The sequence below is a fragment of the Streptomyces azureus genome, assembly GCF_001270025.1.
GTDB lineage: Bacteria > Actinomycetota > Actinomycetes > Streptomycetales > Streptomycetaceae > Streptomyces > Streptomyces azureus.
Genome location: NZ_DF968255.1, coordinates 1 through 50,253, shown reverse-complemented (window position 1 = coordinate 50,253; position 50,253 = coordinate 1). Strand labels below are relative to the sequence as shown.

Genomic DNA, 50,253 nt, shown 5'->3' with positions numbered 1-50,253 from the left:
CCTACAAGGCGGCCGTCACCCTCGCATCACTCCTGATGTGGGCCTGACACTTTGACGACAACTCCTAGGTACCTGCCTGTACCAGCAGGAGAGTTCTGCGCGGGGGCGTCCCGCTCGTCCTACGTCAAAGGCACGGCTCGGTGCTGGTGGAGGCAGGCGCCATCGTCCGCACGGCGTGGCCGGCCGTCCTGCCACAGCGGCCCGTACTCGGCCGCCCGCGTCGGCGTGGCCTCGCGAGACCTGGCGGACAGGTCGCTGGTCGGCGGGGTGATCGGGATCAGGTAGAAGCGGCGGCGGCGTGCGGTAGTGCGTGTGCTGCGATCCGGCCATCGCCGATACGCTGGGCTGCTGTTACACGCACCGCCGACCTGGGAGGCGCGGATGCTGTGCACGGGATTGAGACTGGTGTGGGCCGTTGTCCAGTTGATCTGTATCGCCCTCGGCGCTCCTGTGTTCGTTGCTTTCCGTTGTGATCAGGCCGCAGGGGTGGCCGGCCGTGCGGGTTATGAGTGGCTGGCGGTCGGTGGCTTCGGAGCAGGGGCTGCGGGTGGGCGGTCTCGATCCGCCGGCCGTGCCCTCCGCGGCAGGGCAGCGACTGCGGCGAGGCCCAGGGCGAGAATGCCGACAGCGCTGACGAGGAGTGTGCGGGTGGGGCCGAGGGCGGCCACGGCCGGACCGCCGAGGACTGTGCCGAGCGGAACGGCCAGGGTGCGCGCGGCGGAGACCACGGTGAGGACCTGGGGCAGCAGGGCGGGCGTGGTCGAGCGCTGGAACAGGGTGGTGGACATCGCGGAGTAGGGCGGCCACAGCAGGCCGACGAGGGCGAAGCCGGCCAGGGCGGCGGCCGTGGGTGCGCCCAGCCCCAGCGGCAACAGGGCCGCGCCGGAGACCGCGACGATACCGGCGGCGGCCGGGCCCAGCGGCAGGCGCCGCAGGTAGCCGGTGAGCACGGCCCCGGCGACAGCCCCGGCACCGAAGAGGCTGTAGAAGGTGGCCAGCACGCCGACCGGTGCATGGAGGTCATCCGCCACATGCAGGGGCAGCGCGACGTAGACGGGGCCGAACAGGAGGAAGAACCCGGCGCTGAGCAGAAGCAAGCCCGCCAGGCCACGATCGTGGCGGATCACACCGAAGCCGCTGGTCCGGGAGGCTTGGTCCGCTTCGTCGGGGGCGGTTGTGTCGGCGTCGGGCGGCATGCCCAGGCGGAGGGTGGCGGCCAGGACGGCGAAGGTGGCGGCGACGACGGCAAGCACGGATGCCGCCCCGCCCCAGATGACCAGGGGGGCCGCCAGGAGCGGCCCGGTCACGGTGGACACCGAGCCGATCGTGGAGAGCACGGCGTTGCCCGCGAGGTGGTGCCCTTCGGGCAGCTGGCGGGCGATCAAGGTGTAGGTGCCGGCCTGGCCCCAGGAGTGCAGCACCGAGGAGGCGCCGAGCAGCGCGACGTACAGCCAGATGGAGAGAACCCCGATGGTCTGGGCGAGCGGGATCGCGCCGAGCGCGCCGGCACGAAGCAGCGCGTCCCAGGTGGCGAGCCGGGCCGGGCGGAGTCCGCGCAGGAGGCGGTTGAGCAGTACCGCACCGGCGGCGCCGGGCAGGGTGTAGGCGGCTGCCGCGAACGCCACCCACATGCCGCGGTCGTCAGCGGGTGCCAACTCGACTGCCAGCCAGCTGACGGCGACTACGGCCATGCCGTCACCCAGGGACGAAACCGTGTACCCCGGCAGCAAACGCCGCAGCACCGGGTGAGCGACCACCGGCCGGTAGGGGGAGGCTCTCACCGCGTGCGGCAGCGACAGCTTCATTCGAACCTCCAGTGCAGTGACGGCTTCGGACCGGAATCCTTCCCCAGGTGTTCGAGCCGCCCGGTCTTTTCTGCGCACGGCGTATGCGGACGTGGCCGTTCACCACTTCATCTTTAGGTCCCTCCCGAGGTCTTGGTACAGCGGATCGACGCTCGCACTGTTGCGCCACGACTCTCCGCCCGTAGGGTGCCGCTGCGCCGCTCCCCACCGCCGCACCCGTGGTGGCCGGGCTTGGGCGCGGTCGGCAGCGGCGGGAGGACAGGTCAGCTCGGTGAGCCACCGCAGTAGTCCACCTCCCGACTTTTGGGCTCACTCGTGAAGGAGCCTCGCTTCTTGATCGGCGGCCTGGCTGGTGGGTCGGCTGCTGCCCGGCGAGGGGACAGACTGTTCGGCTGCCGCAGCCATCGCTCCCCCGCGCGGTCAGTGAACATCAGCCAGTCGATCTCCGGCAGGCCTGTCGCTGGAGGCCGCGGCAAGCCGGGTGCAAGGTGCACCCCTGGGATGCCGCTTGGGCTGCTGGCCGGTCGCTCACCTTGTGCCCGCCTCCGCAGCCGGCCTTCGCCTTGCCAGGCGCGCGCTCGAAGCTGGCGGCCGGTCCTGTTCCCCAAGTGGTCCTCCTTCGACCTGGACTTCGACCTCACCGTCCTGGTGGATGCCTGCCTCGACACCGCCCCCGAGGCACACACGATGCTCACCGAAAAGCCGTTCCCACAGTGGGCAGATGTCGTCACCGTCGAGGACTGGCTCAAAGCCATCGCACCGCAATAGCCCGAGACCGCCAGCGCATCGCGGCGGATCGCCGCGTACAGATCGTCCTTGAACTTCTGTGGCACCGGCGCCCTTCACCACGCAAAGCAGTCCCAGCCTGCCACCTCAGGCACCCAAGAGGGTTCAAAACTCCGTGATATGACTCTCCGTCAAAGACGGGCGGTGTTCGCCGCCGATCGACAACCGGTGTCACCACCGGGTGCCGCCACTCAGACTGCGGGTCGAGGCAGATACTGCCGGGCATCTCGCGTGGGAAGTCTCGGTCGAATCCACGGTCTGCCGAGCCCACCAGCACGCCGCCGGGGCCCAGAAAAGGGGGGTCACCGTCCGGGCCGGACGTGTATCCGGACGGCCTGTCGGCGGAGCCGGATGACCACGCCATCGGCCGCTCGCGCGGCGGTCTGACCACGAAGATCCATCTCGCTGTCGACTCCTCTTTCCAAGTCCTGGCCACGGCCGTCACCGCTGGGCAGCGGGGTAATGCCCCGCTGTTCGCCGAGCGGCAAACCGCATCGGTGTGCCCGCATCGGTGTAGGCCGCCTGCGGACCCGGCCCGTTCACGTGCTCGCCGACCGGGCGTACTCCTCCCGGGAGATGCGCGAGTACCTGCGCCGACGGCAGCTCCCACACACCATTCCGGACAAGCGTGGCCAGGCCGGCCGGCGCCGCCGGGGATCGGCGGCGACGCCCGCCCGGCTTCGACCGCGAGGGAGCCGGCGGGCGACGACCTGCCTTCGTCGTGCCGGTCGACGGCAAGCAGCGCCCGCAGTGCAGGCTCCCCTCTGCCGCGCCTACCGCTGGAGTCGGACAGCGACGAGCCCCACGCGACCGCCGGACTCGTCGGCGGGAGCCGGTGCGGAGCGACACCTCATGACGACTCCCAGCCGACAGGCCGCTGACCAGCGCAGAACTAGGAGTGCGGGTGCAGCCCTAGCCGGTGCGGGGAGCGTTATCAATGCACGACACGCCAGCAGCAGCGTGAATGAGCGTCAGCCCAGTCACCCGAGCGGCTCAACCTGCCTATCAAGCAGCTTTGCCTACCATCTTTTTGATGAACCATCAGAAGGGCGACTTCGGCCTTTCGAACACCCGATCGGCCCCTTTTCGGTCACCCCCCGGACGATTCTGAGGTGGCGACAGAAATAGCCCTGAGTATGTTCATTGATGGTCGGCCGCTCAGCTGACATCCCTGAGAGATGGAGAACCGGAATGGTTGAGAGAAAGAGAAACGGAACGCGTAGGCGTGCCGTTGTCGCGATCGCAGTGTCGGTGGGCATCACGGCCCTGGCTGCAACGAGTGTCAACTACGCCTCGGCCTCCAGTTCCGTCCCGCAATCCGCCCCGTCGGCGCAGGATGCCGATGCCTCTGTTCCGCTCGGAGGCGACGGCCGGACCCGCTTCGACCACAGGAACGACGACAATGGACAGGTCCACGTCAACGAGCGAAGCTATTCAGTCGAGCCGGGTGTGTGCACCGCTGTGATCAGCAGTCCCGCCACCAGCTTCAACGTTCGAAACGAGAGTGACAGGACCGTCGAGTTCTTCACCGGGATCACCTGCGACAACGGCGCTGCAATTGCGACTATTGGGCCCCGGAACGCCAGCAGCGCAATCCCCGGCACGACGGTTTTCGACGGGGCCGCGGCGCCATTCGCGCTCGTAGGCAGCTTCCGAGCGATCGACAAACACCACTGACACCACCCGGACCCACCGGGTCTTTGACGGCGTCTTCGGTAACGGAGGACGTCGCTGATGCTGCCACCGGCCGATACAACGTCGCCCGAGGTCAGCAGGAACAGTGCGTGGGCGCCGTCGAGCCGGTCCTCGCCCAGCTCGCGGCCCCCCCGCCCGCATCAACGACGACGGCACCGTGGCGGTCGCCCCGTTCACCCACGCCGACCGCCACGATCCGACCGGAGCCTTCCATGACAGATCCGCGTCAGGGCCGGTGACGCCCGGCCGGTGCACCTTCAGCAAGATGGCCTTGCCGGCGCGTCCTCAAGCGATTGCACTCTGGATGGGGGCCAGATGCTTACAGGGGTAGCGGTCGCGTGCGGCACCGACGACTGCCTCACCGACTACCTGGCAGTCGAGACCGGCACGACGTTACTGATGCCGTCTCACAGCAGATCATCGCGGCCTGGTGCCGGCGTTCCCACGGACCAAGACCCAGCTGGGCAGGGTGCTGTGCAAGTCCGCCGTGGGGCGGCGTCCGGTCGCGTACACCTACACCCGCTGGTACCGGGACCGGGTCGCGCTGAGGGACCCGGAGCGGGCAGAGAAGATGCGGCCGCTGTCGGCTCTGCAGCGCCGGCAGATGCAGCAGCGCCGCACCTGCACCGACTGCGGCGAGGTGTTCCCGACCCCGGGTGAGGGCCAGGACGCAAGCCACTCGCCGAGGTCCTCGGCTTCCTCCTTCCGGGCGAGCTATCCCGCGAACGCTGGATGTGAGCACTGGTCTCCAAGACGTCGCGGCTGCCGCATCACGAGCGGCCCGCAGCACTGGACCCCTTCCGGGCGAAGCCCTCGAGAACTCGGACGAGGCAGCTGAGGACAGCCGCGCGAGCCACAACCAGGCGTAGCCCGCCAGCGGGCGGCGATGTCAGGGTGCGTCGGGGCTCTGGCCCCCGACGACCTTGACCGTTGAGTACTTGCGCCGCATTTCCTTCAGGGGCTGGTACTCCGGCGCGTCCCAGAACTCCTGCAGGTCGGCCTTGGATGGGAACTCGTGGATGACCAGGGTCGAGGGCGTCCAGTCGCCTTCGAGGACCACGGCGTCCTCATCGATCAGCAGATTGCGGGCGCCGACCCGCTCAATGAGCGGAGTCACACCGTCGATGTACTGCTGGAATCCGGCGGGGTCGGTGACGTTGAGGTCGATGACGACGTATGCGGGCATGATCGGGTTTCCTCCGTCGAGGTCGGGATCCGGTGAACTCGACCGTACGGAGAACCAACGGGTCCTTTCCATGCGTGAGATGGGCCAGAACATACGTCATCGTCCCGCTGGGGAGGCGGACAGGTAGGGTCGGCCCATGGACGTCGTCAGCGATGTGATCGCCACGATGAGGGTCGGCCGTCCCAAGTTCACGCACTCCTACCGCGACGGGGAGTGGGGCAACCGCTTCGGCCCCTACCCGGGGGCCGGCTTCCACATCGTGCTGCGCGGCGGTTGCTGGCTGCTGCCCTCGGACGGCGACGCAATCCGGCTGAGCGCAGGCGACGTCGCCTTCCTCCCCCACGGAGCCATGCACGGCATGGGCAGCGATCCGAGCATGATGCCGGCCCTCCTGCCGCCCGACCCGGTCCCGAAACGCGCGGACCTGTCGGGAGCGCACAGCTCCAGGACCGACCAGGCTATGAGCGGCACCGTCCTGCTGTGCGGTGCCTACCGGCTCGACCGGGGGCAGGTGCACCCCTTCCTGCACGCCCTTCCTGAGGTGATCCACATACCCGCGCGACCGGGCAGGCACCCTGCGCTGCGGGCCGCTGTCGATCTCCTCGGCGCGGACCTGGCGGACGCCGGCCCAGGAACGGACGCCGCCCTACCCGCCCTCCTGGATCTGCTGTTGGTGTACGTCCTTCGCGCGTGGCTGCGAGAGGAAACTTCCCGCAGCCCGACCGCCGGCTGGTGCGCCGCTCTGACCGATCCGGCAGTGGCTGCGGCTCTCAACCACATCCACCGCCGCACCGGGTACCCGTGGACGGTGCAAACACTTGCCCATCAGGTCGGCATGTCGAGGACGGCATTCGCGAGGCGGTTCACCCAGACAGTGGGGCAGGCGCCGATGGCGTACATGACATGGTGGCGGCTGAGCACCGCGGCGCGGATGCTGCGCGACGATGACGATCCGTTGGCCATGGTGGCCCAACGGATCGGCTACACCTCGGAGTTCGCCTTTTCCAACGCCTTCAAGCGCGCCTACGGTGTCGCTCCCGGCCGCTACCGCCGCGCACAACGCGAGCCGCAACCCACCGGCGCAGGATGAGGCCGGCAAGCGGATCCGGGATGGTGTTGGACCAGGGTTCAATGGCTCGACTGCCCGGGAGATGCTGACCATGGAAGATCGCGGTTCACTCGACCCTCCTCCGTGCGTGCCGGCAAGCGGCCGGGGCAGGCTTGTCCTCCCGTTTGGTGAAGGTTCACAGCGCACCAGGCGGTCAGGTAGGGCCCAGCGGGTGTCCGGTCATACGGTTTGCCTTCGAAGTAGCGGGTGCGCCAGCGCTCGGCCATCTGGGCCGCCAACGGCGGGCGACGCCCCGTATGAGTCGGACGAGGCCGGCGACAGACATTCGGTTCCGCCTGCCTGACGAGGCCGGCAAGCAGCGGTGGCTGCGGCTGGATGTAGCCCGCTGCCGCCGACCGCCCTCGCCGCCTTGCCAGCTCGTAGGCGCTGCCGACCGGCACATTTGGCCGGAGCGCGTGAGCTGGCTCAAGACCGAGCACGGGCTGGGCCACGGTCACGCCAATGCCCTCGTCACGCACACTCTCGCCGAGCGGTCCGGCACCTGAGCTGCCACGCATGGGAGCGCATGGGGTGGTCCGAGCGCACCCTCGTCAACGACGGGGGTGCTGCTCTCATCCCGTGACGGGGCTGGGTCGGGGCCGCCCCTCGTTCTTTGCACGGACCGCGCATGGGTGATGGCACAGCACCAGGGACAGCCCCTGCTCACCGACACCGACCTCGCCGCGCTCGACGACTGGCTACAGGACGTCTCTGGAGCCTCGTGATCCACGGAACTTGACACTTACTGTTCGTTTCAGAGTGAGGTTCGGAGGCGGCGGAGGCATATGAGGCTGCAGGCCAGTTCGAGCGTTCCTGCCCTACGCCACCCACCCCTGACGCGAGCGCACTCTGCCTCCCCGACTCGGCCACGCGCGCGAATGCTCCTATCGAGGGAGGCGCAGTGCCCGCCCGGAGCCGATGCCCTTGTCGGCCCACTGGCTGTGGCGTCCGTCAAGTGCCCCATGTCCGGCGAAGGCGGTTTCCAGCACTTCGCGCAGAGCGAGACGTTGACCCTCCCGGTAGACGTGCGTGTAGGCCGTCTCCCCGAGCATCTGACGTACCTGTTCCACGGCTCGCCGACGGTGAGCGGCCATATGAGCGAATCCGAAATGCCGGGGAACGCCGGAGGGTTTCCACACGCGGTCCACAGCTCCGAGCACAAGTGCTGCCGAGCGGGCGTCGCCCTGCGAGGCAAGCAGCCAAGCAAGGGTGTCGCTCAGTACCGCCTCTCCCATGCGCTCCTCGATTTCCTCCACGAGCCGGAGGGCACACTGCAGAAGACCGAGGGCCTCCGGAATCTCCCCGGCTTCTCCGTGGATGATGGCGAGGATCCACAGCAGGTAGCACCGATGCCATGTGTCACCGCGCGTCGCGGAGATGGCGAGGGCTTCCTCCAGCAGGGAAAGGGCCCGCACGCGGTCTCCTTGCATCACCGCGGCGAGACCGAGTTGAGCAAGACACTGTGGCTGCGTCAGCAGCATCGTCGACCACCGCCCGGCGGTCAGTGAGGCCAGCGCGTACGTGGAAGCCTGCGGGATGTCCTGTTCCATGAGGGCCGCCAGCCCTCGCAGTTGAAGGAAGGCGGCGGCAAGCTCGGCCCGCTCCCCTTCGTCCGCCGTCACGTCTGACGGGCCGGGTGAGGCGGACAGGTCTGCCAGCGGCTGGTCAGCCATGTCGATCACTCGGTCGGCGTTGTCGCGGTCGCCGTGCATCAGCAGCAGGAAGCCGGCAACCCATGCGGCGCGGCACCAGGAGAAGACCGCTCCCGGCGACTCGGACGGGCATGGGTGACGGTCGATGATCACCTGCATCCAGTGAGCGCCTTCGCCCACCCTGCCCGACGTCAGACAGTGCAGCCAGAAGCCTTGAGCCGCACGCAGGACGGCTTCGGCGGGCTCCCCGGCCGGCGGGACAGCAGTGACGATCTGTCGCAGGTTGGGGTGCTCGGGACGCAATCGCCGCAACCAGTTGGCCTGCTCGGCGGAGCCGTAGGCGGCTCCCGCCCGCGCCGCGAGATCGAGGAAGTAGGCACGGTGGCGGCGCACGGCATTCTGCGCGTGGTCGTTCTCCCTGAGACGCTCCAGCCCGTAGGCGCGGACCGTCTCAAGCATGTGGAGCCGGGTGTGACCGCCCACGTCCACCCTGCTGACGAGGGACTTGTCCACAAGTCCGGACAGGGTTGCGAAGGCGTCGACAGCACGGTCGCCGGCCGGAGCCCGCGTTCCGTGCGTGAAATTGGCCCCGCAGAGTTGCTCGGCATCAGTCAACAGCACTCCCCCGGCACACAGCGACAGCTGTTGCCAGGCGGCCCGTTCGTCATCGGTGCACAGGTCCCAACTCCAGTCGAACAGCGCACGCAGTGCGCGGTGTCGCGGATGCGCGGTGCGCTCACCGCCTCCCGGACCGAGCAGGCGAAACCGGTGCTCGATCCGCTGCGCGAGTTCCTCCAGCGTCAGCGTGCGCAGTCGGCGTGCGGCGATCTCAAGAGCCAGGGGCAGGCCGTCCAACATGCGGCATACCTGAATGACCGCCGCCTGGTTGGTGCTGGTCACCCGGAATCCGGGACAAGCGGCCTCGGCTCGGTCTGTGAAGAGGGCGACGGCTGAGGATTCCGGACAGATCCGCCCTGTGGCGTCCTTCCGCCTCCGGCTCCCGTCGCTCACAGGGGGAACGTCCAGGGGCATCACCCGCAGCACGTGCTCTTCGCCGATGTCGAGGGGCTGACGGCTGGTGGCGATGACGCGGAGTCGCGGCAGCAGGGCCAGCAGCGTTCGAACGGTCCGGGCACACCCGTCCAGCAGATGCTCGCAGTTGTCGAGGAGCAGGAGCACCCTGCGTCCCTGCAACGCAGTGGCAAGCTCGCGCAACGGATCCTGTTCGGCCGAGACTTGGAGACCGAATGCCGCGGTGACTGTCGCGGCCACGGAATGGCCGTAGTGGAGATCGGCCAACTCCACGCAGTAGACGCCGTCCTCGAAGCGATGTGCCACGTCCCGGGTCAGGCGCTGGGCCAGCCGGGTCTTGCCCACACCTCCAACTCCGACGAGTGTGACGAGGCGGCCGCGTTCGATCAGCGCGCTGCCCGCGACGAGCTCGGGTGTCCGGCCGAAGAAGCTCGTCGCCTGCTCCATGCTGTGCCCGACAGGAGCCCGCGGGGCGGGCACATGCGCGGCACCGTCACCCTGCACGTCCCGCCGTCCCCGGTCACCGCGCTGTTGCGGCAGGGCGCCCGTCTCGCCCGCCTGGACGAAGCTGCTCTCGCCGATCCGACGGCGCCACCCGCGTCCGGCCGTCTCCTGGAGCCTGGCTGCCAGATTGGAGATCTCCCGGCCGATGGCAGGCAACCGCTCGGCGTTGCCGGGTGCCTGCGCCTTCAGCGCTCGAGCGACGGCCGCGCTGTCCTCGACACCGGGGAGCCGGTTGTGTTTGGTGCCGGGAAGCAACTGCCCACGACCGCGGAGCCAGTACGACAGCAGGGGCCCGTCGATGGGGGCGCGCGCCGCCCACCCCGGTGTGTCCCGCTCCTGCTCCAACAACCTGACCAACGTCTTGCGCGCCGGTCGACCCTTCGACACCGCACCGTCCACGCACGCGGCCCATGCGTCGAGCGCCCGTACGAGGCTGTGCGCGAGGCTCTCGAAGCAGTCTTCTTCCCCCGTCGTCAACTCCCGCTACCGCCTGTCCTTTGTTGCAGTGCAACCGAAAGGCAGCAGGTTACGGAGATGCACATTGCGCCGCAAATGCGGGAATTGCTTGCACTGGTGTTCTCCTCGCCCGGCTACGGAACAGTCGTGCCCGACGGCACGGAACGTCCGGCCGGCGCCCTGCGGTAAGGGCGGATAACCGAGGAGACACATCACCATGAACATGATGAACAGGGTGGTGGTGGGGATCGCCGCCACGGCCGTGCTCGCCACCGGAGCGGTCACCGCCACTGCCCAACCGACCGCCGGTGCACCGTCGGCTCCCCACGCCGCGGCCGCGTCCCCTGTGGCGCTGGTGTTCGTGAAGAACGCGAAAGACCCGTCCAACTCGACCCTTCAGGTCTGGAACGGCAGGACCCGTGTCGCCAGCTACCGCGCCGGGTCAGGTTGGGGAACTGCGGCCGACAACGGCACGCCGGCGGGCAGGCGGTACCGGGACGAGTGCGTGAAGGACGTCGGGTGGCTCCCCAACGGCACGTACCGACCGTCTTCGTTCGAGACCAGCCGGAACAGGACGATCAAGGGGTACGCCATCGGCCTGCCTGCCAAGAACTGCTACCCGCGCAAGACCCAGCGCAACGCGCTGTTCATCCACAGCGAGATGACCAGGGACAGGAAGCAGGGGCCACGCAACGGAGCCGACAGCCCGCAGCGCTGGGACGGGGTGTCGGACTACAAGTCCAACGGCTGCATCAAGCTCCACCCCAACCACATCGCCCAGCTGTTCAGCTACATGAACAAGCACGGGCGCGCTGCCCTGCTCACGGTGCGCTGATCCACGCGTAGCCCACGGCGCAGTTCGCCGAACGCTCCGTCCCGGGAAGTCTCGGCATCCGGGGACGGAGCGTCATACTGATCGTTTCAGAACGAGTTGAGGTGTGGGTCTTGCGCTCGCTGATCTTGGTCGGCAAGGTGTCCGGGTGCGTGCTGATCTTGTTCCGGACGACCTGTGGGAACGGGTGGCCCCGCTACTGCCGCCTGCTCCCGAACGACGCCGCCGTCATCCCGGACGGCTTCGCGTTCCGGACCGGGCGGCTCTCGCCGGCATCATGTACGTCCTGAGGACCGGCGTTGCTTGGCGCGACATCCCGGCCTAGACCATGGGCTGCTCCGGCGTCACGGCCTGGCGCCGACTGCGGGATTGGACCGAGGCCGGCGTCTGGGCGCGCCTGCACGCCGCCTTGCTGACCGAACTGCGCCGCGCAGACTTGGTGGACCTGGACGCCTGCGCCGTAGACGGCTCGCACATCCGGGCCCTCAAAGGGGGGACCATGTCGGCCCCTCGCCCGTCGACCGTGCTCGTCCCGGCTCCAAGCACCACCTGATTGTCGACCGCCACGGAACCCCGCTCGCGGTCACGGTCACCGGCGGCAACCGCCACGACGTCACCCAGCTCCTGCCGCTACTGGACGCCGTCCCGTCGATCCGCGGTCTCCGTGGACGCCCCCGCCGCAAGCCCCGGCGCCTGTACGCCGACCGGGGCTATGACTTCGACAAGTACCGCCGCCTGCTGTGGAAGCGTTGCATCAAACCGCTGATCGCCCGGCGCGGCGTCGCCCACGGCTCCGGACTGGGCAAGGTCCGGTGGGCCGTAGAACGCTCATTCGCCTGGCTGCATCAGTTCAAACGACTCCGCATCCGCTACGAGCGACGCGCTGACCTCCATCAGAGCCTGCTCGAACTGGCCTGCAGCCTCATATGCCTCCGCCGCCTCCGAATCTCATTCTGAAACGAACAGTTACTCCCCTGTGGCGACGAGGGTGCAGACAGCAGGTGCGGGTACTGCGGGGAGGGCCGACGGCAGGGTGAAAACGCTCAAGCCTGCCGCCGGAGCGTGATCGTCAGGAAGTCGGGGCCGTGGGCTCGCCCGGGACCTCGGAGAGCCCGTCGGAGGGTGGCGCGGTGGGCTCGTCGCTGGCATCCGTGGGCCACTCGCTTGGCGGCGTGCTGCCGGCCCCTTCGCTTTCGGAGGGAGTGGTGGTCGGCCCCTCGTAGGCGGGTGGCTGCCCTTGACCGTCGTTGGATGCGCTGACGCCGAAGGCCAGCGCGCCGACGGCAAGTGCTGCCGTTGCTGCCCCGATCAGGAGCATCGCCCTTCTTCGCGAAGGCGGCGAGGAGGCAAGAGACGCAGCAACGTCGTCCTGTCGTAGCTGTTCGTGGCGGTCAGCCTTGTGTCCATCCGTCACATCGGCGGTATGAGCGATCGGTTTGACTACCGGCGTGGAACCAGTGGACCTTGAGCCACTCACCTCAGCAGCCACGATGTCCGCAGGAGGCCCTAGTCGTTCCAGGACGGTGCGGACCGCTTCGGCGTGCCGGGCGTCTGCTTCTTCCAGGCCGGCATCTATGTGCTCAACGATCTCCTGCTTGAGCTCCTCGCGTCGACCAGCGGGGAGGAATACAGATGCATTGTCGAAGCGGTGCAGGTACTCGTCTATGAGCTGATTGCGCCTCGAGGTCACTCGTGGCTCCCCTCACTGTCCAGGAGGTTGTCAACGGCGGTTTTGAACGGCCCCCACTCACCAGCGAACTCATCCAGCGCTCGTCGCCCCGTCGCGGTGAGCGTGTAGTAGCGGCGTGGAGGACCAGAGTCAGATTCCTTCCAGACCGTGTTGACCCACCCCTCCTTCCGAAGCCGTGAGAGCAGCGGATAAATGGTGCCTTCACTGGTCACGAGTCCGTGGGCGTCGCACAGTTCCCGCACCAGTTCAAAGGCGTACCTCTCGCCGTCACGCAGCAGCGCCAAGACGCAGAACTGCAGGATCCCCCGACGGAGTTGACTCACCCCAGAACGTGCTCCACCCGGAAGTACCATGCATAACAAGGTACCTGCTGAAGACAGGTCCCGCTAGCCTCGCCGTCTCAGGGGCCGTTCTTTGCAGTGGTGGACGGGTTCGGGGCTCAGCGTGCTTACTCTTTGCCCATGCTCGGCGAGCGACCTCCGTCCGCAGCGGGCTTCGAGATCGAGGCGCGGTTCGGCGGCTGGAACCGGGAAGCTGTTACTGGTTCCAGCCGGGAGATCATCACCGTCGCCCGTCGTGGGTAGTCGTGGGCCAGCGGCGATCAGGCGGCTGGCGTGAGAGAAGTCCTCCGGCGCGGTGTAGCCGAACCTGGCCCTCGTCTCCACCGATCCCGCCGGTGGTGGCGGCGTGGCGCTGCCGGCGCTTGCGCACCTGTGGTTGCCACCGCTGCCGTACGGCGTCGTCGATCTTCGCGGCGAGGTCGGCGCGGGCGTGCTTGCGGGCGCCGCGCAGGTAGCGGTTGACGGAGTCGGCGGTGACGCCGGTCTCCTGGACGACGGCCTTCGCGCTCGGAAACCATTTCTGTTGGCCGGGGCAGTTGCGCGAGCATGCCAGAGTGACCTTGCTGCGGTGCGCTGGAGGCGCCTGATGAAGGTGAGCCCCGAGCCCAGGCTGATCTTGCTGTGCGGGCTTCCTGGCTCAGGGAAGACGACATTGGCCACGCGCCTGGCGAGAGAGATTCCGGCGGTGCGTCTGTGTCCGGACGAGTGGATGGCGGACCTCGGCATCGACCTGTTCGATGAGCGCACGCGCGACCGGCTCCCTTGCAGCACCCATCGATGGGCTGTGCCGCCGCCTCGAAGCTCGCAGCCAGGAAGGGGGGCCGGGGACCGTCCCGGTCAGCCGTGAGCTGCTGGAGGAGTATGTGAAGCTCTTCCAGGCCCCCAGCGATGACGAGCTTGGTCTCTTCGACGAAGCGCCTCCGGGCCGACGTGGATGACTGGGGACCTTCCAGCGAGCGCGGCCGGGTCGTGGGGGTGGCCAGGCTCGGGCAACAGCTCAGAGCGCTGCTCGCCCGCACCATGAACCCGCCGCTGCTGCACCCGGCGATGAGTCTGGACACCACGCTGCTGGAGCTGGCCTGGACCGTGGCCCCGGTCGGCGTGTCCGTGCTGGTCGCCGTCGGCGACCCCCGGCTGGCGGTGGCCACCATGGCCGTGCTGGCCGCCGCCGCGGCACTGGCCTCGCTGCGCCTGCCGGCGGCACCGTCCGACGGCGACGGGGCCGACGGCGCCCGGCGTTCGGGACTGGCGCTGGGCCCGGTCCTGCTGCGCGCGGCCCTGCCCTCCCTCGCACTGGCCCTGGTCGGCGGCTTCGCCGGCGGCGTCCTGGATACCGCGGTGCCACCCGTACTGGACGCCTCCGGTTCTCCCGCCTCGCTCGCCGGGGTCCTGTTCACCGGCTACTCCATCACCAGCGTCGTGGGCGGGCTGATCTACGGGCTGCGGCACTGGCCCGGCAGGATCCACCGTCAGGCGGCGGCGCTGCTGGCGGCCCTGTGCCTGGTCCTGCTGCCGGCGGCGCTGGTGCCCAGCCTGCCGGTCATCGCGGTGAGCATCGTGGCGGCGGGGCTGTTCGCCGCGCCGCAGCTCACCGCCCGCTCTCTGACCCTGCAGCGGGACCTGCCGGAGTCGGCGTGGAGCGCCGGGTTCTCCGCCCTGTACGCCGCCAACGGCGCCGGGTACGGCCTGGCCGGTTTCGCCGTCGCCGCCCTGCTCCCCCTGGGCGCGCACTTCGCCTTCGCCGTCCCCCTGGCGGTCTGCATCGCCGCCGCCGTCGTCGTCTTCCTCCCTTCAGGAACCGCCCGTTCCTGAGTCGACACGGTCTCCTACCTCCACCGGCGCCGCGACCCACCGACCTCCACGAACTCCGGGCCGGGGAACTGCGCGACCGGATCGTGACCGCCGCGCGACCCCGGTTGACCGCGGCGCAGCCGGACAGTCTCGCCTCGGACAAGGCATACAGCAACGGACCCGTGCGCGAGTACCTGCGGCGGGGGAACCACCACACGATCCCGGAGCAGACTGACAGCCAGGCCGCCCGCCTATGCAAAGGCTCACGCGGCGGACGGTCACCCGGCTTCGACGAGGACGGCTACAAGAAGCGCAACACCGTTGAACGGGCGATCAACCGCCTGGAGCTGTCCCGGGCGGTGGTCACTCGCTACGACGAACGCGGCTTCGTCTTCCTCGGCACCGCGATGGCGGCAGCCCTGGCCATCTGGCTCCGGACCTGACGACCGGACACGGCTCAGCGGCTACGGCTACGGCTACGGCGGTGTGCCGGAGTTGCCTGTTCTCCCTGGACGATCGTTTCTGAGGGGGCATCATGCCTGACCCGGGGCGATCGTTTCGTAGCAGGGTGGTAGCAGGCGCTCGGGTTGTAGGACACCTCGGCCATGCCGTGCCGTGCCGTATCGGTTCGGGGCGGAGATCGGGTCCCGACTTCGAGAAGCCCGGCTGGGCTTTCGGCTGTAGAGCCTTGCCAACCGTCCGCCTTCAGGAGATGGACGGGCGAGGAGCCGGGTAGGTACGGGGCGTCCTGGGAGGCGAGGACGCCCCGTACGGAGTCGGAGTCAGGGCCCGGTATCGGCTGTGTCTCCGAGGGATGACCGGGTCGGGTCACAACAGGTGCAGCAGCGCCATGTTCGTGCCGGTGCCGAGGACGATTGCCGAGAGAGGGCTGCGGCGCCAGTGGTAGACGCCTGCGCAGACCGCGGTTCCGATCAGTGCCGGGAGGCCGTAGGGGGCCTGGGTGAAGTCGACGTCGTGGAGGCTGTAGGCGACCAGGATCACCATGATTCCCGGGGGCAGGGAGACCCGGAGGTAGTCCAGGAGCGGGGAGTCGGTGTACTTGCTGAGCAGCACGAACGGTGCGGCGCGCAGTGCGAAGGTGACCGCTGCCATCACCAGGATGGCCATGAGGAGATAGCTGGTGTCAGGCATGTGCGGACTTCGCCCTCACAGTGATCAGGTAGTCGCCGACCAGCAGCAGGAGGAAGGCTGCCACGGCGGTGGTCAGGAACTGCTCGCCGCCGACCACTGCTGCCACGACCGCGGAGGCAAGGCCGTAGAGGACCGGGCGCAGGTTGCTGCGCTTGCGGGCGTGGTCCCAGGCGAGCACGGTGAACAGCGCGGTCAGCGCGAACTCCACGCCCTTGATGTCGTCCGGGAGCGCTGTGGAGGCGAGCGCGCCGGTGAGGCTGCCCACGACCCAGTAGCCGTGGCTGAAGAGCTGGATCAGGGTGATACGGCGGCCGTTGAGCTCTTCGTCGGGGTTGGCGGCGAGTAGCGAGTAGGTCTCGTCGGTGAGGGCGAAGATGCCGTAACCGCGCTGCACCGGGCCCGCCAGGAGCTGCAGGGGGAAGGAGAGCCCGTAGAAGACGTGCCGGAAGTTGACCAGGAACGTGGTCATCGCGATGGCGGCGAGTCCCAGGCCGGAGGTCACCATCGATACCGCGAGGAACTCCAGTGATCCGGCGAACACCACCAGGGCGGTGGTCGGCGCCCAGAACCAGGAGAGTCCCTGGCTGACGAGGAGGATGCCGAATGCCGCGCCCAGCGGCAGGTAGCCCATTGCCACCGGGACGGTGAGCCGTGCGGCCACGGCGGCGTCCTCCCGGAAGCCGCCGCTGGTGCCTGCTCCTGGAGTGTTCGGGACGCCGATGGGTCCACCGGCATCGGAGCCCCGGCCTGTGGTGTCCGTGGACACGTTTCCTCCTCGGGTCTCACACCACCGCGGCGAGCTGTGCCGAGACGCGGCGCAGCCCTTCCGCGAGTACGTCGGCGGGGCGGGCGTAACTGATCCGGATTCCGTTCTCCGCGCCGAAGACCTCGGCCGGCATGACGAGGGTGCGCTGCTGGTCGAGGAGCTGCTCGGCGAACTGCTGCGAGGAGACGGGAACCGAGGTGAACCGCACCCAGGCGAAGGGGGTCCCGTGCGGGCCGACCAGCTGCAGGTGCGCCTCGTGCTCCCGGGCGAACGTCTCCAGCTGCTGCAGACCGGGCGCGACCAGCGAGCGGTAGCGGGCGATATGCCGGTCCCGGTCGGCGATGACCCGGGCCGCCGCTCGCTCCCACACCACGGAGTTGGAGACGGTGGTGTACCGCTTGTAGTTCACCATCCGCTCGATGACGTCCTCAGGGCCGCGGGCCCAGCCCACCCGCAGTGCGGGCATGCCGTAGACCTTCGACAGTCCGGATACGGAGACCGCGCGCGGGTGACGACGGACCACCGAAGCGCCGAAGTCGAGGAGGTACTCCTCGTCGTTCACCACCAGGAGGTCGTGGGAGCCCGCGACCCGCAAGATGGCGTCCCACTCGGTGCTGGTGAGCGTTTGGCCGGACGGGTTGCCCGGGCTGTTGAGAATGAGCATCCGGGTGTTCGGGCGCACAGCCGAGGCCAGGGCATCGGCGTCGAAGGGGGAGCCGGGGCGCCAGTCGAGGACACTCACCTCGCATCCGATGTGGGCCGGCACTTCCCAGGCTTGCTGCCAGCCCGGAGCCGTGGTGATCACATGGTCGCCCGCAGCCAGCGTGGAGCGGTAGAGCAGGTACAGGGCCTCCTGCGCGCCATGGGTGACGATCACAGCCCGGTGATCGGCGTCCGGCGGCACATCGGTTTCGGCGTACAGGGCGGCGATACGGCCACGTAGCTCGGGGGTGCCGCGATCCAGGCTGTAGTCCAAGTCCCAGCCGGACTCCAGCGGCAGGTCGGACAGCAGTTGGTACTGGACTCCGCTCTCGGCCAGGTCGATCTCGAAGCGGCCCTGGGCGCGGTCGAACAGCCAGTCCTGGATGGTGTAGGTCGCGATGCTCATCGTGCGGTCTCCCCGAGCGAGAAGGTGATCACGAATACGTCCCGGTGGGCGGCGAGGCCCGGGACCTTCGGGGTGATGGGGCTGACGTAGTGCTGCACTTCACGGTCGGCGAGGAAGAGCGTTTCTCCAGCGGGCATGGTCCGCTCGACCAGGTGCTCACCGTCCGGGGTGTTCTCCCGGACCAGGGAGATGCCACCGCTCACGTTCTCCGTGGCGACGCAGGTGACGGCCACGTAGTCGAAGCCGTCCTGGTGGAAGCCCTCCGGGGCGGGCAGCCCGGGCCGCTCGTCGGCGGCGGTGATGCGGATCTGGTGGCATCCGATGCGGAACTCCTCGGCGTCGACGATCTCGCGCGTGACACGGGAGCCCACGAAGCGCTCGGCGAACGTGCGGGCTGCCCCACCGAGCGGAGCGAACTTCCGGTGGACGCCACCGGCATAATCATTGATTTCGTCACTCTGGAAGAAAGTGGAATCCTCTTCCCAGCGCAAAAGATCCCCCTTCACATCCGCCTCACTGAAGGCGCGGAAGCGGAATCTGTGATCGGCGCGGAGGTGCTCGTCGGCGGGGAGTGCGCTGTAACTCTCCAGGAACTCTTCGGATATGTGAGAGACGGCAGAAGAAACTCGGTAACGCAAAGCGGTGCTTTCCTTCGGTGTGCGGTGTCGGTATCGACGAGATCTCGCTGCGGCATGGATGCCCAGCCTTTACGCTCCTGAACTGGATGCTAGCAGCAGCTATCCACTGTGTGCTCATGCAGTCTCAATCGGTGGACGATTAATTCGCGCCTACTTTTGGCGAGAAACGGGGTTACATTCTGGACTTTCCTGCATCTCTTGCGCGTCCTGGCCGGTTGTGCGTGCAGCGGAGGTGTGAGCGGGCTCACGAGAGTGTGATTTGCAATTTGACGCGTCATTGCGAGCGTTGTTCAAATGGTTGTCTGCGGCGATCCGAATGGGCGCCGATCCGGGATTGGAATCGCCCTTCGCGGCTGTACGGGAAAAGAATCTCTGTGCGCAGAAAGATCGTTGTCATCGGCGCGGGAGCAACCTCCTCGAGCCTCTTGATGCATATTGCGCGTGTGCCGGGTCTCGACTGTGTCGATCTCGTCGCGCCAGGAACGGCCGGACTGGGAACGGCCTTCGGTGTCACCGACCCCGCCCTGCTCTGCAACACCTCGGTGGACGTCACCTCGCTCAAGGCGCAGGGCCCGTCGGACTTCCTGGACTATCTGGCCGCCCGGGGGCACTCCGTCGGCCCGGACGATTTCGTACCGCGCTCCCTGGTCGGGCAGTACTGCCGGGAGCGCCTGTCCCGGGCCCTGCGGCAGCTGCAGGCCCGTGGTGTAGAGGTCAGGCGTATCGCCCGGCACGCCACTGGAGTGACTCCAGCACCGGACGGGCACGGCTACCGTGTGGCTCTCCGCGACGGGGACACCGTGACCGGCACGGACATCGCCCTCTGCCTCGGCGCCGACGAACTCGTCCTGCCGCCCGCCCTCCGGCCGTTCGACGGCCACCCCAGGCTGATCGATTCCCCATACCCCACCGAACGGCTGCGTCGGCTTCCCGAGGACGCCCGGGTTCTCGTCCTCGGCAGCAAACTCTCGGCGATCGACACCGCGCTGATCCTGTGCCGGGTGCCGGGCCGGCGGATCACCCTGGTCTCGCCCTCGGCCGTACTCCCCGCCGTCCGCACCCGCCTGCGCCGTATGCCCGTGACCCGGTTGAGCGAGGCCGACTGGAACTCCCTGGACCCGCAGGATCCCGCACTGGACACCCGGATCGCCCGGCTGCTGCTGAAGGCGGTCCACGGCTGTGCCGCTCCGGGCGCCGCACCGCGCGCTCATGTGACAGGACTCGCCGAGGAACTGCTCCGCCTGGAGACTCAGCTCGCCCGGGACCGGACCATCCCCTGGCAGGACGTGATCGCCGAACTCATCGACGGCCTCAACACCCACGTACGCGACTGGGATCCAGAGCAGCGCGATGCGCTTCTTCTTCGTTGCAAGCGGCTCATCAGCCGCTACATCTCGGCCATCCCGCTGTCCAACGCCCAGCGGCTCCTGTCGTTTCTGGACAGTGGACAGCTGACCGTGGCCTCCTGGTCCCCCGAGGAGATACGCCCTACCGCCGACGGCTGGCAGGTGCGGTTGCCCGATGGCGGGGAGGAGCGGTTCAGCCATGTCGTCGCCGCCACGGGATTCCGGGCGCCCCGTCTCTCGGTAACCGATGGCGGACTGCGGATCGGCTCCGGTGACGGACCCGTCCCGGACATCGGCAACGATCTCCGGCTACGTCTTGCCCCCAGCGGCCCGCCCGAGCGGATCTGGGCGCTCGGCGCCTGTGCCGGCTCCCGCTACCCCATCGTCAACTACCTCCGCGCCTCGGCCCAGCACGCCGCGACCGTCGCCGCACAGCTTTTCCCTCCCGTTACCGCCAGCTCTGGAAGGACGTCCTCGTGATCGCACTCGTAAACCCCGTCTCCAGCGGCTCGGCGCTGGCCGACGCCTTCTGGGAGGAGGGTGCGGAATGCCTGCACATCTACACCGACGGTCTGTCGCCCGTGGCGGAGAGCCTCGCGGCCCGGCACGCCACGTCCTACCGGCACACATCCCTGCCCGAGACCGTCCGGCACCTGGCGGCGCACGGTGTGCGCACCGTGATAGCCGCCAGCGAGTACGGAGTCACCCTGGCCGACGAACTGTCCCAGGAACTCGGCCTGCCACACCACGAACACCGGCTGCGGGCGGCCCGACGGGACAAGCACGCCATGGCCCAGGCTCTCGCGGCGGCAGGTCTTCCTCACGCCCGGACCGTGCTTGTCCACAGCGAACAGGAACTGTCCGCGGCCCTGGACGGCCGGGCCTCCTTCCCGCTGGTCGTGAAACCGGTCAACAGTGCCGGCAGCGAGGGCTGCCTGATCGTGGAGAGCCGGGAGCGCGCCATGGAGCTGTTCCGTGCGCACACCGGTCAGGTCAACCTCATGGGCGAGGTCAACGACGGTTACCTGGTGCAGGAGTTCCTGCGAGGCACCCAGTACATCGTCAACACGGTCAGCACCGGTGGCAGGCATCTGCTCGCCGAGGTCTACGCGGAGCGCATCGACCACGTGGACGGTGCTCCCGTGCTTCGCCACATCATCTCCCGCTCCGGCTTCACCGCAGCCGAACAGGAACTCGTCGACTACGTTCTGCGCTGCCTCGACGCCCTGGGCATCAGGGAGGGGGCGGCCCACACCGAGGTCATGCTCACCGACCAGGGCCCCCGCCTCGTCGAGGTGAACTCCCGGGTCATGGGGCCGTGCCTGGCCCCCGATGCCTACCAGGCCGGCTACGGCTACAGCCACCAGCACCTCACTGCCGAAAGCTTCCTGCGCCCCGAGGAATTCGCCAAGCGTTTCGAGTTGCCGCACGGCCCGGCCCGTACCGTCGCCAAGGTGTTCCTGCGCCCTCACCGGGACGGACTGCTGCTCGCCATGGACGGACTGCGCACCCTGCGCCGACTGCCAGGCTTCCACAGCATCGCCAGGCTCCCGATCATCGGCGAACCCGTGCGGGACCGCTATCTGACCACGGGCGCCTGCGGTATCGCCTTCTTCGTGCACGAGGACACCGCACTGCTCCAGCACAGTCTTGCCACCCTCCACGACATCGAGGACTCCGGCGGCATGTTCCGGCTGGCGGACCCCGACACCGGGAGCTGAACCGTGCCCGTCCTGTGCATCATCGGTGCCGTCCTGCTTCAGGCAGCCGCCTACGGGTGGCTCTCCGGCCGGTACGACACCTCCGGCAGCCTCTACCTGACCTGCTCCGGGTTCGCCCTGGCGGCTCTGATCTTCAACGTCGTCCATCTGGCCCGCCGTCGTATCGACGGCGGAGAGAGGCAGCAGCCGGCCGCCGGACTGCTCCTCGCCATGAACGTGGTCACCGCCGTCACGTTCCTCGGCTTCTACGTCTCCCTGGCGTGGATTCCGTCCGCCCTGGCCAGTGGCGTGGAGGCGGCGGTCGGGCCGCTCGCGGTGGCACTGCTCGGGCTCGCCGGGTACGGCCGCCGGGCCACCGCCAAGGGGTGGTTGGCCTCCGCTGCCCTGATCGTGCCGGGGGCAGCCGTAGCGGTCTCGCTCGGCGACGGTGCGACATCGGGGAACGGTCTGCTCCTCGGCCTGATCCTGGTGGTCGTCGCCGGCTTCGGCGCCTCCGCTCTCGCCGTCATCTCCGCTGAGCTCGGCCGCCGTGGCGTCGACCCGGTACGCACCACGGCACACCGCTTCCACCTCACCTACCTGGCAGGCGGAGCACTGCTGGCTGTTGAGGGAGGACCGGGACCGCGCTGGCTCGCGGAGCTTCCCGTCATGCTCATCACCGGGCTGACCGCCGTCACGGTGCCGCTTTTCCTCCTGCAGTTCGGCATCCAGCGCACGGATCCCATGCTCGCCATGGTCCTGCTGACCACCGTGCCGGGTCTCACCTACCTTGCCGAGACCGCCTTCCACGGCGGCTTCGACGGTCTGACCTTCGCACTCGTCGGTTGCCTCGTCGTCGCGGCCACGTGGGCCGCGCTCGGGACCGCACGGCCCACCGGGAAGCCGCACGACCCCGCCCTGGGCAGCGGCGGCCTCGACGAGAAGACCGGCGACAGCTCGGTACGGGCGTAGCGGCGGGCTCCTTGCCGGTTGGGCCCGCCCGCGCTCACTGTTGAGTATTGGGTCGAACTGTTCCTGCGGGCCGACATCCATGGCTCGCTGTCGCCCTTCGGGATCTTGCGCTGACGCGGGCGCGGGCCTTGGCCGGGGAGGAGACCTGGCCGTTCGCCGGCAGATGGGCCGCGCAGATCGCCGAGGCGAGGCGCTGCACGCCGCGCACAGTCAGGGTGCCGTCCAGGAGGTGTTCGAGTCGGCGCACCGTGGTGCAGGCGGCGGGAGGTCTTCTCGCCACGCTTGCGGAAAGGTCCCGGCCCCCGGCCTTCCCGGTGCTGCTCGATGTGCGGCTTCACCACCCCGGGCAGCCGGGAGCCCCAGGCCCTGTTCGTGTGCAAGAACTCCGGCTGCGGCTGGTCCGGCGACGCCGCCCACAACGCCGCCCGCAACATCCTGCATCTGTACCGGATGGGCCACGCGCTCATCCCGGCTGCCGGGAGGGCAGTCGTCAGGCGTCCCCGCGGCGCCAAGCCCGCCACCGCAAGGCAGGCGGGAATCTCCCGGCCTGAGCCGGGAGAGAACTTCAAAAGAAGCTCATCCAGGAGGGCCACACCGCCACCACACCGATCGACATGCACGCCTTGCTGGAACGGATCACCGGCAGGCAACCGGGGGCCCGGCGCGGACGATTCCGACAAGCAGTTGCGCGAGTTCCAGTTGGCCTGCGCGGCTCGCCGGCCGCGCTCACCAGGCAGATCACCGAGGTCAAGGAACAGCTGACCAAGCTCGACGCCCACATCAGCGAGGTCGTCAACAGCGTACGGGACATCACCCAGCACCTCATCCGGCGTAGCGACACGGTCCGCGGCTACGCCAAGGACGTGCTGGACGAGGTGTGGGAGAACCGTCGCCTCGTTCGGCGCGTAAGACTTCTGCAGGGCGCACGCTGTCGCTTTCGCCGTGCCTGCCCTGCAGTCCGCGGTCCTCAAGGCCCGGTACAGCCTCTTAGGGGCTGTTGGCGGGCGGTACGCGGATCGCGCCGACCTGTCCAGCCTGGCTGGACGTCCTCGAACTGAGAAGAGCCACGCTCCTCTGTGCGCCGTACGACGAGGTCGTCAGCCGCGCCCACGAACCATCCCGGAAGGAGATTTTGAAGTCGGACTCGGCCGCGCTGAAACGCTTGATCTGCGCCGACGATGTCCTTCCGAGGCAACGACCAGAGGACGGCCTCGGATCCCGGAACCTTCTCGCCACCGCCCCATGAAACGAACCGACTATCACGGTCTGGCCAAAGCCCGGCTGCAACACCAACTCACGGCCACCGCGAACTTCCACCGCCTTAACGCATGGTGGAACGACACTCCACGAGCCCGCACACGAACATCTCACCTGGCAGCCCTACGGCCCACCGACTGGGCCCTTCTGGTCATGTCTGTTCAGGGGCCTGAAAGCCTCGCTACGGGCGGCGGCCACCTGTCGACTGGCGGCGTCAACGCCGCGCAGGGAGAGAAGGATCAGCAGCGCGAAGGCTGCGAATGCGGCGCCTGTGCGTGCGTAGTTGAACGCCTCCCAGCGAGCCAGGATTTCGGCGTGATCGGCGGGTGCCGAGGTAGCCGCCCACTGCTTGATGCGGCCGTTGATGGGGACGTTGCCGAGGCGGGTGATCAGGAAGGACGCCAGGGCAAGGAGTCCCGCCCCTCCGGCCAGCCGCCGTGAGGTGCCCCGCGTCATGGCGGCAAGCGCGAGGGCGCTGAGCGCCGACGCGCCCATGGTGCCTTGCATGGTGATGCCGTTCATCTGCATTAGCTGGGTGTGGAAGGACAGCCTCATGTCGAGGGGTACGGCGTTGAAGGTGGGGACGAGGTTGGCCGCTCCGTAGCCGAATGCGCCGGCGAGGGCACCGGTGGACAGCAGGGCGAGGCCCTGGACGAGTCGGACGCGCATGCGGATCACTCCCCCGTCTGGGGTTCGGTGGGGGCGACGGCTCGCGTGAGCTGCTCAGCTCGTCGCAACAGGCCGTCGGGGGTGAACTCCGCGAACATGTGGACTCGTGTGGAAACCGGTCCGCCCTTGCGCATCCGGGCGTGAATCGTGAAGCGGGTCGCGATTCGGGCTCCGTCCGTGAACGCCTCGTGCACCTCGAACCGGAATTCGCGCAGGTTCTTGCGCACCGGGCGGAGGTGAGCGACGAGGCGGTCCCAGTCGAGTGGTACGCCGTCGGCGACTTGAACGACGTCACGGGTGTAGTACCTGGACATCAGGTCAGAGGCGTCTTCCGAGCCATGGACCACGGCGTTGGTAAAGGTCGTGAAGAAGTCGGCGATGAACTGCTCGGGAGGCTTCGTGTGGAGAGGGTTCACCATGCTCCTGCCATGCGTGCGGGGCTACGCCCCCGCAACGATCTCTTACACGCTTGTAAGATATAGTGAGGCGTTCATATCTGACAAGGGTGTAAGAGTTGGCTGCTTTCGAGACCCCAGGCGACTCACCGCGGGTTCGGCCCCGCCGTCGCGCCGACGCTGAGCGCAGCAGGGCCGCAGTGCTGGACGCCGCGGTCCGACTGCTGGCTGAGCGACCCGACGCTGGCATGGCCGCCATCGCCGCCGTGGCCGACGTCACCCGCCAGACCGTGTACGCGCACTTCGGGACCCGTGACGCGCTGCTGGACGCTGTCGCCGACCGGATCACGGACCAGGCCATGGCCGCGATGGACGAGGCGGAAGACAAGAGTGGTTCCGCCCTGGACGCGCTACTGCGGCTGCAGGACATCGGCTGGCGGCTGTTCGAACGTAACCCGGTGCTCCTCCAGGTCGGAAGTACCCGCGCTGGCGTCGATGCCGACCTGGCCCGGCATGAGCCCGTCGCAGCCCGGCTCGCCCGGATGATCGAGAAGGGCCAGGCGTCAGGCGAGTTCGCCCCCGCACCGCCAGCCACTTGGCTGGCGGCCGCAGTCACCGCTCTCGGCCACGCGGCAGGCGACGAAGTCAGGGCGGCCCGCATGTCAGTGGAAGAAGCGGCGACATGGCTACGGACCGCCACACTCGCCCTCCTGAGGTCAGGCTGAGGAACTCGGCACTCTAGGCGGCTCCTCTGCCCAGGGTGCGAAGGGTTTCTGGCGGCCGGACACGGATTAGCCAAATGATGGACCTGCCCAGCGACCAGTTCCTCGTGATCACCGGCATCACCACCGAGTAGCAACTCAACCTTCTCAGCGCGAGTTCAGCCAGACCGAGCAGGGCCAGACTGGCCGCGCCCATGACATACACCGGCCAGGCGCCGGTCAGGAGTCGCAACAGCGGCGCGCTCCCCCGGTTCTCGCCGCCCGTGTCGTCCGTGCCCCAGCCTGCCGGAAGCAGGCACAGGCCCGCGACCGAGGACGCCATCAGGGCACCGCCAAGGAACAGCGGGACAGCTCAGCAGACATCTGCCATCCCCTATCAGCGACCGAAGCGACTCAACGACGTCGCTGGCAGGCCGTCCGGCTGCGCGTCCTCAACACGGCGTCCGTCACTGTGGCGAGGCGATCGTCAGCACCAGTCAACCTGAGGGGGCCGAAGCTCCCCCACCAGCCGGGGGCTGTTGGGAGTTCCCCGGGGCTCGGTCGCTTCAGTCGCTCGGGTCGCTGGACGGGCCACGGAGCACGGACCAACGACTGAACGGCCAGCGACCAGACGAGACTCCAGGGACGAGCCTTGAGGTGCGCGCTGACCTACGCAGGAAGCCGCGGAGACCTACATCGCGCTCCTCCTCCCCCCTCCACCCTGTCCTCGGGATGCGCCTGCTCCCCGACCGCGCCCGCGCTCACCTGGCTGTCGGGCTCGCGGTCCGGCCGCGGTTGCCGGCCTGGCCCTCGGCGTCGCATCGCCTGGCCGTCGGCGCCCGCATGCCGGTAGCCATGGCCCCGTTGGCCCTGGTCTTCCTGGTGCGCGAAGTCCCGGCGGCTACCCCCTGGGCGCGATCCTCGCGGCGGCCTACGTCATCGGCGAGGGACCAGGGGCGGGCAGCCCGCAGCGCGTCGGGCAATGCGGGGGCTGAACTCCCCGACCGGAAGGACCGACACAATCAACTCGGCTTTCCGAGGCGCCAGCTGGGCACACCTGTGTATTCAAGATCCCAGAGAAAGCACAGAAGCCCGGAGATCGCTGCGCTGATGAGACAGACGATGACAAGTATGCCGGTCGAAGTATCTCGTGGCTTCGAGGGCTGGTAACCATGGCGCGCACCGATGGCCTCGGCCTTTCTCTCAATCTCCCGCTTGTCCTCAGCACTCAAGTGACCGTCCTGGGCGAGCCATTTCGACGTCGCGGTGACGTCATCGACCTCGTCCTCAGTGAACACCCCGAAATCAGACTCCTCGACGTAGACGGTCACGGGGTTGACGACGCAGACCATGGGCCCGCCAGTGTCAATGCTGAGGATGAGGTCAGGTGGATTGTCGCAATCCACGGAGTCATCGAAGGCCACCGCGTAGGGTGAACGATCGGGCTCGTTCGCTGCCCCGATGAGGCCAATCAGGACGGCGAGTATCAAAAACGCCATCGCGACCACGCCAGTGAACGTCACCATGCGACCGCGACGTCCCCGTGCCCTCAGCCGCTCTGTGGCGGCTCCCGCGCCCTCTCCGGGCCCATGGCGCAACGGGTACTCCCCCGGAGTAGGCGCTGGCCGACGGGGGGATAGGCGGTCGGCCACCCCGGCCGCGTCGAAATGTTTCCATGCCGTCCGGACTTGGATTCCCAGGCGGTCAGCCACGTGGCGGATTTCCTGCTCGACGGCATCCTCCAGCGTCGCCGACTCGATGGTCACACCCCTACGGGCCAGCTCAGCCCAGGTCTGCGCCGCAGCGACTCTGAACGCCCTGGTCTTCTTCACGATCGGCAGCCTAGGGACTTGCTGGACACGCACGTCAACCTTCACACCATTGGCACTCCGGTCCTCGCAATCAGCCCGTGCGCATTCCGCTCGAAGGCAGGCGACCGCGGGGAATAGGGTGAATGTACTGGCACGCACCGGGACCCGTCCCGGGACCAGGGGCTACCAGTGGAAGTGCACGTCCACTTCCGAAGCGCCATTGTTCAGAGAAGAGTTCGCTCTCGCCGTGCGGATCGGCCCCGCGCGGCGCCGCCTGCGCCTGGACCAGCCCGCCACCCCGCTCGCCCAACCCGTCGACATCGGCGACAGCCGCCTGGTCGACGCCGCCGCCTCGATCGGCGCCGCCACCCCGGACCGCATCGGCACCGCCGACCTGAACGCACTGCAGCGGGCCGCCGACGCCGCCATGCACGACGGCAAGCACACCGGCCGCGCGGTCCTCGCCACGAAGGAACACGCGACGGTGCCGTACCAGCCACTGAGAGGAACGCCGCGAGAACATCCGCGCCTACGCCCGCGAAGCCTCCGAACTGCCCCCGCAGTTCGACCCGACCACCGAGGCCAAACGGATCTGGGCATCGCTGTACGACCACTACCCGACCATCGCGGCCGCCCTGATCGACTTCCTCACCGGCCTGCCGCCCACCTGGCGCGAGGACCTGTTCACCCGCAGCTCCCTCTCCCCCGCTCCCACCCGCCCGGCGACGCCGGAGCTCCCCGGTCCGGAAACCGCGGTACGACGACCAGTCCCGGGAGGACCGCGAGGCCTGCGCCGAAGCCCAGGACTCCTGCCGCTTCCACAAGGGCTCTTCGCCGGCATGGCCTGCCAGGCCGACCTGATCAAAACGCTTCTGGCCGATGGCGCGGCCACCGAGTACGTCCAGCAGCGCACGCCGAAGTCGCAGCCAGCGCCGCCCAGTCGGCGAAGGCTGACACGGCTGACGCGAACACCATCGCCCAGTGATGGCCCGGGGCGGCCGTCGACCCCGAGTCCGGCCGCCCCGGCGCCCCACCGGCAGACGCAAAATGAACAGGCAGATGCCGCCGAGGCTCTCGACGGCGAAGGGTGAGAGGCGGGACTCGCTGGTGAGGGCGGACCAGACGCCTTACGTCTGCTGCTGGCGTGTGGGGTGATTACGGCGTAATCACCGGTGGCTCAGAGATGCCGGGAGCTCTGTTGGGGGGGCGACGAGCCGCAGAGCACAGCAGTGATTACGACGTAATCACCAAGAGGAGCGCATCACCGCGCCGCGTCACCCGGGGCCAAGAGCCACTACCGCCAAGGACGCGACAAGCACGGCGACTGGCACGCCTCCCCCCTCGTAACCTGTTCGACCGCATGGTCGGCTAGTGCTGTGACCGGATTGGTTCACCGCGTTGGTGTTTGCTTCCCGGTCTGCAGGGCGCTCGGATGAAATCGGCCTGGCCTGCCTGGACCTTCTGAGGGCGGGAGACCGTCCCCGCCTGCACAGTCGTAACCACGGGACTTCGTTGCCCAGGTGGCCGCGACTCGCTTGCGTAAGCTCGGCAGCCCCTCACCTGCAGATCCTCCCAGAACCAGGACGGGCCACCGTCGCAGCGCACAGAGGCTCGGCCGGTGCTCCCCAAGCTTGGTATGCGGAAGGTCATGGGTGCCGAACTTCCTTGTTCAGGCAGGCGTGTTGCGCAGTGCCATGACCTGGAAGAAACGCGGTGCCGATCCTTGTTGCTTCCTGTGACAGACACCATGTCTCACCGGGCCTGCGAGGAGATATTGAGCATGACTGAGATCAGTACGGGTGGCGACCTGGTCACTTACATCAATGTCTTCACCGTCGCGCCAGAGAATCAGCAACGTCTCATCGAGCTGCTCCAGTACATGGCGCGGGAGGTCATGCCGAAGCAGCCTGGCTATGTGCAGGCCAATATTCACCGGGGTCTTGAGGGCACTCGAGTGGCCAACTACAACCAGTGGCGCTCGCAAGCGGATCTGGCGGCCGCGCGCGAAGACGCCGACGTGCGGGCGTGTATGGAGCAAGTACTGAAGATCGCGACGCTCGACCTCGTACCGTACGAGGTCGTCTCCGTACACCGGCCGTAGGTTGTGGCCGGACGGTTTACCAGTTCTGTGTTCAGGCCGCTGTCTGTTGTGGTCTGCCGCCCCAGCGGATGTTCTTCTCGCTGCGGATGCGGGCGCGTTCCTTGCGCTGGGCGGTGAGGACGTCGGGGTGGCGGGCGTTGGCGTTCCGCCAGCGCAGTAGCGGTGCAGGGCTCGGGTCTGCGCGGGATGGCTGCGGTGGTGGGAGTTGGCCAGGGTGAACTGCCGCAGCGGGCCGAAGTGCGCCTCGATCGGGTTGGCCCAGGAGGCATAGGTCGGGGTGAAGCACAGCTCGAACTCGTTCTCCTTCGCCCAGCGGCGGATGTCCTGACCGGTGTGGGCGGTTCCCGCCGACAGACGCCAGCACCATCATCGCCCGGCGATAGCGCACCGGTACTGCCCCGGCGCACAATCTGCCGCAGCTTCTGCCCTTCCTGATCGGTCAGTCGGCGCACCCGCACAGGCTCGGCCACCACACCCACCCCCAGCGGTCGGGAAGCGACGTCACCGCCCATCCAACCGTTCCAACCGCCAACCCGGCGAACCTATGCGGTCACAGCACTAGCTCTACCACTGCCTGCAAAACGGCGAGCGCTACGAGGAAGCACAGGTCTTCCCGTCCCCGCCGGGAGGGCTTGAGGCGAACCGCCGCCGCATAAGGCCTCGCCCTCTTACTCCGGGATGACCAGGCCAAATTCACGCAGTCGGGGCAAGCAGACATCCAGGCAGGCCTCGACGGAAACGGCGTCCGTGCGAACCAGGAGATCTTCGCGGAACGGAGCTCCGCTCGCCACGAACGTCCACGGCTTCACGCCCTCGCGCATGCGCTCGGCATCAGCCTTGAACGACACGGTGACCCCCTGCCCGGCCAGCGCCTCCATGACGCGCACCACGTCCACCGAAGTCTCTCCTTACGCCCGCAATCGAACAGCCAGCAAAACTACACACCTGTCCCAGCAACCGCCCTGACTGCTGGGCGTGGGGCCTCTACCTCACCTCGTGACCCAGACGCGACCCAGACGGTGTTCCACCACACGGCCACCTGGTCCCCCGTCGGGCCGGTGGCCGCCTGCCCTCCTCTGGCCGCAGTCGATCCGCGAACAGCAACCCCGCCCGATGAAGCCGACGGACGAGAACCACCAGCGCCGCGCAATCGAGCGGGCATGAGCGGCCACACGGCCAACCGCCCAGCTCCAGCAGCACCACTTCGCCGCCCACGACGAGCACCACCCAGCCGGTGAGCCGACATGGGCAACTCCCACTCCCCCGCCCTCTGACGCCCGGGCGGCCCCTGGCCTTTGGGCCTGGCAGCCCCGGTGCGCTTGTCTCCCCCATCAACGCCCGCACCACCCGTCGGGTGGGCTCAGGCGACCCTAGTGTGGGAGGGACACCGCCCATCCCCCCGACCAGCAAGGAGAGTCAGGCCCTGAACGTCGGTTTCCCCTCGCATGTACGCGATACCTCCACCCAGTTGGGGGCCGGCGTTCCCTACGCACTGAAGGTTCTGGCTGGCCAGCTTGTGCCGTATCAAGCAACGTTCGCCCTGTTGTTGTCTTGTGCCATTGAACCTCAGCGGGAACGAGTCACTGGGCTGTTAGAGTCCCGGACCGACGAAGGGGGGCCGCTCGTGGCCAAGGTCAACATCAGTCTCGATGCCGAACTGGTAGTGGAAGTGATGGTCCTGGCCGGGGTCGGCTCGCCCCAGGACGCCGTCGAAGCAGTCGTGCGCGACTACATCGCCCGTGGACACCGCACCGAGGCGCGCACCGAGCTCAAAGAGCAGAGCCTGCGCGAGGTCGAGGTCAAACCGCAGGAGCCTCAAGGCTGACCACTGCGAGACGTCGCTCCAGCTCCGTTGGCACGCGCCCGGCCGGCTGTGGCGAATCCGCCACGGCGACGACCGGCGCCTACGCGTCGTCGTCGACAGGGCGAACGTTGCCTGAAGCGGCACTAGTGCTGTGACCAGGAAGGTTTACCGGGTTGCAGATCCGGTTGAGCATCGAACCTTTGGTTGCGTTGGGGCGGGCCGTGTGGAAACCCGTTCGCCCCGTACAACCAACCCGCCTATCGTGCCTGCCGTGCAGATCACCACGATCGATCCACAGCAACGGTCCTACGGCCAGGGCGCTTTGGTCACCGACGCCACACGGCTGCTGTTCATCAGCGGCCAGATCCCGGAGGACAACGATGGTCACGTCCCGGATGACTTCGACGGCCAGTGCCGCCTGGCCTGGCGCAACGTACTGTCCGTGCTGGAAGCAGCGGACATGACTGTGCGTAATTTGGCGAAGGTCACCGTGTTCCTGTCCGACCGGCGCTACCGGGAGGCCAACGCACAGATCCGCCATGAAGTCCTGGGAGACCATGCTCCCGCCCTGACCATCATCATCACCGGCATCTACGACGAGGCTTGGTTGCTGGAGATCGAAGCGGTCGCGGCGGCCTGAGCGTCGGCTTCCCGGCCTCCTTCAGGGCCCGATTGGATAGAGGGACACATCCGATCGGGCGCATGGAGACGCGGTGGCAGAGCCGGTGAAGGTCCGCAGGCTGACCGACCAGGAGGGACAACGGCTGCAGCAGATCGTGCGCCGAGGCAGCACCAGTTCGGTGCGCTACCGGCGGGCGATGATGATTTTGGCTTCGGCTGGCGGGAACCGGGTACCGGTGATCGCCCAACTTGTGCAGGCCGACGAGGACACCGTCCGGGACGTGATCCACCGCTTCAACGAGATCGGGCTGGCCTGTCTGGACCCTCAGTGGGCGGGAGGCCGTCCCCGCCTGCTCAGTCGTGACGACGAGGACTTCGTCATCCAGACGGCCACCACCCGCCCGCGCAAGCTCGGCCAGCCCTTCACTCGCTGGTCACTGCGCAAACTCTCCGCCTACCTGCGCCGCGTCCACGGCCGCACGATCCGCATCGGCCGCGAGGCGCTGCGGTGCCTGCTCGCCCGCCGCGGGGTGACCTTCCAGCGCACCAAGACCTGGAAGGAGTCCACCGATCCCGAGCGGGACGCCAAGCTCGACCGGATCGAGCACGTCATCGAGCACTGCCCTGACCGCGTCTTTGCCTTCGATGAGTTCGGCCCGCTGGGCATCCGCCCCACGGCAGGGTCCTGCTGGGCCGAGCGCAGCCGCCCGGGCCGGGTGTCGGCGACCTACCACCGCACCCACGGCGTGACCTACTTCCACGGCTGCTATTCGATCGGCGACGACACCCTCTGGGGTGTCAACCACCGCCGCAAAGGCACCGTCAACAGCTGGGCGGCCCTGAAGTCGATCCGTGCCGCCCGCCCCGACGGCGCCCCAATCTACGTGATACTGGACAACCTCTCCGCCCACACCGGCGACAAGATCCGCTGCTGGGCAAAGAAGAACAAGGTCAAGCTCTGCTTCACCCCGACCAACGCCTCCTGGGCCAACCCCATCGAGGCCCACTTCGGGCCGCTGCGGCAGTTCACCCTCGCCAACTCCGAGCACCCCAACCACACTGTCCAGACCCGTGAGCTGCACCGATACCTGCGCTGGCGCAACGCCAACGCCCGCCACCCAGCGGTACCGGCCGCCCAGAGACGCGAGCGGGCCCGAATCCGCAGTGAGAAAGGCGTCCGCTGGGGAGGACACCCCATCACCGAAGCAGCATGACAACCCGGCGAACCTATGCGGTCACAGCACTAGCCGACGAAGCGGACATGGGCGAGCCTTCGGATCGCCCGGCAACCTCACCGCGACGGTCGACGGTGACCCGTTCGGAGGACTGCCCCGCTCTGGCCATCGGATACATCCGCGAACCTGACCGGATCGAGATGCGGTACGTAGGCCCGGCACGCGCCGCCGCATTCCCGGCAGAGGCCCAGGCCCAGGGCCAGGACCAGGCCCAGGCCTCGGATCAGGGTCAGGGTCAGGATCAGGGCCGACACGAGTCTGCCGATCCCGCTGTCGAGGCGGCGGCCATCGCACGGGAAGTTGTCGACGTCCGGCAGCGCATCACCCACTGGCTCCGGCACAAATGCCCCGACTCCCACGCTACTCTCCGCGCCGGAGTGGGCCCCACCGCCATCACCGCGGATCCCAGTTGTCTCCTACAGCGTGGCTGACCGGACCTCGGGCCAGTACCTGGACGCGACGACCGGTTACCTGGGCCGCTGGTCCGCTACAACGAAGGCTCCACCGACGAGCCGGACACACTGGTCACCTACCTGGAACACGTCGCCGACATGCTCGAAGCCCCCGTCCTGGCCGCGCGAGACAGGCCCGGCCTGGTCGACGGAGCGCTGGTTCGGGGCAGCAGGATCGACTCCGCGCAGGAAGACCGGATGACAGCCACTGGCCGGCTGACCACAGAAGCGGTGGTCGGCCTACCGACTGGTCCTCCCCCGCGCTGCTCCTTGCTTGGCTTGTCCTACGAGTGATTACGGCGTAATCACGCCCGGCCGATGCACAAGGCCCGCCAGGGTGCGCGGTAACACGCCTGTATTGATCGCCGGGCGCGCCACGTCAGTTGGGCCGCACAGGGCTTGAACCGCTCATCGGAGACTCAGGGGAGAACTGAAGAAGGCCCTGCAGGAGTTGGGCATGACGGCGAGCATCGCCGCGCATAGGCCCGTGGCCCCGGACGCCCCAGCCCACCAAGCCCTGGAGACGGAGGCGAGCGCAGCATGGCGACGCGAGTAGTTATAGACGGCTCCGGTAGCGATCAGGCGGGAGACGCACCATGCTGTTGGCACGCGGCACGCGGCACGCGGCACGCGGCACGCGGCACGGGAGACGCACCTGCTATTGGCACGCGGCAGAACCTTCACCTGAGCACGCCGATTGCTGCCGGTTCACGAGCCGGAGCTTGAGGGTGATTGTCAGTGGCCTCTGCCAGCATGCGCAAGTGACCTCAACTGACCACTTGCTTATCGCCCCCGACGATCAGCCGCGTGGCCATCTTCTGTCGCTGGTCGGTGCGATCGAACCCTGGGACTACCTGGAGCGCACTCATCTGGATGCCACCAGGCAGTGGATCGCCAGCGGAGCCCCGCTCTACCGAGTGCGCAAGCCGGACGTTCCGGCGAAGCACTTGGTGAGCTACTTCGTCGTCCTCGACGACACGCGTGGGCAGCTGCTGCTCGTGGCCCACCGCAAGGCGGGCCTGTGGCTGCCGGCCGGAGGACACGTTGAGCCGGGCGAGGACCCTTGGGCCGCAGTGGTCCGCGAATGCCGCGAGGAACTGGGCATCGAAGCCGTGGCATCACCGATCACCGGCGAGCAGCCACTCTTCCTCACCGTCACCCGAACCCAGGGGCAGCGCGCGCACACCGACGTCTCGCTTTGGTATCTCCTCAATGCGGGTGCCCACACCATCACCTCCTATGACCACAGCGAGTTCAACGCAATCCGGTGGCTGACCGACGAGCAGGTGCTCGAGGAGCCGGACGACCTCCTCGACCCTCACATGCACCGCTTCACGCGCAAGTTGCAGCATGCCCGGGCCAGGAGGCATGGCAAGGAGTCCGCAGCGGCTGCTAGCTGAGTCGCGCGGTGTCTCGCCAAGTGAGAACGCATCAGCCCTGGGGCGACGACGGCCTGCCGGGTTCGCGCCGAGGTGGCGAAGGCCGACGGTAGCGAGTCGGGTGAAGCCTCCCCCGTCGAGACTCCCCCGGTGCCGTACGTACCTCCGAAGCTCGCCGAGATCGACTCGATCACCTGGGACTGCCTTTTGCCCTCGCTCCACGATCGCGCCCTATAACTCTTCAGGTTCCGTACGTTTCCCGCTCCTGAGATCGTCGGCCCCAGTCATGCACTGCGAGTCGACACTGAGGGAACAAGAACATGAGGAAGACCCGTTCGATGCGGACCCGCGCGGCACTCTCCGTCGGAACCATCCTGATGTCCAGTGTGGGCCTTGGGATGGCCACAGCGTCGCCCGCAGCCGCCGCTTGGGACTGTGTCAGGCATACCTACCAAGGCATCGGCAAGCCCGCCCCGACGTGGAGCACCTGCTCGGTCACGGTGGGCCGCAAGGCCATCTGGTCGTACGGGCCCGACAGCTCATGCAAGAAGTACACGCCTGGCCAGGAGCGCACCTTCTATCCGCCCTACCCGATCTCCGCGTTCGACGGCCTCAAGGCCTGCAAGGTTTGATCGTTCTCCTCGCTGCCCGTCGGAAGCACCAATGCGATCCCGGGTTGAGGCTCAGTAAAGCAGGGCGCAGCCGGAGTACTGGGATGAGCCCCACCACCGGCTGCACCCTTCCCATGCACCGACGCCCGCGTACTCAGAGCGCGCTCGGAGGTGAGGCTGTCGCCGTCGGAAGGGCAGTCCTTGGCCGGGAGAGTGATTACGTCGTAATCACTCCCGGTGGATGCCTTGCCGCGGGTGAGGTGATTACGCCGTAATCAACCGGGGGAGCGAAGAGCCCCACTAAATATGGTACGACCAATGAGCCTGCACGGCGGCTGCTGTTAGCCCCTGCCCACGGCGCATCAACGATTGACGGTCGACCCGACGTCGTGCCTGACGAGGTCCAGGAGGACGGCTGCCGAACACTCAGGAGGTGGTGCTGTGGACGTCAGCTGCATTGCCAGGTGAACATCGCCCGGTCAAAGCGCCGATCGGTCAGGTCTTTCGGACGGATCAGCCAGTACAACGCACCGCAGTCACCCCACATCATGCCCGCGGCATCCTCACTGTCGAACTGCGCCAGCAGCACCCAGCTCCCCGTCTCGTCCGACAGCTGGGGATCCTCCCAGGACACCTTCCCTTCCAGCACAGCTTCTGCGATCTCTATCTCCACCGGGTTCTGAACCGGGTGCGCATAGCCGCCGACCTGATGGCCCACTGTGTCGTCGAACTCCCACAGCGCGTCGAGGAACTCCTGAGTGCATACGGGATGGTCGTAGCGCTGCCCGAGCGGAGCACCCGGTGCGAAGACTTCCCGGATACGCGGATGCCAGGGCTCGCCCGCAGTCATCTCCACCCGCGCTGTCAGCGGCACCAGCGGATACGGCTGGAGCTCCCCCGGCGTTTCCCGATCCGGCACATCTGCGTCTTCCGGTACGTAGAGCACGCGAGCGCCGGCCCAGCTGTCCCGGTCCTCTACCAGCACAAGAGCCTCGCCCCCGTCGACCTGACCGTCGAAGTAGAAGAACAACAGAGTCCCCGACTTTGGCAGGTCGATATCCAGTGTCTGGGAGGGAAGCGCAGCGCAGTCGATCGACGCAATGAACGAGAGGGGCCCGTGTCCCTCCCACACGGGCCAGTCCACACCAGTCGCAAGCTTCGGCCGACCGCCGAGATGACCGGCCACGCTGTCCGAGCCCGTAGCTGCACCGAGTTGTACAGACGGTCGCAACAGCTCCAACCACTGCTCGGCAACGTCGGTCGGCAGGTGCTGGGAAGCGAGGGAGCGCAGAACTTCGGGAGATCCATGAGTCATGTGCCTGATCATGCAAGGCACCACTGACAGGTGCTCCGTCGCCGCGCGATCTGAAGCCCGCAACGGTCGGGGAGCGGGCACTGCCGTTGTGAGTCGACGGGCACCATGTCGTGATGGCCGACCCGGAGGGCAACGAGTTCTGCGTCGGCGCAGCCCCTGCGTGATGGGTCGACATCGACAAGGCCCCGCCCCCAACGAGACAGCGCCGACCGGTCACATGATCCGGCGGCCAGGCCGTAGCCCCCGGTCAAGTCGTCCGCGCTGAGGTGCCTTATTGGATGGACGATGCGGACAACCTCGATCAGCTCGACCTTGTCATGGGCGATCGGAACCAGCATGCGCAAAGGATCACGGATCACGCCTCTGCGTACAGGGAGACGAGTACATCGCGTACCGCGAGTAGTGACGTGTAAGCGTTCTTCCACTGAGCCCGCACTCCGGACCTCTCCCTGCGGCTGCGAGTCGGGCGGACGTTGGTGTCGGATCTGACGTCGGCGACCGTGCCCGGTGCGCAGTCCCCGTCTTTCTTTTTGCACCCACGCGACGCGCCCGCCATGGCCACCGGCACTGCCGCGCGGGCTAAGGCGGGACCGTGACGCGGGATGCCGTGAGCCGCAGCACCCGGTTGCGGCAAACGCTGCGCGCCGTGTGAACCGCCTGGGGGAGTACGGGCCTGTGCGTGGTTCAGCTCTCGCCCGGTGAGTCGCGCACCTCGCCCAGCCGGGCGTCACACTGCTGCGCCGACTGCTGGCCTGCGCTGCTACTTGCTCAGTTTCTCGGTCGAGTGATTACGGCGTAATCAGCCGGGGGAGTGCTTGCGGCTCATCAAGTTGGTCTAACTAACGTGTCAGTGATGTAGATGATCTACGACGTTAGTATGGTGTCCTTCATGAGTTCGCCAGCCACCTCCAGCGACCGCGAGAAGGTCGTCTCCAAGCTGCCGGGATGGCTCCGGCAGAACCTCAAAGTCAGAGCCGCCCAGCACGGCATCGAGATCCAGGCCGCAGTCGAACAAGGCATCACCGACTGGTGCAGCCTCGCCTCCACCCCCGATACCGTCGACACCGCCGGCGCCGACTCCTTCTCCACCTTCCTGCCCCCCGGGCAGTGGGAAGAGTTCCGGCAGATCGCAACCGACCGGCGTGTCTCCCTGATCCAGGGCCTGGCCCAGTCCGTCCAGTTGTGGCTCGACGCCAACCCCGCCCCGGACATCGAGCGACCCGCGATCACCCGCCGAATCGTCGTCTGCAACCAGAAGGGCGGAGTCGGCAAGACCGCTATTACCGCCGGACTTGGCGAGGCGCTGGCCGAAGACCCCAACAGGCTGCACCCCGTACGCGTCGCCAAAGCCCTCACCAAGGCGCTGCGCGCGAGCGAGACGCACAACGACGAACCTGAAGCGGGAGCCGACCCGCTCGACATCGAGAACCTGCCCGGCCTCGGGCTACGGGTGCTCCTCGTCGACTTCGACCCGCAGTGCCACCTCACCAACCAGCTGGGCGGCAGCCCGCTGCCGTTGAACGGCGACAGCCTCACCAACCACATGGCTGGCGACCCCAAGGGCGACCTGCGCGACCTCATCGTCTCCGTCGACGACGACACCTTCGGCGGCCGCCTCCACCTCCTGCCCGCCTGCAACGACGCCTTCCTGCTCGACGTACGCCTGTCCGCCGTACGGGCTCGGGAAGCCGCGCTCGAGAGGGCCCTTGCCCCACTCGAAGCTGATTACGACGTAATCATCGTCGACTGCCCACCCAGCCTGGGCCTCAGCATGGACGCCGCCGCCTACTACGGCCGGCGTCGCGACGGCGAGAAGCCCGGACAGTCCGGGGCCCTCATCGTCGTCCAAGCCGAGGACAGCTCCGCCGATGCCTACGAACTGCTCACCACCCAGATCGACGACCTGCGCGGCGACCTCCAAGTCGACATCGACTACCTCGGCATCGTCGTCAACCTCTACGACTCCCGACGCGGATACATCGCAACCTCCTCCCTCCAGGGGTGGGTGGACATAAAGGATCCAAGGGTTGTGGGACTCATCGGAGACCTCAAGGAACAGAAGGAAGCAGTCCGCGTGAAGAAACCCCTGCTGTCCTACGCGCCCAAGTCACAGCAGGCCGTCGGCATGCGTGCCCTGGCAAGGGAGGTCTCGTGAGCAAGGCCGACCAGCTGGGCTCCGGCCGGTTCGGCGGGGGAGTGCGCCCGGTCAGCGCACGCCGCCAGGCCGTCGCTGCCGCCACGGGCGTCCCCACGGAGGGCATCGCCCCGCCCGCAGAACTCCCCGTCCATCGGATCAGCCTCAACCCGGACAACCCCCGGTCCGACCTCGGCGACCTCACCGACCTCGCGGGCAGTCTGAAGACCCACGGCCAGAAGCAGGCCATCACGGTCATGAACCGCGACGCCTACATCCAGGCCAACCCGGAACGCGAAGCCGACCTCGAGCCGGACACCACCCACGTCGTCGTGGACGGCAGCAGCCGCCTCGCCGCTGCCCGTGAGGCCGGCCTCGACACGCTCAAGGTCATGGTCAGCGACGACCAGGGCTCCACCCCCGAAGAACTCCTCGAATCCGCCCTCGTCGCCAACGTCCACCGGCAAGACCTCGAAGAACTCGACGAAGCCCGCGCTCTGCAGCGCCTCCTGGAAATTCACGGCAGCCAGCGAGCCCTCGCCAAACGCCTCCACCGCTCCCAGGGCTGGATCTCCCAGCGCCTCGCTCTACTCAACCTGAGTCCTGAACTCCAGGCCCGCATCGGTGAGGACCCCATCGATCTGCTGCGCGCGGTCGGCAACAAGCCCGTAGAACAGCAGGAAACCGCCCTGGAAGAGCTCAAGGCGGAGCGCGCGGCAAAGGAAGAGGCGGCGCGCACATCAAAGCGCCATGCGACACACAAGACAACTCCTGCCCGCGAGGAAGACACCCCGGGCCGGCCTGCCGGTGATTACGGCGTAATCACCGGCTCCACGGAAGAGGACTCGTCAACCAACAGCCAGGACGAGTCGCCAAGGCGGGACGGGGAGCCGTCGCAGAGTCCGGCACCAGCAGACTCAATCCCCGAGCCCCGTGCTGACTCCCGCTCGCCGAAGGGCAAAAACGCGAGCCTGGAACAGCAAGCCCGTCGGGTGCCGTTCGACAGGCCCGGGGAACTCGCCTTGCTGCTGGACGTGAGGGTGCAGACCGACGACGCCTTCTTCACGCTCCTGGAACTGCTGAACAGCAAGGCACTCGACAGGGACCCAGCGCGGGCTGGTGAGCTGGCGCGATCCTTCGCTGAGCAAGCCGCAGCACGAACTGGCTGACGGATAATCGATACCGATCCCGGCGCCGTTCCCATCGCGGTGATGCGCCTACCGGCTGCCTCGACAACTGCCGCTGGCCATCCCAACTGTGGCGAAGGCACGCCCGCGACCTGGGCGACGGGGTGCTTCCTCACGGTGACTCCGGCCCGCACGCCCCGCGTGTGCGGGCCGGACCTGTCACGGTCCGGCCATGCGCGGTCGGGGAGACGTCGCGACGGGGCGAACGTTGCCTGCCGGGACACTAGGAGCTGTCCGGCCGATCACGTGCGAAGCCAGATGACCAGGGCGGCGGAGGTGATGGTCTCAAGGAACGCCGCCCAGGTGGAGCGCCGTGAGGCTTATTGGATGGCGTCATCGGCCTCGGCCTGCGACCCCAGCAGTAAGCATCGAAGCCGTCGGTCGGCAGATTTCCTCCGTCCATCCGTCACCTTCTCCTGCCGAGGACCGTCAGGGAGATGAAAGAGACCGACAGATGGAAGGACCACTCCATGCTGACCAACGTCATGTACGTGACGCTGTACGTCACCGACCAGGACCGCGCGCTGCGGTTCTACACCGAGCAGCTGGGCCTGGAGAAGCGCATCGACTTCCCGAACCCTGGCGGGCGTTTCCTCACCGTGGGCGTCCCCGGCAGTCCCGTCGAGATCCTCCTGTGGGCGCACGCCCCGGCCGCGGGCCAGCCGGCCGAGCCAGGCGCAACGCCCGGCCCGGTCATCCTCGAGTCGGACGACCTGCGCGCGGACTTCAAGGTGTTCCGCGACCGGGGTGTGACCTTCGACGAGCCGGAGCCAGTGGACTACGGCTTCGGCGTCCGCATCGAGACGGTGGACCCGGACGGCAACCGCATCTCGCTGCGCGAGCGCAGCCGCGCAGGCCGTGACGACGGCTGACCGTTCGTAGACCCGGTGTGGCAGGCGCGGCCCTGGGCCGGGTCTGCCACACCGGGTCGAAACGATGATGGCGACAAGCCTGACAGTGTTGGACGAAGCCCCCAACGCAGACGAGGAGTTCCAGCATGCCGATGAAGATCGACTCGGTGATCGCACGAACAGCGCGTTGACGACCTGGACGCGGCCATCCCCTTTTACGAGCGACTGACGGGCCGCACGGCCGACCGCTTCGCCTTCGCCGGTGTGCATCTGGCGAGTGTCGGGCCCTTCCTGCTGTTCTGCGGTCCGGACGAGGCAGTGCAGAGGGTCGCCGGGGTGAGCACCACCCTGACGGTCGCAGATCTGGCCGCAGCCGTCGACGAAGCGGTCGCCGCCGGCGCCACGGTGTTAATGCCTGCGCAGCCCACCCTCAACGGTCACCGAGCGGTGCTGCGACACCCTCACGGGGGCGTGTACGAGTACGTCGGCCCCTGAGCTAGGACTTGTCCGAGCGGTTATGTGACTGCTCCTTGTCCGGGTCGTTGATGTGGACATGGGGCGGGGTGATCTGACAGATATCGAGTGGGAACGGCTTCGGCCGTTCCTGCCGATCAGCAACAGGCGTTGTGGCAGGTGGCGAGACCACCGGCAGGTGATCGACGGGATTCTGCATCGAGTGCGGACCGGCGTTCAGTGGCGTGGCCTGCCTGAACGGTTCGGCCCATGGAAGACCGTCTACGAACGACACCGGCTGTGGTCCGCAGACGGAACCTGGTAACGCCTGTTACAGCAGGTCCAAGCCGAGGCTGACGCAGCCGGAGAGATCGACTGGGACATCTCCGTCGACTCCACCATCGTCCGCGCCCACCATCATGCGGCAGGCGCCTGCACCGACCCGCCGCCGCCCTTCCCTTCAAAGGGGGCCTAGCAGCCAGAACACCAGGGCGAAACGCCGTGGCAGAGCCTTCACGCCCGCCTGATGGAGGTGGTGCTGGAGGCGAGGGTCTGGGCCGCTCGCGCGGCGGGTTCACCACCAAGCTCCACCTGAGTGCTGACGGCCACTGCCGCCCGTTGCCCTTGCTCGTCACGCCAGGACAGCGGGCGGACTGCACCCAGTTCAAACCGGTACTGGAGAAGATCCGCGTCCTGCGGACCGGGCCGGGCAGACCTCGCAAGAACCCGGACAGCCTGGCGGCGGACAAGGCTTACAGCAACGGGCCATGTCGTGAGTATCTGCGCCGCCGCGGCATCCGGCACACCATCCCGGAGAAGACCGATAGCCAGGCCGCCCGCCTACGCAAAGGCTCACGCGGCGGACGGCCACCCGGCTTCGACTAAGACCACTACAAGAAACGAAACACCGTCGAACGGGCCATCAACCGGCTCAAGAACGCACGAGCCGTGGCCACCCGTTACGACAAGCGCGGCTACGTCTACCTCGGCACAGTAACCGCCGCCGCCCTGGTCATCTGGCTTCGCACGTGATCGGCCGGACAGCTTCTAGTACTCCAGCCATAGATCGTTATGTGCTCTGGTCTTGGGGCTGTCTGCCGCTGCGGAAACTCAGGTGGCCTCAGCGCACGCTTTGGGTAGGGTCGGGCAATGCCCGAGCTGAAGCGGCTGCATGCCGGCCATGCCCCGGCGGTTCTGGCCTTCGAGCTGGCGAACCGCACTTACTTCGCTGCCTCGATCTCCGACCGCGGTGACGACTTCTTCGACCAGTTCACCGACCGGTACAACGCCTTGTTGGCCGAGCAGGAGGCCGGCATCTGCGCCTTCTACGTGCTCGTCGCCGAGGACGGCTCGGTGCTCGGCAGGTTCAACCTGTACGACTTGGAGGACGGCACTGCCAGACTCGGCTACCGGGTCGCGGAGCAGGTCGCCGGCCACGGCGTGGCGACCGCGACCGTCCGGGAGCTGTGCCGGATTGCGACCGCGAGGCACGGCCTGCGCACACTGCGGGCGGCCACCTCCCACGACAACGCCGCGTCCCAGAAAGTCTTGGCCAAGGCCGGGTTCGTCCCGGTTGGCCCTGCCAGCCCGGCCGATCTCGGCGGCAAGTCAGGCACCTGGTACCAGCGCGACCTCCAGCCATAGACCTTGATCTTGCTCGTGGGTCGGCTGCGGGAAGGCTGCGGCCACCGCTGATAACCGGTGTGTGAAGACCAACGATCTTGCGATGGCCGCAGGTCGCGGCGTGGGCCACTGCCCGCTGGCAGGAGCGTTCGAGGGTCTGAAGAGCCGGATAGCCGAACGGTTCCCCCGGGGCGAACCCCGGCGTCGGGTACGGGATCTGATGCTGGGGCTGCTGTCGGACCTGCCACGCAAAAACTGCTGGAACATCGCCGAGTGGGCCGGAGAGGCCACCCCGGACGGCATGCAGCACCTGCTCGGCCGGGCCCGATGGGATGCCGACGCCGTGCGCGATGAGTGCGCGAGTACGACCTGGAGCATCTGCACGACGAGGGTGCAGTGCTGGTGGTCGACGAGACCGGGGACATGAAGAAGGGCACGCACACCGTCGGCGTCCAGCGCCAGTACACCGGCACCGCCGGGAGGATCGACAACGCGCAAGTCGCTGTCTACCTCCTCTACGCGGGACTGCGCTGGCACGCGGAAGTGGACCGAGAGCTGTACATACGGCACTCCTGGACGCGCGTCCCAGATCGTTGCCGAGCCGCGGGCCTGGACGAGGACACCGTCTTCGCGACCAAGCCGGAGCCGGCCGCCCGCATGATCGGCCGATTTCTCGATGACGGGCACCGCGCCTGCTGGGTCGCGGCAGACGAGGTCTACGGCGGCAACCCAAAGCTGCGCTCCGCGCTGGATGAGCGCCAGGTCGGCTACGTGCTCGCCGTCGCCTGCTCACATGAAGCCACCACCGGCGCGGGGAAGTTCCGCGCGGATGCCCTGGCCGCGAAGGTGCCCAAACGGGCCTGGCAGAAGCTGTCGGCCGGGGCCGGCACCAAGGGGCACCGCTTCTACGACTGGGCCGTCATACGCCCGTACACGCGGACGCACTCCACGACGACGCAGCGCTCGCACATCCTGACGAACCCCCGCACCCACGACCGTGGCGGCGGGCTCAGCCCATTTTGCGCCGGATCGCTCTGCCCCGGGCGGGGTTCGCCGCTGACTCCTCGGCCGACGACAACTCCCGGCGCCGGAAAGTACCCGCGGCCAGAGTCAGCGGGCCGATCAACAACACGAGCACCGCGACAGCGCCAAGCGCGACCGGCAGGCTGGTCAACTCGGCGACCCCGCCCACCATCGGAGGGCCGAGCAAGAACCCGCTGTAGGCAATGGTTGTCGCAAACGCAACCTCGCGCTCACCACCGCCCCCATCGGTCCGTCGCCCGGCCTCGCCACTCAACTCCATGACGACGGGAGACGCGTACGCCAAACCGACACCAGCGACAGCGAAGCCGGCGAAGGTGAGCGCCGGCGACGGCGCCATGACCGCGGTGGCCAGCCCCAGCCCACCGATCGCCGCACCCCCGATGAGCATCCGCGGTGCGCCCCAACGACGCTGGATCGCCTCACCGCACAAGCGGGTGCACGCCATGGTGATCGAGAAGCACGAGTAGATCAGGGCGCCGGTGGCCTCGCTGAGACCGCGCTCCTGCACACCGAACAGCGCCGACCAGTCCGCGGCCGCTCCTTCGGCTATCGAGGCACACAGTGCCACGCCGCCGAGCAGCCACAGCGCCGGTCGCCTGAACGGTGCCCGCCCGGCGCGCCCGCTCTCTGCGGGCACCCTCAGTAGTTCCTCGACGGGAATCCAGCGGGCGATGCCGACGGTGACGCCGCCGCAGATCACCGCGACGATGACAAAATGACGGCTCGGTGCCAACCCTTGTCCGGCCGCGACCGCAGCGCCGACCGAACCGGCCAGCGTGCCGAAACTGAAGGCCGCGTGGAACAGCGGCATGATCGCCCGGCCGGTCCGCCGGGTCGCTGTCACGCCGGACACGTTCATCGCCACGTCCATCACGCCGACCATTGCGCCGAGGACGATCAGCAGCAGGCCGAGCGTCGCGGGCGACCTCGCCAGTCCCAGAGCCGGAAGCATTGCGGACCCGGCAACGCCGGACACCGTCATCACGACGCGAGCGCCGAACGCCGCGCACAGCCGACCGGCGAGAATCGAAGCGGCGATCATACCTACGCTGGCACCGAGCAGGGACAGCCCCAGCGCACCCTCGTCCGCACCGATCTGCGCGGCCAGCGCCGGCACCCGAGGGGCCCACGAGCCAAGCAGCGCGCCGTTGAGAACGAACGCACCGAGTACCGCGATGATTCCCGGGCCCCGGCCGCCGGCTCGGTCCGGATGGGTACCGGTCATTGTCAGCTCCGTCCCGGCCCGGTCTCGGTCGAGCCGCGATCGGCCCGGCGCCGTGGCACACCTGCGGAGATCTGCGTGGATCACGCCGATGGAACCGAGCGTAGATGCGCCGGAACACCCGCCGGCCGCGATGGCAGGTTCGCGCCAAGAAGGTGGCTGGTTCACGCCAGCGGGTGCGGCGTCAGTCGGCAACCCGTCAAGCCCTCCACAAGAACGAGGTGTAAGGCGATCGACCGCACCGACTGGGGCGCCCCACGGGAGACCCACCGGCGCCTGTGCGACGACTGCAAGCAGCGGGCCATCACCGCCGAACGCCAACCCCAACAGCCCGCACCGGAGCACCAGAAGCAGGACCAGGCCGTGCCCGAGCAGAAGGCCGGCGGCGGCACGCTTTTGCAGCTGACCCGGGCAGGAGCACGCTGTCAGTGGCGGCTGCAAGGCTGAACGGATGGACCGTGATGACGAGCAGCTGTTCGTCGAAGGCGAAGACCCGGTCGGGGAAGCGGTCCAGGGCCTCCTCGATCCGGTCCAGCCAGCAGCGCGCCCTGGAGCTGTCCGCGCCGACCAGCACCATGACGCGAACTCTGCTGCACATCGACGCCGCCGTCTGCTCCCACCGCGACGGCGACAGCGAGGAAGCGTGCCGCCGTACGGTCGCCACCCTGACCGCACTGCCCACAGTTGGCAGGGACGACCTCCCGCCCATTGAGGGTCCAGGCAGGCCAGGCCGACCTCGTTGAACCGGCGGATTGCATCCCGGCCAGTGTCCTCGTCGGCCTGCACCAGCTGGGCGATCACTGGCACGCGGTTTCCGCCGGCCGAGGCCAGCAGCATCATCGCGCGCCGGTAGCGCACCGAGTCGGTGCTGCCCCGGCGCACGATCTGCTGCAGCTTCCGCCCCTCCTGGTCGGTCAGTGCGCGCACACGGACAGGCTCGGCCAGCAGCGCCTCAAGCAGTCGGATCGGACGTCATCCCACATTCAACCGTCGCGACCGCCAACCCGGTGAACCTATGCGGTCAGAGCACTGGGGCGGCGACGGTTCCGGCCCCCGCAACGGCGAGGCCATCGGGCGGATCGGCATGATGTGCCGATGCCGGAACCTCCGGCTCAGAAGTGGCCGCCGACGCCGAAGCTGCTCGGCCAAGTGGTGGCGTGCCGGATCGACGTCCGGTCACCCGACGGCGACGGCTCCTCGGGCGGCCAGGGATCTGGGCGTCCCGCCCGCTCCGCGACAGTCCGGAAATGCTCGTGCTCGTACCGGTAACGCTTCCCGGCGAGGACGGCGCGTAGCCCTGTGCCGTTCGGGTCTTCGCGGTCGTACCGCTCGAACTGCTCGGTGAGGAAGAGCAGCGGGAGCAGCTCCTGGTCGTCGTCTTCGGGCAGGTAGCCCGCGTCGACCACGGCCGCGACCGCCTCCGGCTCGAGCTTGATCGCGCGGGCCAGAATGGTCCTTCGCATACCCCGGCGTCCGAGGTTCTCGACCGAGGCGTCGCTCAGGGGACCGAGGTCGCGCAGGGACCGCCGTACGGCTGCGGCCACGTCGTCCGGCAGGTCCGTGTCCAGGATTGCCAGGATCCGGTCGATGATGACGTCTTCCCCGATCCTCAACCCGTCGATGGAGCACATCAGCTGCAGGACCCGCCCGTTCGGATCGGCCTCGCGATAGGCCGAGAACTGCCGGGTGAGCAGCAGGAAGAGGGGTGTCCAGGCGGGGCTGGCCGGCCGGTACCCGGCGTCGCGGGCCGCGGCAATCGCCTCGGCGTCACCGAGCATGGCCTGTTCACACACCGCCGTGACACCCTCACGGGCCGACAGGTCACGCAACGCGCGGCGGCACCGGTCGTGGACCTGTTTCGGCAGCCAGGTGCCGAGATACTCCAGCAGCCGCACGGCCAGGGCGCCCTGTTCAAATGCCGGCAGCAGATCGGGCCGGTCCTTCAGAAGCGCGAGCAAAGACAGGTCGATGTCGTCGGGCTGAGCGGGCGGCCGAGGCAGGTTTGGGTTGGCGCAGACGATCTTCAGGAACGAATTCGGCTCGCCCCCAAGCCACAGGTCGCACCGGGTCTCATGGCCGGGCGGTGCCGCGCCGGTGTAGGTCGGGCCCGGCCGCGCACGCGGCCGGAAGGCGGTTTCCAGGGCGTCCAGCAGGCCGGGCTGGTCGGTGACGGACAACAGGTCGGCCAACCGTTGGCGCAAGCTGGGATCGGGGAACCTCAGCGCGGCTTCGACAAGCCGCGGAACTTCCGGATCGCCCATGTACACGCCGTTCGGCGCGTCGGCGGCGGTCTGCGGGAGACAGGCGGTCAGCCGGACCTGCGGCCGGTACGGGGACGTGGGGTCGGCCTCGAGCAGGAACTCCAGCACCGGAACGACCCGCTCCGGCTGCTCGTGGTTGCCGAACCTGAAGTGCGCCGCTGTCAGCAGGAACCACGCGCCGCGCCAGACCTCGTCGCGGTGGGTCCCGCCGGCCGCCCACCACCGGTCGATTCGCTCACGGGCCCGGCTGTTGCCCTCGTAGAGCGCAGCAGCCAGCACGTCCTGGCCGCGTTCCTGGGCGCGCCACCGACGGAACCTCATCGTTCCATGATGCATCGCCTGCACGCCGATGGCCATGCCGATGACTGATTCCCGCAGCTCCAACTAGACCGGGGCGGCTTGTCGTTGGTCAGGGCGGGCCCGCGTCAGGACCCGCACGCACGGCTGGGGTGCGCGCCGGTCTTGTCAAGCGCCGCCCCGCGGGCGAGAAGCGCAGGAGGAAGCCAGCACCGCCGAGCAGCAGAGTGAGGACGGATTCGTCGCCGACTGGCCACCCGAAGCAGCGAGGTCACTGCCGTGGGGCGGTCTCTGTAGCAGGTACGCCTGTCATGGGGCGGTGTACCCCACTCCGCCCCACTGTCTTGAGACGGCACTTCTGATCCTTCCGAGGGCTGCGCGGCCGGCACGGTGGTCGGTGTCGGTTCTGCGCGGGCGGAAGTGTGTGGGGTGGGGGAGCCGGGCGCGTGGTGTGAGGTCACGGCGAGGTTGAGCGGGGTCCAGAGAACAGGGCCTCTTGGGCTGGCGCTGCTCGCGGTGCTCTTCCCGCTGGCGCTACGGCGGTTCGGGCGCCTGAGCAAATAGTTCGGCGAGGAGTGGAACCCGGACCTGGTCTGCGGTGTACCAGATGTAGCAAGTGGCTGCCAGCGACCGCAGATCGGGGGATCCATGAGAGGTCACGTGCTGAGGGCGCTGCTCGGGGCTGTCGCCGCAGTCCTGCTCCTGACCGCGTGCGTCGCCGAACCGGCGGGCGGGTCCGCGGGTAACTCCGTGAAGCCCGGCCAAAACGCCGTTCAACCACCGCGCATACCATCGGCCGTAGGCCTCCCGGGCTGGTCCCACAGCCTCGGCTTCGCCGCGGACGGCTCCGGCTTCGCCCTCCTTGCCGAGTGCACCGACGAGCGCTGCCGTCAGCATGTCGCCGTGCTGGACAAGGACGCGGGGAAGTGGCGCCTGGCCGAGTCCCCGTTGCCGGATGTCATGGGCGACTTGGGCATCACCGCGGGGCTCCATGTCCTGGGGGCGGGCCGCGCCGTCATCATCGACCAGCACGAGGACTGGACCCGACCGGGCCCCACCTGGTTCACCCGCGACGGCGGCCGTACCTGGACACCCGGCACCCAGAAGCCGCAGGGCACCACGGCGACGGTCCCCGTGGGTGCCCTCCTCGTCGACGAGTGCGTGGAACTGGACGCGTCCGACCCCGCCAACACCTGCGCGCGCAACCGACTGCTCGTCGTGATGCCGGACACCGGCGAACACCGTGTGCTGGAGCGGCAGCCGCCGCTGAAGGGCGTCCTCACCCCGAGCGGCGACGTGGCGCGTAACGTGCTCTTCGTGTCCGGCGAGGACCCCGAATCCGGCCTGCCGACACAGGCAAGGAGCGAGGACCGCGGCCGCACCTGGCAGCTGACCGATATGCCGGGCGCCGCGAAGGAGGGGTGGGGTTTCCAGGTCGTTGCCGGAAGGGGCGGTCTGTACGCGCAGCAGACCGGCCAGCTCCCCGTCCAGGAAGAGGTGAAGAACGGCCTCCGCGCGCTCCATACCAGCACCGACGGCGGCCACACCTGGACCCGCCTATGGACCTACCGCAGGGGCGTTGAGCCGCTCTCGTCGCTCGGCGACGTCGTCGCGGCCGACGACGGCAGCCTCACGGTGTACGGAGAGAGGGGAGTATGGCGCAGCACCGACCGCGCCAGGACGTTCCAGCGGGCCGGCGACTCGCACGGCGCGGCAGGGTCCGTCATCAGCACCCCGATCGGCTGGCTGTGGGCCGGCAGCTACGGCAACGGGCACTACCGGATATCCACCGACGGAACCACTGGCAGGAGTTCACCGTGGGCTCCGACTGAGCACCGTCACCACGCACTCGACGGCGGTCGACACCGAGGGCGTGCAGCCGCGTACGTTCTGCGGCGTCTGGTCGTCGGCGGGGAAGTTGCTCGATGCGTACATGCGGCTGAGGTTCACCGTCAGCTGCCGCCGACCTCGCCTGTGCACGGGTTGGCGCACTCGTCCCACGCGGGCTGGCCCGGCTTGAGGCATCGCTGGCACGTTGGGCAGACCGGATCTTCCTCGGCCTACGTCGGGATGTCGTAGAGGGTGTCGCGCACAACTTCACGACGTACTTGCCCAGGTGGTCTGCGCTTCAACGCTGGGCCCCCAACTGCCGGACGCAACGAGGGCTCATCCTTGGTACTCCAGTCCGGTTCGTGATCTATCCGTCTTGCGGTCATCGATCCGCTTGCGTCCCGGATGCCGGAACCGCCGCTCATGCTTCGGCAGCAGCG

The 50,253-nt window shown here is 68.1% G+C and carries 41 protein-coding genes and 11 pseudogenes; 31 read left to right on the top strand and 21 right to left on the bottom strand.

What is annotated here, in order from left to right; genetic code table 11:
* Positions 1-503: 503 nt before the first annotated feature.
* A complete protein-coding gene (locus AOQ53_RS14910) occupies positions 504-1,805 on the bottom strand; it encodes an MFS transporter (protein ID WP_059417533.1) in 1,302 nt (433 codons plus the stop codon).
* 615 nt (positions 1,806-2,420) lie between these two features.
* Here AOQ53_RS14910 and AOQ53_RS14905 point away from each other — a divergent pair.
* From AOQ53_RS14905 to AOQ53_RS14900, 3 genes and pseudogenes are all read left to right on the top strand, one after another.
* A pseudogene (locus AOQ53_RS14905) lies at positions 2,421-2,573 on the top strand (cysteine hydrolase); the annotation flags it as partial.
* 262 nt (positions 2,574-2,835) lie between these two features.
* Positions 2,836-3,061, top strand: a pseudogene (locus tag AOQ53_RS46245) (IS5/IS1182 family transposase); the annotation flags it as partial.
* A 721-nt stretch (positions 3,062-3,782) separates the two neighbouring features.
* Positions 3,783-4,268 carry a hypothetical protein gene (locus AOQ53_RS14900; protein ID WP_063888894.1) on the top strand — a complete coding sequence of 162 codons (486 nt, stop codon included), beginning with the start codon at positions 3,783-3,785 and terminating at the stop codon, positions 4,266-4,268.
* 907 nt (positions 4,269-5,175) lie between these two features.
* Here AOQ53_RS14900 and AOQ53_RS14895 read toward each other — a convergent pair.
* Positions 5,176-5,472 carry a DUF1330 domain-containing protein gene (locus AOQ53_RS14895; RefSeq protein WP_059417527.1) on the bottom strand — a complete coding sequence of 99 codons (297 nt, stop codon included), beginning with the start codon at positions 5,470-5,472 and terminating at the stop codon, positions 5,176-5,178.
* Between the two features lie 136 nt (positions 5,473-5,608).
* Here AOQ53_RS14895 and AOQ53_RS14890 point away from each other — a divergent pair, with 136 nt between their 5' ends.
* Positions 5,609-6,562 (top strand): AraC family transcriptional regulator, encoded by a 954-nt coding sequence (locus tag AOQ53_RS14890; protein WP_059417525.1) that lies wholly within the window; start codon positions 5,609-5,611, stop codon positions 6,560-6,562.
* A 428-nt stretch (positions 6,563-6,990) separates the two neighbouring features.
* Positions 6,991-7,086, top strand: a pseudogene (locus AOQ53_RS42850) (DUF4287 domain-containing protein); the annotation flags it as partial.
* A 378-nt stretch (positions 7,087-7,464) separates the two neighbouring features.
* Here AOQ53_RS42850 and AOQ53_RS14880 read toward each other — a convergent pair.
* Entirely contained in the window at positions 7,465-10,245 is a 2,781-nt protein-coding gene (locus tag AOQ53_RS14880; RefSeq protein WP_059417524.1) for an ATP-binding protein, read from the bottom strand.
* 196 nt (positions 10,246-10,441) lie between these two features.
* Between AOQ53_RS14880 and AOQ53_RS14875 the strand changes: the two genes are divergently transcribed.
* Positions 10,442-11,059: a L,D-transpeptidase gene (locus AOQ53_RS14875; protein WP_059417523.1), complete on the top strand. Its 618-nt coding sequence runs from the start codon at positions 10,442-10,444 to the stop codon at positions 11,057-11,059.
* Positions 11,060-11,204: 145 nt separating this feature from the next.
* Positions 11,205-12,013, top strand: a pseudogene (locus tag AOQ53_RS41035) (IS5 family transposase).
* Positions 12,014-12,125: 112 nt separating this feature from the next.
* On the opposite strand, the gene AOQ53_RS44140 reads toward AOQ53_RS41035, so the two are convergent.
* Together AOQ53_RS44140 and AOQ53_RS14860 are read right to left on the bottom strand one after the other, a co-directional pair.
* Positions 12,126-12,746: an HAAS signaling domain-containing protein gene (locus AOQ53_RS44140; RefSeq protein ID WP_148640326.1), complete on the bottom strand. Its 621-nt coding sequence runs from the start codon at positions 12,744-12,746 to the stop codon at positions 12,126-12,128.
* On the bottom strand, positions 12,743-13,099 hold the full coding sequence (locus AOQ53_RS14860; protein WP_059417520.1) for a PadR family transcriptional regulator: 357 nt from the start codon (positions 13,097-13,099) through the stop codon (positions 12,743-12,745). Before AOQ53_RS14860 ends, AOQ53_RS44140 begins: the two co-directional genes overlap by 4 nt.
* Positions 13,100-13,207: 108 nt before the next feature.
* On the opposite strand from AOQ53_RS14860, the gene AOQ53_RS47395 reads away from it, so the two are divergent.
* The gene (locus AOQ53_RS47395) at positions 13,208-13,330 is read left to right on the top strand and encodes a hypothetical protein (RefSeq protein ID WP_269085453.1); all 123 of its coding nucleotides are present in this window, start codon (positions 13,208-13,210) and stop codon (positions 13,328-13,330) included.
* Between the two features lie 45 nt (positions 13,331-13,375).
* On the opposite strand, the pseudogene tpg reads toward AOQ53_RS47395, so the two are convergent.
* Positions 13,376-13,607: pseudogene (tpg, locus tag AOQ53_RS46240) on the bottom strand (telomere-protecting terminal protein Tpg); the annotation flags it as partial.
* Positions 13,608-13,673: 66 nt separating this feature from the next.
* Between tpg and AOQ53_RS48055 the strand changes: the two are divergent.
* The 3 genes from AOQ53_RS48055 to AOQ53_RS14850 all read left to right on the top strand — a co-directional run bounded on the left by AOQ53_RS48055 (position 13,674) and on the right by AOQ53_RS14850 (position 15,321).
* On the top strand, positions 13,674-13,934 hold the full coding sequence (locus tag AOQ53_RS48055) for an AAA family ATPase (RefSeq protein WP_078945316.1): 261 nt from the start codon (positions 13,674-13,676) through the stop codon (positions 13,932-13,934).
* Between the two features lie 41 nt (positions 13,935-13,975).
* Entirely contained in the window at positions 13,976-14,899 is a 924-nt protein-coding gene (locus tag AOQ53_RS42845) for a hypothetical protein (protein ID WP_059417519.1), read from the top strand.
* An 83-nt stretch (positions 14,900-14,982) separates the two neighbouring features.
* The gene (locus AOQ53_RS14850; RefSeq protein ID WP_078945313.1) at positions 14,983-15,321 is read left to right on the top strand and encodes a transposase; all 339 of its coding nucleotides are present in this window, start codon (positions 14,983-14,985) and stop codon (positions 15,319-15,321) included.
* A 385-nt stretch (positions 15,322-15,706) separates the two neighbouring features.
* Here AOQ53_RS14850 and AOQ53_RS14845 read toward each other — a convergent pair whose 3' ends face one another.
* Genes AOQ53_RS14845 through AOQ53_RS14830 form a run of 4 tightly spaced genes read right to left on the bottom strand, consistent with a single transcriptional unit; the run spans position 15,707 to position 18,542 of the window.
* Positions 15,707-16,030 (bottom strand): branched-chain amino acid transporter permease, encoded by a 324-nt coding sequence (locus AOQ53_RS14845; protein ID WP_059417518.1) that lies wholly within the window; start codon positions 16,028-16,030, stop codon positions 15,707-15,709.
* Complete coding sequence (locus AOQ53_RS14840) at positions 16,023-16,796, bottom strand: AzlC family ABC transporter permease (RefSeq protein WP_099054600.1); 774 nt, start codon at positions 16,794-16,796, stop codon at positions 16,023-16,025. Before AOQ53_RS14840 ends, AOQ53_RS14845 begins: the two co-directional genes overlap by 8 nt.
* A 16-nt stretch (positions 16,797-16,812) precedes the next feature.
* Entirely contained in the window at positions 16,813-17,904 is a 1,092-nt protein-coding gene (locus AOQ53_RS14835) for an aminotransferase class I/II-fold pyridoxal phosphate-dependent enzyme (RefSeq protein ID WP_059417517.1), read from the bottom strand.
* A complete protein-coding gene (locus tag AOQ53_RS14830) occupies positions 17,901-18,542 on the bottom strand; it encodes a 2OG-Fe dioxygenase family protein (protein WP_167745715.1) in 642 nt (213 codons plus the stop codon). Before AOQ53_RS14830 ends, AOQ53_RS14835 begins: the two co-directional genes overlap by 4 nt.
* A 221-nt stretch (positions 18,543-18,763) precedes the next feature.
* Between AOQ53_RS14830 and AOQ53_RS14825 the strand changes: the two genes are divergently transcribed.
* The 4 genes and pseudogenes from AOQ53_RS14825 to AOQ53_RS46230 all read left to right on the top strand — a co-directional run.
* Positions 18,764-20,368: an FAD/NAD(P)-binding protein gene (locus AOQ53_RS14825; RefSeq protein WP_330219344.1), complete on the top strand. Its 1,605-nt coding sequence runs from the start codon at positions 18,764-18,766 to the stop codon at positions 20,366-20,368.
* Positions 20,365-21,609, top strand: coding sequence for an ATP-grasp domain-containing protein (locus AOQ53_RS14820; protein WP_059417514.1), 1,245 nt, complete (start codon positions 20,365-20,367; stop codon positions 21,607-21,609). The genes AOQ53_RS14825 and AOQ53_RS14820 overlap by 4 nt, the downstream gene beginning before the upstream one ends.
* Positions 21,610-21,612: 3 nt before the next feature.
* Positions 21,613-22,560, top strand: a complete 948-nt coding sequence (locus AOQ53_RS14815; RefSeq protein WP_059417513.1) for a hypothetical protein — start codon at positions 21,613-21,615, stop codon at positions 22,558-22,560.
* 282 nt (positions 22,561-22,842) lie between these two features.
* Positions 22,843-23,088 (top strand): annotated as a pseudogene (locus AOQ53_RS46230) (zinc ribbon domain-containing protein); the annotation flags it as partial.
* Between the two features lie 852 nt (positions 23,089-23,940).
* On the opposite strand, the gene AOQ53_RS14810 reads toward AOQ53_RS46230, so the two are convergent.
* Both AOQ53_RS14810 and AOQ53_RS14805 read right to left on the bottom strand, forming a co-directional pair.
* A complete protein-coding gene (locus tag AOQ53_RS14810; RefSeq protein ID WP_059417512.1) occupies positions 23,941-24,486 on the bottom strand; it encodes an anthrone oxygenase family protein in 546 nt (181 codons plus the stop codon).
* A 5-nt stretch (positions 24,487-24,491) separates the two neighbouring features.
* The gene (locus AOQ53_RS14805; protein ID WP_059417511.1) at positions 24,492-24,905 is read right to left on the bottom strand and encodes a nuclear transport factor 2 family protein; all 414 of its coding nucleotides are present in this window, start codon (positions 24,903-24,905) and stop codon (positions 24,492-24,494) included.
* A 176-nt stretch (positions 24,906-25,081) separates the two neighbouring features.
* On the opposite strand from AOQ53_RS14805, the gene AOQ53_RS14800 reads away from it, so the two are divergent.
* Complete coding sequence (locus AOQ53_RS14800; protein ID WP_269085451.1) at positions 25,082-25,606, top strand: TetR/AcrR family transcriptional regulator; 525 nt, start codon at positions 25,082-25,084, stop codon at positions 25,604-25,606.
* Between the two features lie 13 nt (positions 25,607-25,619).
* On the opposite strand, the gene AOQ53_RS47390 is transcribed toward AOQ53_RS14800, so the two are convergent.
* Entirely contained in the window at positions 25,620-25,925 is a 306-nt protein-coding gene (locus AOQ53_RS47390) for a hypothetical protein (RefSeq protein WP_059417509.1), read from the bottom strand.
* A 389-nt stretch (positions 25,926-26,314) separates the two neighbouring features.
* Between AOQ53_RS47390 and AOQ53_RS48050 the strand changes: the two are divergent.
* Positions 26,315-26,541: pseudogene (locus tag AOQ53_RS48050) on the top strand (hypothetical protein); the annotation flags it as partial.
* Between the two features lie 63 nt (positions 26,542-26,604).
* On the opposite strand, the gene AOQ53_RS14790 reads toward AOQ53_RS48050, so the two are convergent.
* Positions 26,605-27,414, bottom strand: coding sequence for a hypothetical protein (locus AOQ53_RS14790; RefSeq protein ID WP_148640325.1), 810 nt, complete (start codon positions 27,412-27,414; stop codon positions 26,605-26,607).
* 1,759 nt (positions 27,415-29,173) lie between these two features.
* Here AOQ53_RS14790 and AOQ53_RS14780 point away from each other — a divergent pair.
* Positions 29,174-29,494, top strand: a complete 321-nt coding sequence (locus AOQ53_RS14780; RefSeq protein WP_059417547.1) for an antibiotic biosynthesis monooxygenase family protein — start codon at positions 29,174-29,176, stop codon at positions 29,492-29,494.
* 31 nt (positions 29,495-29,525) lie between these two features.
* Here the strand turns inward: AOQ53_RS14780 and AOQ53_RS41000 are convergent.
* Together AOQ53_RS41000 and AOQ53_RS14775 are read right to left on the bottom strand one after the other, a co-directional pair.
* Positions 29,526-29,824 (bottom strand): annotated as a pseudogene (locus AOQ53_RS41000) (IS630 family transposase); the annotation flags it as partial.
* Between the two features lie 338 nt (positions 29,825-30,162).
* Positions 30,163-30,390, bottom strand: a complete 228-nt coding sequence (locus tag AOQ53_RS14775) for a hypothetical protein (RefSeq protein WP_059417506.1) — start codon at positions 30,388-30,390, stop codon at positions 30,163-30,165.
* 728 nt (positions 30,391-31,118) lie between these two features.
* On the opposite strand from AOQ53_RS14775, the gene AOQ53_RS40990 reads away from it, so the two are divergent.
* From AOQ53_RS40990 to AOQ53_RS14745, 5 genes are all read left to right on the top strand, one after another.
* Entirely contained in the window at positions 31,119-31,319 is a 201-nt protein-coding gene (locus AOQ53_RS40990; RefSeq protein WP_078945310.1) for a type II toxin-antitoxin system VapB family antitoxin, read from the top strand.
* 250 nt (positions 31,320-31,569) lie between these two features.
* Entirely contained in the window at positions 31,570-31,938 is a 369-nt protein-coding gene (locus AOQ53_RS14765) for a RidA family protein (RefSeq protein ID WP_201785075.1), read from the top strand.
* Between the two features lie 73 nt (positions 31,939-32,011).
* Entirely contained in the window at positions 32,012-33,133 is a 1,122-nt protein-coding gene (locus AOQ53_RS14760; protein WP_059417503.1) for an IS630 family transposase, read from the top strand.
* A gap of 1,234 nt (positions 33,134-34,367) precedes the next feature.
* A complete protein-coding gene (locus AOQ53_RS47385; RefSeq protein ID WP_059417545.1) occupies positions 34,368-35,006 on the top strand; it encodes an NUDIX hydrolase in 639 nt (212 codons plus the stop codon).
* Between the two features lie 299 nt (positions 35,007-35,305).
* Entirely contained in the window at positions 35,306-35,617 is a 312-nt protein-coding gene (locus AOQ53_RS14745) for a hypothetical protein (RefSeq protein ID WP_148640324.1), read from the top strand.
* Positions 35,618-36,044: 427 nt separating this feature from the next.
* Here the strand turns inward: AOQ53_RS14745 and AOQ53_RS14740 are convergent, their stop codons facing one another.
* Positions 36,045-36,923, bottom strand: coding sequence for a YwqG family protein (locus AOQ53_RS14740; protein ID WP_236711696.1), 879 nt, complete (start codon positions 36,921-36,923; stop codon positions 36,045-36,047).
* 877 nt (positions 36,924-37,800) lie between these two features.
* Between AOQ53_RS14740 and AOQ53_RS14735 the strand changes: the two genes are divergently transcribed.
* The 7 genes and pseudogenes from AOQ53_RS14735 to AOQ53_RS40975 form a co-directional block, all read left to right on the top strand.
* Positions 37,801-39,066, top strand: coding sequence for a ParA family protein (locus AOQ53_RS14735; RefSeq protein WP_059417541.1), 1,266 nt, complete (start codon positions 37,801-37,803; stop codon positions 39,064-39,066).
* Positions 39,063-40,214: a ParB/RepB/Spo0J family partition protein gene (locus AOQ53_RS14730; RefSeq protein WP_059417500.1), complete on the top strand. Its 1,152-nt coding sequence runs from the start codon at positions 39,063-39,065 to the stop codon at positions 40,212-40,214. The genes AOQ53_RS14735 and AOQ53_RS14730 overlap by 4 nt, the downstream gene beginning before the upstream one ends.
* 455 nt (positions 40,215-40,669) lie before the next feature.
* Positions 40,670-41,104: a VOC family protein gene (locus AOQ53_RS14725; protein ID WP_236711695.1), complete on the top strand. Its 435-nt coding sequence runs from the start codon at positions 40,670-40,672 to the stop codon at positions 41,102-41,104.
* Positions 41,105-41,278: 174 nt separating this feature from the next.
* Positions 41,279-41,578 (top strand): VOC family protein, encoded by a 300-nt coding sequence (locus AOQ53_RS14720; protein WP_063888893.1) that lies wholly within the window; start codon positions 41,279-41,281, stop codon positions 41,576-41,578.
* A 58-nt stretch (positions 41,579-41,636) separates the two neighbouring features.
* A pseudogene (locus tag AOQ53_RS42830) lies at positions 41,637-42,568 on the top strand (IS5 family transposase).
* Positions 42,569-42,685: 117 nt separating this feature from the next.
* Positions 42,686-43,180 carry a GNAT family N-acetyltransferase gene (locus tag AOQ53_RS14710; protein WP_059417499.1) on the top strand — a complete coding sequence of 165 codons (495 nt, stop codon included), beginning with the start codon at positions 42,686-42,688 and terminating at the stop codon, positions 43,178-43,180.
* Between the two features lie 82 nt (positions 43,181-43,262).
* Positions 43,263-44,083: pseudogene (locus AOQ53_RS40975) on the top strand (IS701 family transposase); the annotation flags it as partial.
* A gap of 85 nt (positions 44,084-44,168) precedes the next feature.
* On the opposite strand, the gene AOQ53_RS46215 reads toward AOQ53_RS40975, so the two are convergent.
* The 4 genes and pseudogenes from AOQ53_RS46215 to AOQ53_RS14700 form a co-directional block, all read right to left on the bottom strand.
* Positions 44,169-45,428 (bottom strand): MFS transporter, encoded by a 1,260-nt coding sequence (locus AOQ53_RS46215; RefSeq protein ID WP_059417498.1) that lies wholly within the window; start codon positions 45,426-45,428, stop codon positions 44,169-44,171.
* Positions 45,429-45,729: 301 nt separating this feature from the next.
* The gene (locus AOQ53_RS46210; RefSeq protein WP_167745714.1) at positions 45,730-46,002 is read right to left on the bottom strand and encodes a hypothetical protein; all 273 of its coding nucleotides are present in this window, start codon (positions 46,000-46,002) and stop codon (positions 45,730-45,732) included.
* A gap of 104 nt (positions 46,003-46,106) precedes the next feature.
* A pseudogene (locus tag AOQ53_RS47710) lies at positions 46,107-46,370 on the bottom strand (helix-turn-helix domain-containing protein); the annotation flags it as partial.
* 167 nt (positions 46,371-46,537) lie between these two features.
* Complete coding sequence (locus tag AOQ53_RS14700) at positions 46,538-48,007, bottom strand: hypothetical protein (RefSeq protein WP_148640323.1); 1,470 nt, start codon at positions 48,005-48,007, stop codon at positions 46,538-46,540.
* Positions 48,008-48,631: 624 nt separating this feature from the next.
* On the opposite strand from AOQ53_RS14700, the gene AOQ53_RS14695 reads away from it, so the two are divergent.
* A complete protein-coding gene (locus AOQ53_RS14695) occupies positions 48,632-50,062 on the top strand; it encodes a WD40/YVTN/BNR-like repeat-containing protein (RefSeq protein ID WP_148640322.1) in 1,431 nt (476 codons plus the stop codon).
* Positions 50,063-50,253 lie beyond the last annotated feature (191 nt).

Coding starts and splice junctions, on each gene's coding strand:
- AOQ53_RS14910 (WP_059417533.1), bottom strand. CDS start 1,805: ATGAAGCTGTCGCTGCCGCACGCGGTGAGAGCCTCCCCCTACCGGCCG.
- AOQ53_RS14900 (WP_063888894.1), top strand. CDS start 3,783: ATGGTTGAGAGAAAGAGAAACGGAACGCGTAGGCGTGCCGTTGTCGCG.
- AOQ53_RS14895 (WP_059417527.1), bottom strand. CDS start 5,472: ATGCCCGCATACGTCGTCATCGACCTCAACGTCACCGACCCCGCCGGA.
- AOQ53_RS14890 (WP_059417525.1), top strand. CDS start 5,609: ATGGACGTCGTCAGCGATGTGATCGCCACGATGAGGGTCGGCCGTCCC.
- AOQ53_RS14875 (WP_059417523.1), top strand. CDS start 10,442: ATGAACATGATGAACAGGGTGGTGGTGGGGATCGCCGCCACGGCCGTG.
- AOQ53_RS14860 (WP_059417520.1), bottom strand. CDS start 13,099: ATGGTACTTCCGGGTGGAGCACGTTCTGGGGTGAGTCAACTCCGTCGG.
- AOQ53_RS47395 (WP_269085453.1), top strand. CDS start 13,208: ATGCTCGGCGAGCGACCTCCGTCCGCAGCGGGCTTCGAGATCGAGGCG.
- AOQ53_RS48055 (WP_078945316.1), top strand. CDS start 13,674: ATGAAGGTGAGCCCCGAGCCCAGGCTGATCTTGCTGTGCGGGCTTCCT.
- AOQ53_RS42845 (WP_059417519.1), top strand. CDS start 13,976: ATGACGAGCTTGGTCTCTTCGACGAAGCGCCTCCGGGCCGACGTGGAT.
- AOQ53_RS14845 (WP_059417518.1), bottom strand. CDS start 16,030: ATGCCTGACACCAGCTATCTCCTCATGGCCATCCTGGTGATGGCAGCG.
- AOQ53_RS14835 (WP_059417517.1), bottom strand. CDS start 17,904: ATGAGCATCGCGACCTACACCATCCAGGACTGGCTGTTCGACCGCGCC.
- AOQ53_RS14810 (WP_059417512.1), bottom strand. CDS start 24,486: ATGCGCGTCCGACTCGTCCAGGGCCTCGCCCTGCTGTCCACCGGTGCC.
- AOQ53_RS14805 (WP_059417511.1), bottom strand. CDS start 24,905: ATGGTGAACCCTCTCCACACGAAGCCTCCCGAGCAGTTCATCGCCGAC.
- AOQ53_RS47390 (WP_059417509.1), bottom strand. CDS start 25,925: ATGGCGTCCTCGGTCGCGGGCCTGTGCCTGCTTCCGGCAGGCTGGGGC.
- AOQ53_RS14780 (WP_059417547.1), top strand. CDS start 29,174: ATGACTGAGATCAGTACGGGTGGCGACCTGGTCACTTACATCAATGTC.
- AOQ53_RS14745 (WP_148640324.1), top strand. CDS start 35,306: ATGAGGAAGACCCGTTCGATGCGGACCCGCGCGGCACTCTCCGTCGGA.
- AOQ53_RS14740 (WP_236711696.1), bottom strand. CDS start 36,923: ATGATCAGGCACATGACTCATGGATCTCCCGAAGTTCTGCGCTCCCTC.
- AOQ53_RS14735 (WP_059417541.1), top strand. CDS start 37,801: ATGAGTTCGCCAGCCACCTCCAGCGACCGCGAGAAGGTCGTCTCCAAG.
- AOQ53_RS14725 (WP_236711695.1), top strand. CDS start 40,670: ATGAAAGAGACCGACAGATGGAAGGACCACTCCATGCTGACCAACGTC.
- AOQ53_RS14710 (WP_059417499.1), top strand. CDS start 42,686: ATGCCCGAGCTGAAGCGGCTGCATGCCGGCCATGCCCCGGCGGTTCTG.
- AOQ53_RS46215 (WP_059417498.1), bottom strand. CDS start 45,428: ATGACCGGTACCCATCCGGACCGAGCCGGCGGCCGGGGCCCGGGAATC.
- AOQ53_RS46210 (WP_167745714.1), bottom strand. CDS start 46,002: ATGGTGCTGGTCGGCGCGGACAGCTCCAGGGCGCGCTGCTGGCTGGAC.
- AOQ53_RS14700 (WP_148640323.1), bottom strand. CDS start 48,007: ATGAGGTTCCGTCGGTGGCGCGCCCAGGAACGCGGCCAGGACGTGCTG.
- AOQ53_RS14695 (WP_148640322.1), top strand. CDS start 48,632: ATGAGAGGTCACGTGCTGAGGGCGCTGCTCGGGGCTGTCGCCGCAGTC.